Raw genomic sequence first — 57,031 nt, 5'->3', positions numbered from 1 at the left:
GTCCATCACGTGGATGTAGTCGCGCACCCCGGTGCCATCGGGGGTCGGGTAGCGGTCGCCGAAGACGCTCAGCCGCTCGCGCGTGCCGACGGCGACCTGGGCGATGAACGGCATGAGGTTGTTCGGGGTCCCCGTCGGATCCTCGCCGATGCGGCCCGAGGGGTGGGCGCCGACCGGGTTGAAGTAGCGCAGCAGCACCGCGCCGAGCTCGGGGCGCGCCGCCTGCGCGTCGCGGACGATCTGCTCGATCATGAACTTCGTCCAGCCATAGGGGTTCGTGATCCCGACCCCGGTGCGGTGGGTCTCGGCGATGGGCACGAGCTCCGGGTCGCCGTAGACGGTCGCCGAGGAGCTGAAGACGAAGCGGTCGACCCCGCGCTCGGCCATGAGGTCGAGCAGCGTCAGCGTGGAGTCGAGGTTGACCCGGTAGTAGCGGGTGGGCTGCGCCACCGACTCGCCGACCGCCTTCAGCCCGGCGAAATGGATGACGGCGTCGAATGCGACGCCCTCGAGCGCCGCGTGCGCCGCGCCGCGCTCCGCGAGATCGGCCGTGACGACGGGGATCGTCGCGCCCGTCAGCTCCTCGACGCGCCGCACGGCCTCCGGGCTCGCGTTCGAGAAGTCGTCGAGGACGACGACCTCGTGGCCGCGCTCGATGAGGACCAGGGCGGTGTGCGAGCCGATGTACCCGGCCCCACCTGTCAGGAGAACACGCATGCGTATCAGGGTACTTCGACGCGCTTGCGAAAGACCCTCAACCCCCGCGGCCCGTCGCGATCGGGCTGCGGCCCCGAGCAAGGTCACTTTTCCATCACATCTGCCCGGAAGTCTCCCAATGCCGGGTGTCCGGTCAGTTCCACCGCTGAAGTTCCATAGAATAGGTATGAACAATTGACGTCGCCGGACCCGGCGCGCCGATGCCGAGGGGAGCACGCGTGGCAACACTGACGCTCATCGCGGATCCGTTCCCCGATTGGGAGGCCGAGGTCCAGAGCGCCGCCGCACGGGATCTCGCGCAGGGGATCGCCGATACGGCGCCGCGCAGCTGCAGCGCGCGGTTCCTGGTCTCCCGCGGCCTCGCCGCGCCGGAGTTCTCCTCGCCGCGGATCCGGACCGAGCAGCTGCCGATCCGCGCGAACATGCTCCCGATCATGTGGCAGAGCGGTGCGACCGCCCGGCCGCTCGACGGCGAGTTCGTGCACGCGCTCACGCCGCTCATGCCGCTGCGCGCCCGCGGAGACGACGACGGCTCGCAGACCTCGGTGACCATCCCGCACAGCCTCGCCTGGGAGGCCCCGGCGCTGCTCGGCAGCGCCCAGGCCCGCCTGTTCCGCTCCTTCACCAAGCGCGCGGTCAAGCACGCCGACGTCATCATGACCCCCACGCACGCGACGGCCCGAGTGCTCCAGGAGCACTACGGCGCCGATCTCCCCGTGCAGGTCATGCAGCTCGCGCCGCCGAGCGAGTTCCTCCGCCCCGCGGACGACGCCGAACGGCGCGCGGCACTGGGGCTCCCCGAGCGCTACGCTCTCACGACCGCGGCCCCCGGCGAGCACGGTCGGCTCGAGTGGCTCTTCGACGCGCTGCGCGCGGATCCCGCGCTCCCGCCGATCGTCGCCCTCGAGGGCGTCGATCCCGGGCCCGGGGTGCGCGAGCGCGACAAGGAGCCCACCGCGCCCGCGGCGCTGTCCGTGCCGGAGGAGCTGCAGGGGCGCGTCATCGTCGCGCGCCCGCGCGAGCTCGCCGACATCGGCGCGGTGCTCTCGGGCGCCGTGCTGCTGCTCCAGCCGCAGTCCTTCCTCGGTGCCGGATACACCCTGCTCGGCGCGCTCTCTGCGGCCGTGCCGGTGCTCCACGCCGGGCACCCGGCGACGGACGAGCTCGTGCTCGACGCCGGCGTCTCCGCCGACGGCGCCGGGGCCTTCGCCGCAGAGTTCAGCCGGCTCTTCCGCGACCCGGAGGCGCTGGCGCGCCTCGCCGTGCTCGCCTGCGATCGCAGCCGCGGCTTCAGCTGGCGCAGCGCGGGCTGGCAGCTCTGGGAGGCGCACGCCAACCTCTGAGCCCCGGTCGTCGGGGCCGAGGACGGGCTCAGCCGACCGGATCGGGATGGCGCCGGGCCGAGACGACGACGAGGATCGCGGCGAGCGCGATCGCCGCGGCGATCATCGCCGAGGCACCGCCCCACCCCCACGCCGCGAATGCCGCCGTGCCCGCCCAGCCGAGGAGGCTCGACCCGGCGTAGTAGCCGAGGTTGTAGAGGGGCGGCGCCTGACTCGCCCCCGGCAGCCCCGCCGCGCGACGCCCGACGAGGCCGTTGGCGATGGAGTGGGCACCGAAGAACCCCCCGGTGAAGAGCACGAGCCCGACGACGATCGCCGCGAGCCCGGTGCCCAGGGTGAGCGCGAGGCCGGCCGCCATGACGCCGAGGCACCCGAGCAGCACCGTCGTCGCTCGACGGCGGCGCACGAGCCCCCACACCGTGCCCGAGGTGAGCGTGCCCGCGAGATAGGCGAGGAAGAGCCACGACACCTGCATGAGCGAGAGCGAGTACGGCGGCAGCTCCAGGCGGAACGCGAGGGCGTTGTAGGCCGCCACGAAGCCGCCCATGAGCAGGAACGCCAGCGCGACGAGCACGAGCACCGCGGGGTTGCGCAGGTTCGCCGCGATGGCGCCGAGGATGGGGCTGCCCGCGGGCTGCGGGACGGCCGGGCGGGGCACGAGGATCGCGAAGCCCGCGGCGGCAAGTGCGGCGACGACCGCGACGACCACCATTCCGGCGCGCCATCCCGCGGGTTCCTCGACCGCGCCCGCGAGGAGCCGGCCGGCGAGACCGCCGAGGGTCGTGCCGGCGACGTAGGTGCCGACGGCCGCGCCGAGCGCGTGGGGCCGCACGGTCTCGGCCAGCGCCGTCACCGCGAGCGCCGGGACGCCCGCGAGGGCGACGCCCTCGACGACGCGCAGCCCGATCATCGCGGCGAAGCCGGGGGCGAACGGCACGGCGAGACCGAGGAGCATGGCCGCCGCGATGGCCCAGCGCATCGTGCGCACGCGTCCGTAGCGGTCGGAGACGCGCGCCCAGGGCAGCACGCCGGCCGCCACCCCGATCGTCGTCGCGCCGACGGCCCAGGAGGAGGCGCCGGCGTCGATCCCGAACTCGCGCGCGATCTCGGGGAGGAGCCCCTGCGGCGAGTACATCTGCGCGAAGGTCGCGAGCCCCGCGCAGAAGAGTGCGACGAGGGCGCGACGGTAGGCGGCGTCGCCGCGCTCGGCGCGCGGGTCCTGGCCGTCCCGGGGCCCCGCCGCGGGGGTCACTCCGCGGCGATGCGCGCCTGGAGCGCGGCGTTCTTCTGCTCGACCATCTCCGTGAGTCCCGCCGCGTAGTCGGCGAGCCGCTGGGCGAGCTCCGGGTCGCTCGCGCCGATGATGCGCGCGGCGAGGATGCCGGCATTCCTGGCCCCGCCGATCGACACGGTCGCCACCGGGATCCCGGCCGGCATCTGCACGATCGACAGCAACGAGTCGAGGCCGTCGAGCTTCGCGAGCGGCACCGGCACGCCGATGACGGGCAGCGTGGTCATCGAGGCCACCATGCCGGGCAGGTGCGCGGCGCCGCCGGCCCCGGCCACGATGACGCGGATCCCGCGGGCGGCCGCACCGCGAGCGTAGTCCACCATCTTGTCGGGGGTGCGGTGGGCGCTGACCACCTCGACCTCGTGGGCGATCCCGAACTCGCGCAGGGCCTGCACGGCGTCGGCCATCACCGCGTAATCGGAGTCGGATCCCATGATGACCCCGACGAGGGGGGCTGCGCTGTCTGCCATGCCCACCATGCTAGCGGCGCGGGGGCTCGAGCTCAGGCGAAGGCCGCCGCCGCCGCGACCGCCGCGACGCGCACGGTCTCGAGATCCTCGCCCGTGACCGTGACGTGCCCGACCTTACGGCCCGGGCGCGGCAGCTTGTCGTAGCTGTGGATCTTCGCCGCGGGGTGCGCGGCCAGTGCGGCGGCGTAGCGCACCGGCATCGGGCCCTCGGCAGGCCCGCCGAGCACGTTCACCATGACCGCGGCGGGCGCCGTCATGGCGGTGTCGCCGAGCGGCAGATCGGCGACGGCGCGCAGGTGCTGCTCGAACTGGCTCGTCACCGAGCCCTCGATGGAGAAGTGACCGGAGTTGTGCGGGCGCATGGCGAGCTCGTTGACGAGCACGCGGCCGTCGCGGGTCTCGAACATCTCGACGGCGAGCACGCCCGTGACCTGGGTGCCCTCGGCGACGAGCTCGCCGATCCTCGCCGCTTCCACGAGCGTCGCCGGATCCTGCACCGGCGCCGGGGCGAGCACCTCGGCGCACACGCCGTCGCGCTGGATGGTCTCGACCACGGGCCAGGTGCGGGTCTCCCCGCTCGGACGGCGGGCCACGAGCTGCGAGAGCTCCCGGGTGAAGTCGACGAGCTCCTCGACGAGCAGGTGCCCTCCGTGGGCGTCCTCGGCGAGCGTCGTGAACCAGTCGCGCACCTCGACGGCGTCGGAGATCACGCGCACGCCCTTGCCGTCGTAGCCGCCGCGTGCGGTCTTCACGACGGCGCGGCCGCCGTGGGCGTCGATGAAGCGCTGGAGCTCCGTCTCGTCGGCCACCGCCGCCCAGTCGGGGATCGGCACGCCGAGGGCCGCGAGCTTCTCGCGCATCAGGATCTTGTCCTGCGCGTACTGCAGCGCGTCGGGACGCGGGTGGACGGCGACGCCGCGCTGCTCGAGCTCGCGCAGGATCGGCTGGGGCACGTGCTCGTGGTCGAAGGTCACGACGTCGACGGTCTCGGCGAAGGCGTAGACGGTCTCCGGATCGCGGTAGTCGCCCACCGCGTCGGCGGCGCGCGCCGCGCTCGAGCCCTCGGCCTCGGCGAGCACGCTGATCCGGAGCCCGAGGTGGATCGCCGGCGGCACCATCATGCGGGCGAGCTGCCCGCCGCCGATCACGCCGATCCTGATGCTGCCGTGTTCGCCCGTTGCCATGCCCCCATTCTGCCCTATGGGGCGACCGCGTCCCCTCCCGCGCCCCTTCCCGCGCCTTCGTCCCACCCGCCCTCTCCCCCTCTCCCCCTTCGCACGTCAGTCGTTGCGGCTTGGCGGCGCTCCAGCTCGCAACGACTGACGTGCGAACCGGGCGCAGCGCGGGTGGGTGCGGACGGGGCGCGGAGTGGTGAGGTGGCGACGGAGGAGGAGGAGGAGGAGGAGGAGGAGGAGGAGGAGGAGGAGGAGGAACGGTGCGAACCGCCGAGCGGGTATTAGTTGACGAATGTCAACCAACCCCATATAGTTGATCTTCGTCAACTAACGATCCGGCATCGCGGGCACCTCCGCCCGCCGCCCCGCCTCGACACCATCAGTGAGGACCCACCCCCGTATGACCCGCACGTCACCCCAGCTCCCCGCAGACGGGATCCTGACCGGCCGAGCCCTCCATCTCGCGCTCGCCGGGCTCTTCATGAGCATGTTCGTCTCGATGATCGCGATGAACGTCGTCGGCACGTCCATGCCCGTCATCATCGCCGACATCGGCGGCACCCAGGCCTCCTACACCTGGGTCGTCATGGCGACCTCCCTCGCCTCCGCCATCGGCACCCCGATCTGGGGCAAGCTCGCCGATCTCACGAACAAGAAGGTCCTCATCCAGACCTCCATCGTGATCTTCATGGTGGGCACGATCATGTCGGGCCTCGCCCACGATCCCACGTGGCTCATCTCCTTCCGCGTGCTCCAGGGCCTCGGCGTCGGCGGTCTCGGCGCGCTCTGCCAGATCGTGCTCGCCGAGGTCGTCAGCCCCCTCGAGCGCGGCAAGTACATGGGCATCATGGGCGCCATCATGGCTGTCGCGACGGTCGGCGGCCCGCTGCTCGGCGGGCTCCTCACGGACACCGTCGGCTGGCGCTGGAACTTCTACGTCGCCGTACCCATCGCGATCGTCGCGCTCATCATGCTGCAGAAGACCCTGCATCTCAGCACCGCGCGACGCAAGGTCAAGATCGACTACGCCGGCGCCATGCTCATCTCGGCCGGCTTCTCGCTGATCCTCATCTGGGTCACCCTCGGCGGCTCTGAGTTCGAGTGGAACTCCGTCCCCTCCTACGCCATGGTCGGCGGCGGCGCGCTGCTGCTCGTCATCGCCGTCTTCGTCGAGCTCAAGGTCGAAGAGCCGATGATCCCGCTCACGCTCTTCACGAACCGCACCTTCACGATGGCCGCCATCGGCAGCATCTCCGTGGGCGTCGCGATGTTCGCGACCGTCGTCTACCTCGGCCAGTACATGCAGCTCGCCCGCGGCCGCACGGTCATCGAGTCGAGCCTGCTCACGCTCCCCATGATGGCCGGCCTGCTCGGCTCCTCGACCCTCGTCGGCCAGATCATCTCCCGAACCGGAAAGTGGAAGCGCTACATGGTGATCGGCGGCGTGCTCCTCGTCGCCGGCACCGTGATGATGGGCCAGCTGCGCTACGACACGAGCATGTGGTACGTCGGCGTCTCGATGTTCGTGCTCGGCATGGGCGTCGGCATGACGATGCAGAACATGGTGCTCGTCGTGCAGAACACCGTCGATCCGATGCAGATCGGCGCGGCGACCTCGGCCGTCACCTTCTTCCGCACGATCGGCGGCAGCGCGGGCATGTCCGTCATGGGCACGATGCTCGCGGCCAAGGTCACCGACTACCTCACCGAGGGGCTCGAGAAGCTCGCGCAGACCCATCCCGAGGCGCTCGCCGACGCGAAGGCCCTCGAGGGCGGATCGATCCCCAAGATCGCGGAGATCGCCGAACCGCTGCGCAGCGTCGTGGAGAACGCCTACGGCCACGCCATCGGCAACGTCTTCCTCGCGGTGGCGCCGCTCGCCGTCGTCACGCTGATCGCGATCATCTTCCTGCCGAACATCCCGCTGAGTTCGAAGAACAACGCCCAGCGGCTCGCCGAGGAACGGGCGAAGGCCGAGGGCGCGGTTGGCCAGGCCGAGGGCACGCACCTCCCCTCGGAGTCGCCGAGCGCGGCGCTCGTGGAGGTCACGACCGGAGCGATCCCGATGATCGACGTCGACGGGCGTCCGGCCGACGGCCGGCCCGCGACCGGCGGCCGGACGACGGCCTCCGACGGCGGCTCCGGGGCGCGGGACGCCCGCTAGGATCGACGAGATGCCTCCCACCGCCGACCCTGCCGCGTCGGACCCCCGTCTGAAGGCGGAGCGGATCTCCGAGATCATCGCGGAGTTCTCGGAGATCTTCGCCTTCGCCCGCAGGCGATGGGCCAGGCTCGCCGAGGAGATCCACCCGGATCTCAAGGGCCCGGCCGTCATCATGCTGCAGTTCATCATGCGCAAGGGTCCGATCACCGCCACCGGGATCGGGCAGATGCTCGAGATGGACAAGGCGCTCGTGAGCCGGCAGATCGCGAAACTGCGGGAGCTCGGCCTCGTCGAGGCCGAGCCCGCGGCGGAGGATCGGCGCGTGATGCTGCTCACCGGCAGCGCGCAGGCGCGGAGCATCGTCGACCGCATCCGCGAGCAGTGGGCGCACACCTATCACGAGCGATTCGCGGGATGGGGCGTCGACGAGCTGACCGAGCTCATGGAAGCGCTCCACCGCTTCAACGCCTCTGCGGAAGAGGTGCGCGCCGACGAGCTCGCGGCGCGGTGCACGCGCGGCCACGCGACCCCGAACGCCGCACTGCACACGGGGGCGATCCGGGTCGGCGGCGCGGATCCCGACCGCGATCCCGCGAGCCACTGAGCTCGTCCCGGGGCCGGATCCGCGGGCGGATCGGATCCGCGCACCGCGATCGTCTGATCAGCGACCGGCAGGATCGCCGGCCCGCCGCGCCTCTACCCCTTCCCAGGACGCGACCGTCCGCGCCCCGAGACCGAGGCCGACCGTCATGCCCGTGCCGGTCGTGACCGAGACCGCCGTGACGCCCGGAAGGGGCTCCTCGCGCAGGATGTCCTGCCGAGCGCTCGTCGCGTAGAGTCCCTGCCACCGTTCGAGGATGTCGAGCCGGTCCGCGCCGAGCAGCGCCGCCGCCTCGTCGTGCAGGATCCTCGACCAGCGCTCGTCGAGGAACGGCGGCGCCGCATCGTGGACGGCGTGCGAGTCGCCGACGAGCAGCGTGCCGTCCGCCTGCTGGGTGAGCATGACGTTCGCATCGATCTCGAGGAGCTCCGGCCGCGCGGCGGCGAGCTCCGCCCGCAGCGCCGCCTGCAGCGCGGCCAGCCCGGGGCCGCCGAACGCCCCGTAGCGCAGCATGGACGTGCCGGTGAGCACGGCGGGGCCGAGCCCCATGGGTCGCGGGGGCCGCACCCGCAGCATCTGGAGGGCGCACTCGCGCAGCTCCCCCGCCTCCGCGATTGCCGGGAAGAGCCTGCCGAGCAGGTGGCCCGCGGCGACGACCACGCGGTCCGCGGGGATCCGCCCGCGGCTCGTCGCCACGCTCGCGCCGTCGCCCGCGGCCTCGACGCCGTGCACGGCGGTGCGGAAGCGCACCTCGCCGCGCTCGTGCGCGCCGACCCAGGCCGCGATGCGCGCGACGGCGGTGCGGGGATCCGCCGTGACGTCCTCGGCCAGCAGGGCTCCGGCGCGCACCGCGCCGGCCGCCGCGCCGTCGAGGTGCAGCATCGTGGCCGCCGCGCCGCCCGTCACGAGCTCGGCGCGCGCGCCGGACTCCCGGCGCTCGGCGACGAAGGCGTCGAGGAGCGCCGCCTCCGTCTCGCTGCGCGCGACGACGAGCGTGCCGGAGCGGCGCGCCTCGACCCCCGCGCGTTCGGCGAGCGACTCCCAGATCTGCAGCGAGGCCCGGGCGAGCTCGGCGAGCTCGCCCGCCTGGACGGAAGCGCCGACGTGCCCGAAGTTGCGGACGCTCGCGAGGACGGCGGAGGCATCCTGTTCGAGCACCGTGACGCGGTGCCCGGCGTCGAGGGCGGCGACCGCGTGGCCGAGGCCGACGATGCCGGCGCCGACGATCACGACGTGGGAGGGCGGGGAGGCGAGGTTCATGGTTCGATCCTGCGGGGCCCGAAGCTGTCGATACAACTTCGCGCACGGCCGTTCGCCGACCATTCACCCGGTCGACCGACCCGCCGCCGAGGCGTCACCGAACGTTCATCGTCCGGCCATCGCTCGTCGGCCGAAGAAGTCATGACAACTCCTAGGCTGGCTGCATGACCGAGAACTCCCCGCTCCATGCGCAGCTGTACGCGGAGATGGTGCGCCGCATCCACTCCGGCGTCTGGCAGCCCGGAGACCGGGTGCCGAGCGAGAAGTCGCTCGTCGCCGAGTTCGGCACGTCGCGCGGGCCGGTGCGGCAGGCGCTCGCGGCGCTGCGCACCGAGGGCATGATCATCGGGGGCCGCGGTGCGCCGCCGCGCGTGCAGCGCACCGCGCCTCCGCAATCGTTCGACACCTTCATGTCGTTCACGGAGTGGGCGGGCGAGCTCGGGCTCGAGCCCGGGCAGCGGGTCATCGAGGCGAGCCGCCGACCCGCCACGGAGGAGATCGCGCGCGAGCTGCAGATCGCCCCCGATGCGCCGATCGTGGAGATCATCCGCGTCCGCTCGCTCGACGCCAAGCCGGCGATGCTCGAGCGCTCGCTGTTCCCCTACGAGGTGGGCAGGCAGCTGCTCGGCGCCGATCTCGACGGCGGCAGCATCTACCAGACCCTCAGGCACTCCGGGGTCGTGCCGGTGCGTGCGAGGCACGTCATCGACGCCATCGCGGCGCATCCGCTCGAGGTCGAGCAGTTACACATCCCGGTCGGTTCGCCGCTGCTGCGCGTGCGGCGGCAGGCCTTCGACGAGGCCGGGACCGTCATCGAGACGGCCGACGACCGCTATCTGCCCTCCATGGCCACCTTCATCGTCGAGAACAACGCCGAGCACCGCACCCCGTTCGCGCGGCAGGCGGCGAATGCGACGCCCAGCCTCTACGATCCCGAGTCCCGCACGCCCCGACCCACCAGGAGCCCCGCATGATCGCCCTCGCCGTCTTCGACATGGCCGGTACCACCATCGACGACGGCGGCGCCGTGTACCGCGCGCTCGAGCAGGCCGTCGTCGAGACCGGCGTACCCGTCGCCGCCGAGGATCTGCAGCGCTGGATGGGAGCCGAGAAGCGGGCTGCCATCACCGCGCTCATCGAGCTCGGCGGGGGCGATCCGACGGAACCCGCCGATGCGGTCGATCGCGCCTTCGCGCGATTCAGGGCCCTGCTCGCGGAGCGCTACGCGGCCGAGCCGCCGACCCCGATCGCGGGCGTCCCCGAGGCGATCACGGCGCTCCGCGACGCCGGGGTGCGGGTGGCCCTGACCACCGGCTTCTCGCGCGAGGTCGCCGAGGGGATCCTCCGCGAGCTCGATTGGAGCGTCGGCGGGGACGGCGGCGCGGAGGATCGCGGCGGGGACGGCGGCGAGCCCGCGCTCCGGATCGACGCGCTCGTGTGCGGCGACGAGGTCGCGGCCGGCAGGCCCGCCCCGTACATGATCCACCGGGCGATGGAGCGCACGGGCGTGCTCGACGTCGCCGAGGTCGTCGTCGCCGGGGACACCGTCGTCGATGTGCAGGCCGGAGCCCACTCCGGCGCCGCGGCGAGCTACGGCGTGCTCACGGGGAAGCTGGATCGCGCGGACTTCGCCGGCCAGCCGGCGACGGCCCTGCTCGAGTCGGTCGCGGAGATCCCGGCGCGGATCGCGCGGCTCGGCTGACACCGGATCGCGATCACCCGGTCGCGGCGGCGGCATCCGCCGCATAGGCCTCCGCCGCCTCGGCGACGTCGTTGTTGTAGGCGAGGTTCGGATTGTAGGCGTCGACCGCGCGGATCCAGTTCTCCGGCAGCGCGAGATCGCCGCCCACGTCGCAGAGCATCGTGGCCGCGCCGAGCGCGGCGTCGTCGATCTGGTGCACATCGACGCTCCCGTCGCCGTTCCCGTCGCGCCCGTAGTGCGCCCACGTCTCGGGGATGAACTGCATCGGGCCGACCGCGCGGTCCCATCTCACGTCGCCGTCGACGGCGCCGCCGTCGGTGTCGGGGATGGCGTCGAAGCGCGTACCGTCGAGGGCCGGACCGATGATGCTCGGGCGCGCGACGCCGTCGGCGCCCAGCACCGCGCCGTCGATGCCGCCGTGCTCGGATTCGACGAAGCCGATGCCGGCGAGCGTGTTCCAACCGATCCCGCAGCCGGGGAACGCGGTCTCCGCGCCGAGCGCGGCCCCCGCATAGGCCGCGAGCGCCCGCTCGGGGATCCCGGTGGCGGCAGCGGTCTCGACGAGCCAGCCGGGATCGACGCGGGCCGCGAGGCCCTGGGCCGACCCCTCGGCCTCGTCCTTCGCCGCGGCCGACGCCCCGTCGAATTCCTCCGGGGTCGGGGCGCTCGGTGCTCGCGACGCCGCCGTCTCGCCCGCTCCGCCCCCTGGCGCGGAGCCCGCCGCGCTCCCCGCGGGGGTCGCCGCGCTCTCCGCGGGGGTCGCCGCGCTCTCCGCGGGGGTCGTCGCGCTCGCGATCCCGAGCACCGCCGCGGCGATCCCGCAGACACCCGCGCTCGCGAGTATCGCGAGCAGGATCGCGCGCCGCGCCGAGCTGCGGCGCGGCTGAGTTCGGCCGGTCATGGTGCGGCCCGGGTCGTGGCCCGTCTCACGATCCGCTCCGGTTCGCCGCGCGGCCCATCCGACATCGGCGCCGTCGCTCCGGCGCCGCGACGGTCGCTCGGGTCTCCCGACGGTCGCTCCGGTCTCGCGGCGGGCCGAGCCGACTCCGCGCTCAGGCCGCGGCCAGCTGGGCGACGTCGCTCGGGACGGGCGCGGTGTGCGCCGAGAGTTCCGCATCGACGAGGATCGGCAGGTGATCCGACAGTCCGCGATCGAGCGTGCGCACGCAGCCGATGTCGAGCCCGCTCGAGGTGGCGAAGTCGAAGTGACCGCGGAACATGCGGTAGCGCGTGTACGTCCGCTTGTCGCTGAGGCTCAGCTCGTACCCGCGATCGCGCATCTCGGTGTCGAGCCGGTTCTTGAACACCGGATAGTTGTAGTCGCCCACCATGAGCGCGGGCAGCCCCGGCCCGAGCGCGCGGAGCTCGCCGAGAGCGGCGTGGATCTGGTGCCGGCGGAGGGAGTTCAGCGCCGTCAGCGGGGCCGCGTGGAAGGAGGCGACGACGAGGTCGCGGCCCGTCTCGACGTCGTGCATGCGCACCCCGAGCAGTCGCTCGTGCGCGGGCGCGAGGAGGCGGTCGTGGAGCGACTTCTTCAGCTGGAACGTGTGCGCCGTGCGGGCGTGGAAGCGCTCGTCGCGCACGTACATGGCGAGTCCGAGACGATTGCGCTCGGTCGCGTGCACGAGATGCATGTGCCCGAGCCGCGCGGGCAGCGCGACCGCTTCGGCCTCCTGCAGGCAGAGCACGTCGGCCCCGTGCATCTCGGCGAGCGCGCCGAGCTCGGCGACCGCGCGATTCTTGCGCAGGTTGTAGCTGATGACCTTCATGCTGCGCCCCTCCTCGGGGTTCTCGGGCGCCCCCTGTCCGGGGCCGACAGGATCCACCCTATGCCGGACGAGCTGGACGCGCGCGGCGATGAGGCTGGGAGTTCTCGGAACCGATGCGCCGTGCCGGCGGGTGCGCACGGTCCGGGTGCCCGCGGTCCGGGTGCGCGCCGGCCCGGGCGCCCACCGGCCCGGGTGCCCGCCTCGGCGCGGCGTCGGCGGCGCGGGCGATGGCTCGCCGTCTACAGGGCGATGGCTCGCCATCTACAGTGGGTAGAGCGGTCCGGAGCAGCGGACCGACGCGCTCCGGCTCGCCCGTGAGTCCCGCGCTCGACCGCAATGACCGCCGCCCGCCCACCATCGGAACCACGAGATGCACCCGATCCAAACCCCGCAGCACGCATGCACTTGCGCCCGCACGCCCACGCACACGCGCGGGAGCGCGGCGTGCGCAGCCGCTCGGGCCGCGAGGCGCCGATGAGCGCGACTGCCGCCCTCCCCTACGTCGACGCCGCCGAACTGCGCCGCCAGGTCGATCCCGAGCGCGCGCGGCGCCTCATCGAGCAGGCCCTGCAGGACGGCTTCGATCCCGCCACCGATCCGGAGCGTGCGAGCGCCGTGGCCGGCGCGGGCCACCTGCTCCTCATGCCCTCGACGCTCGGCGACCGCGTCGGGGTCAAAGTGGCCTCCGTGGCACCCGCGAACCCGGAGCGCGGCCTCCCGCGCATCCAGGCCCTCTACTTGCTCATGGATGCCGAGACGCTGACCCCGAGGCTGCTCATCGAGGGATCGGCGCTCACGGCGCTGCGCACGCCGGCCACGACGGCCGTCGCATGCGACCGCCTCGCCGCGCCGGACGCCGCGCGCCTCGTCGTGTTCGGCACCGGACCGCAGGCGATCGCGCACGCCGAGGCGATCGGCCGGATCCGCGAGCTCCGGGACGTGCGCCTCGTGGGGCGGGATCCGCGGCGCCGTGACGCGGCCCTGGCAGCGCTGGCGGATCGGGGACTGCCGGCCGTAGCGGGTGCGACGGACGACGTCGCCGAGGCGGACATCGTGATCTGCGCGACCTCGGCGGCGGAACCGCTCTTCGCCGAGGAGCTCGTGCGCGACGGCAGCTGCGTCGCGGCGATCGGTTCGCACGAGCCCGACCGCCGCGAGCTCCCGGCCGCGCTGCTCGCGCGATCGCTCGTCGTCGTCGAGGACGCCGCGACCGCCATGCGCGAGGCGGGGGACGTGATCCTCGCGGTCGACGAGGGCGCCGTCCGCGCTCGGGATCTGCGCGGCCTCGCCCCGCTCGTGCGAGGCGAGATGATGCGCGCGAACGACCGTCCGAACGTGTTCAAGGGTACGGGGATGTCATGGCAGGACCTCGCGGTCGCCGCCGGCGTCTCCGCGCCCGGCGAACGCTGAGGTCTTCGGGGTCGCAGGCCGCCCGTCACTGTCCGCTCCCCCGATCCGGGGCCCGCTCTCCTGGTCCCCTTTTCGGCTCCCTCGATCCGGGTCGCTGCGGCACGGTCAGCGAGAGAACGACCCTGCCGCAATGACCCGAATACTTGAGGCCGGGGTGAAACGGGCGAGAGCTCCTCGCGGATCGCATCTCGCGATCCGCGATCTGCTCCCCAGATCCGGGGCTCATTCTCCTGATACCCGGCTCCGCTCCCCCAATCCGGGTCGCCGCGGCACGGTCAGCGAGAAGACGACCCTGCCGCAGTGACCCGGATCCCATCCGGATTCAGTCACCAGGAGGTTCGATGCCCCGGCAGGAGTTCCAAGCTCCGAACTCGACCCGGTCCGGGATAGGCATCCCGACCCCGGTCCAACCCCCGATCCGACCCCACGGGAGCGGGATCCGGGTCACTGCGGCACGGTCAACTGGAGCACGACCCTGCCGCAGTGACCCGGATCTTCGACGCTGGTCAGTCGATACGGCGGAGCGACACTCGGAGCGTGCCGATCACGAGCTGCTCGGTCGCGGGCACCTCGCGGCCCGGCTCGATCGGCTCGGGATCCCCGCCGTCGATCGTCGAGACGCCGTTCGTGGAGTGCAGATCCTCGATCGTCCAGACCTCACCGGTGCGACGCAGCCGCGCGTGCGACTTCGACACGGTGCGCGTCGGATCGGGGATCTGCAGCGCGACCGTGCCCTCCTCCGTCGCGGGCTTCCGCCCGACGATGACATCGTCGCCCCGCAGTTCGAGCACCTCGCCGTCGGGCAGCTCGACGCCCCAGCGGACGCGGCGCTGCACGACGACGGTGCGATCGGAATCGTCTCCCCCGACCGGGATGCCCGAGGGCCGCGCGGCGTGCCCCTGCGCATCCGCGGACTGCATCGCGCCCGTCGGATGGCTGGCGGGGGCGGCGTCGGGATCGCTCTGCGGTGCCGCATTCGGTGCGGGGGCGGCAGCGCGCTGGGCGCCGGTGTCGAAGATCGACGGCTCCGGGATCGCCGGGGCCGAGGCTTCGGAAACGACCGCGCCGGCTGACATCGCGGTGAAAGCTCCCGCACCGGCGGGTGCCGCGGCGCCGGTCACCGCATCGGCGGCGGGTGCTGCGGTGGGCTCGGCGTGCGGGGCGGGTGCAGCGGAGGGTTCGGGCGTGCCGGATCCGGGAGCCGGCTCGGCCGGCATCGATCCGGCGGCGTCCCGCGGCGCCGGATCTGCAGGCGCGGCTGGCGCGTGAGCCGCGCCGGGGACAGCCTGCGGTGCAGCATCGGGGGCGAAGGCGTCGGGCATCGCCTCGGCGGCCACGGCCGATTCGGCGATGCTGGACGCCTCCGGCACCCCCGAATGCCCGGCGGCAACGGACGACTCAGGCGCACCGAAGGGCTCAGCCGCGACGGACGGCTCGGGCGCGACGGAGTGGTCGGGCGCGACGGCCTGGGCCGGAGCCGGTGCGCCGGCCTCGGCGCTCGGGAGCACGAGCGGCTCGGCCGGGGCCGCAGGGGCCGCAGGGGCCGGCTGCGGCTCGGGCCAGGAGAAGGGCTGCTGCGGCGGAACGGCGCCGAGCGGCGCGTCCTGGCGCTGGGGTGCGCCCTCGGCCGCCAGGCGCGCGTAGGCGCCCTCGGTCGTCCGGCTGAAGCCCCAATCGTTCTCGGGTTGCACGGCGGGCTGCGCAGCGGGCTGCCCGAGCGGAGCCGGGGCCTGCGCCGACACCGGCGCTCCGGGAGCCTGCTGCGGCGGAAAGCCGGGAGCCTGGGGCGCCACCGGAGGCTGGGGCTGCGCGTACTGCGGCGCCTGCGGCATGGCCGGCCCAGCCGGCGCCTGCGGTCCAGCCGGGGCCTGCGGCGTCGCCGGATGTGCCGCAGGCGGTGCGGCGGGGATGGGCGCCGCCGGGGCCCCGGCCATCCCGGCCTGGGCCTGCTGCGCACCCCATCCGGTCTGCGGCGCATAGGAGGGGCGCGCGGGCTGCGTCGGGGCGGCCGGCGCGGCCTGCGGCGGAACGGCCTGCCCCGGCGCGGCGGCCGGCGGATAGGCGGCCGGGTATCCGGGCGCCGCGGCGCCTGCGACGATCGGCTGCTGACCGGTCGGCGCGTTCCCGGACGATCGCGCGTACCCCGGGGCCGGGGCGTCGGTGCCCGCGAACTTGGGTTCGCGTCCGTGGTACGCCGCATTCTGATCGTCGATCGCATTGGAGAGCAGCATCGCCCACACGGGCGGCAGCAGCGCGCCGAGCACGGTGAAGCCCGCGCCCTTGCCGTACTCGGAGTTCAGGCGGTGGATCGCCATCACGGACACGACGAAGACCACGATCCCGAGCAGCGGCACGAAGCCGAGCACGACCACCCAGCCGGGCAGCCCGGCGCGCTGGACCAGCTGCCACTGGTTCCAGACGGGGATCCATCCCCACCCGGACGGCAGGCCGATCCGCGGGAACAGCCGGGAGAGCGCCCAGAGGTACCAGAGGTAGAAGGCGAGCCCGACGAGCGACCAGATGCCGACCATCGCGAAGAGGGCCGGACCCAGTGTGTTCTCAGTCATGTGTTCCTGCTTTACGGCGCTGGGAGGTTCATATCAACTCTGCAACGATAAACCGTCGCCGCCTGCAAGGCAAAGAGCGGGGAATCCTATGATGCGCCCAGCACTCAGCCGAGCAGTGCGCGGGCGATCAGACCGAGACCCGCGAGCGAGACGAGCACCGTCGCCGCGAAGCCCCCGAGCACCGCCACGCCGAAGCGGCGATTGGCGCGCTGCGTGGAGCGGAGACCGCTGCGGGGGGCCGTCTCCGGCTGCTCGCGAGCGAGCGGCGGTTCGCCGATCGGCTCGGCGATCGGGAGCGGTCGGCTCGCACCGAACCGCGTCGCGGAGACGATCGGGAGTCCCTGCGCGACGCCCCCGCGCGGCTGCGCGTGCTCGGGAGCGGGCGTCGGCGCCTTCGGGATCCGGCGTCGCTTGTCGAGCGGGGACTTGAACATGCGCGCCACGAGCTCCGGCGGGAGCCCGTCGAGGTCGGGATCGGCGACGGGCGGCGCCGGGTTCCGGCTCGAGGACGCCGTCCGGCGGTCGCGGGTCGACAGCGGGGTGCGGAGCTTCGGGATGTCGACCGTCGCGCCCGATCCCGCGGGTGTGGGCGCTCCGTCACGGCGCACGGCGACGGTGCGATCAGGATCGGCGGGATCCGCGCGATGCACCGCGACCGTGCGATCCGGATCCGCCTCGGCGGGATCCGCGCGATGCACCGCGACCGTACGATCGGCATCGGCCTCCGAATCGGGATCCGCGCCCGGTCCCGCGCGACGCACCGCGACGGTGCGGTCCGGGTCCGCCTCACCGGATTCCGTTCGACGCACGGCGATCGTGCGATCCGGATCGGAGTCGGCATCCGCAGCGGGTTCCGCGACTCGCTCCGCCCGCCGCACCGACACCGTGCGGTCCGGATCCGGATCCGGCTGCGCAGCGGCCCCGTCGCGGCGCACGGCGACGGTCCGATCCGGATCGGGATCCGGATCGGAATGCCGGTGCGCGGCGGACTCGTGACGCCGCACCGCCGCGGTGCGATCCGGGTCCGGGTCGGAGCCCGGATCCGGCACGATGTCCCGGACGGGATCCGGATCGGGGACGCCAACCGGCGCCGCGACCCGTCGCGGCACGACGACCGTGGCCTCCGGGTCGGCGTCCGCCGCCCCGGGGGTCCCGTCGTCGGGCCGCTCGCTCATCACGCCCGCCTCGGCACGGTCGCCGTCAGCGTCGAATCGTCGAGCGTGGCCGATCCCGTGCCCGATCCGACGTGCCACGGGCGCCCGCCGGAGAGCACATCGACCACGAGCACGGTGACATTGTCGCGGCCGCCCGCGTCGTTCGCGCGCAGCACGAGCTCGTCCACGACGGCCTCCGCACGACCCCCCATCGTGAGCGCGGCCCTGAGCTGATCGTCCCCGACCTCCGTGGTGAGCCCATCCGAGCAGATGAGCAGCCGCGCGCCGTCTTCGACGGGGAGCAGCCAGGTGTCCGGCGTGCTGTCCACGGAGCCGAGCGCGCGGGAGATGACGTTGCGGCCGGGCAGTCGGCTCTCGTCCCATTCCCCTCCGGCGATGAGCTCGTCGCGGAGGGAGTGGTCGACCGTGATCTGGTGGAGCTCGGCGCCGCGGTGCAGGTAGACGCGGGAATCCCCGACGTTCACCACGAGCCAGCACAGCTCGTCCTGGTGCTGCACGAGCACCGCGCCGGTGAGCGTGCAGCCGGCGCCGCGATCCTTGGACGCGGCGACGAGGTCGACGGCGTGACGTGCGGCGTCGATCGCCGCGAGCGCCTCCTTGACGGTGGCCGGCCGCCCCGGCTCCACCGCCTCCGTGAAGGCCGCGATTGCCGCGGCGCTCGCCTCGTCTCCCGCCTCGTGCCCGCCCATGCCGTCGGCGACGAGGAAGCAGGGGAACGCGGCGAGCGCCGCATCCTCGTTCACCTCGCGCCGTCGGCCGACGTCGCTGCGGACGGCGAAGCTCAGCTCGGGCTCAGTGTGCCGTACCATGTTCCGCTCCCCTTCCCATTCGGCTCCCCCCGGAGACTGTTCGGCGCCGTCCGGCGCGCATCCTGCTGCGCCAGACGCGATGCCCCGGAATGAGCGAGTGCAGGGAGAAGCGGGAGCGCAGGCGCCCCCACCATCCGAGCTCCGCCCTCCGGGCGGCCAGGGCCTCGTCGACGAGCCGCCAGAGCTCGTCGACGTCGCCCGGGTCGATGCCCTCGCGCGCGTACACGGCACGATCCACCGTAGCGGCAATCCGGTTCCCAGCGGGCGCACCGAGCTCATCGGCGGCGTCGCGGCGCCCGGCGTTCGCGCGCGGTCGCCGCCCCGAATCGGCATAGCCGTCGACGAGCTCGTCCCAGGCGCCGAGCGCCCGGACCTCATCGGCGGCCGCCCGACGCCGCCGCCGCCGGCGGATCCGTTTCGCGACGGGCAGGAAGCAGATCGGCAGCGCGAGGAGCAGCAGCGCGAGCAGGGAGAGCCCCACGACCCGCAGGATCGGCCACAGCGCCCAGAGCGCGTCCTCGGCCGGATCGTCGCTGCGGTCGTTCGTGTCGCTCGTGGCCCCCGCCGGCGGGTCCGCCTCGTCGGCGTCGTGCTCCTCCGGGAGCGTGGGGAACTCCGGCAGCTGCTCACCGCGATCGAGCGCGCTCGGCGGGATCTCGACCTGCGGGCTCGCGTCGATCGGGATCCAGGCGCCGTCGGCCCCGCTGACCTCGACCCAGGCCGCGAGATTGGCGCCCGTGCACTCCTCGGCGCACGCCGGTACCCCGGGGACCCCGTCCTCCTCCGCGTCGCCGAGGCGGACGCCGAGCACGACGCGGGAGTCGTACCCCATCGCGCGCGCGAGAAGCGCCGCCGCCGCGGCGAACTGCTCGTCGTCGCCGATCCCCGCGACGAGGGCGCGCGTGTCCCGGGTGTCCCCCGCGGCGCGCTCCTGATCGTTCAGCTGCTCGAACAGCTGCTCGATGCGCGCGATGGAGTGCCCGCCGGCGCTCGTGACGAAGGTGGAGCCGTACTGGGCCTCGAGGGCGTCGAACCAGGCCCGCTCCCCCTCGCCGTCGGTGAGGGAGTGGCTGAGGTAGCCGCGTTCGCGCAGCCGCTCGACGGCCTCGCTGAGCCCCTCTGCGGTATCCGGCAGCTGCTGTGCGGCGAGCCAGTGGCCGAGCTCGGGCATCGCCTCGAGATCGATGAGCGCGTCCGCGCTCGCCGGCTCGGCGGTGAGCTCCTCCTCGGCGCCGAGGCCCATCGAGGCGGTGAACGCATCGCCCGCGGCCACGCCGGCCCCCTCCGGCACCGCGATCGCCGCGCCGGTCGTGCGGTTCACGTAGAACGCGTCGGCGAGGGCGTCGGCGCGGGGGCCAGAGAAGCGCGGGGGCTCGGCGAGCGGCGGCGAGATCGGCAGCCAGATGCCGTCGTAGGCGTCGGCGAATGCGAGGTGCACGGTCGTCTGCCGATCCCCCGGATCGCCGCTGGGGAAGCGGGTGAAGAGGCCGGCGGCCCCCGGGCTCACGAAGAAGTCGACGCCGTCGTAGGCGTCGAGCACGGCCATGCGGAGCCTGCCGGGCAGCTCGCCGCCGGAGGGCGCGGAGACGGAGAACACGGGAGCGTCGAACGCCGCGTCGCGCTTCCATCCCCGGTACCCGGCGAAGGGGCTCGTCTGGTTCGCCACCACGAGCTCAGGATCGACGCGATCGCGGGGCACAGCGCGCTCGTCGTCCACGAGCGGAACGACGGCGAGCCCCACACCGCCGGCGACGAGCACGGTGAGCAGGGCGCTCGCCGCGCGGATCGCGCGGGGCCGCCGCCGGCCCCCGGCCGATGCGGCGTCGCCGTCGATCGTGCTGCGGCGCCCGAGCCGGAGCGCAGCGCGGCGCGAGATGCCCGAGGACCAGGCGACCCACAGGGCACCGGCGACGCAGACGACCACCCACGCGGCGAGCTCGCGCGGCGCCGGGATCGAGAACGGGCCGAGGCCGAGCGGCTCGCTCACCCGCGAGGCGCCGAAGACGACCCCGAAGGCGACGGGGGCGAGCGCCGGCACCGCCGCGAACGGCGCGATCCGTCCGCCGCGCAGAGCCAGCCAGGCGAGCATCGCCGTCGCGGCGAACACGACGACCGTGTAGGGCACGAGGGTCGCCTGGTAGCTCGCGACCGGGAGCGTGAGGGTGAGCAGCTGCTTCCAGCCGAGGGCGACCGCGGCGAGGGCGTCGCCGAGGCCGCGGGCGAGGGCCGGCGGGAGCGGCCCGCCCGTGGCGAGCGCTCCGGGGACGGCGAGCGGCACGATCCCGAGCACGAAGGCCGCGAGGAGCGCGACGAGGGTGAGCGCCCCCCAGCGCAGGCGCGCTCCGAGCCAGACGATCCCGATCCCCGCGGCCCAGGCGAGGCCCGCGATGAGCCAGACGCGGGGGATCTCGTAGATCGGCCACGCGGACAGCGCACCGGCCGACGCCGCCACGGCGCCGAGCAGCGCCGCACCGGCGCTGAGCGCGGGAGCCGGCCCCTCCGCGCGCGCGCGTCGTCCGCGCGCGTCGCTGCGGGAGTCGCCTCGGGAATCGAGCGAGCGGCTCATGCGAGGCCCGCCCGGATCATGAGCTGCGGCAGGTCGCCGAGCGCCCCGACCGTGAAGACGGTGCACGCGTCCACGAGCCGGACGCTCGGCTCGGCGAGCTCCTCGCAGCGCACCACGAGCACGCGCACGTCCTCCGGGAAGCTGACCGCGGCCCGGCGCAGGCGCGCCGGATCGGGGATCGCGCCGGTCACGAGGAAGACGACGGAGAGCGGACGCCGGGATTCGGCGAGACCGCGGGCCAGCAGTTCGATCGGCAGGGCGCCCTCCTCGGCGACCTCCAGTTCCGACCAGGCGTCGAGGAGCTGCGTCGGCGTCTGCGAGGGGAGCTCCTCGAGGCCATCGATCGCCGGCCGGATGCGGCCCGGGGCCCACTGCGAGGCGATGAACCGCTCGCGACCCTCGCGGACGGCCTGCAGGCCGAGCGAGGCCGCGCAGCTCACGGCGAGCTCGAACTCGGCGTCGCTCGCGTAGCCGGCCCGGTCCGCATCGAAGAGGATCGCGGCACGGGCCGTCTGCGATTCCTCGTACTGCCGCACCATGAGCGTTCCGGTCTTGGCCGTCGACTTCCAGTGGACGTGCCGCAGCGCGTCTCCCGGCACGTACTCGCGCACCGCGTGGAAGGACAGGTCGGAGTCCGTCAGCCGTCGGCTGGAGGAACCCTCGAGGTCGCGCACGAGCCCGGCGGAGCCGGGCGGCAGCAGCACCGTTCGGGGGTGCACGTGGACGAGGTGCCGGTCGCGCCAGGTGATCTCGCGGCGTACGAGCCCGAGCGGGTCGCGGCGGGCGAGGGTGAGCGGGCCGACCTCGATGACGCCGCGCGCGGGCGCCGCGATCTCGACCGGGATCCGGGCGCTGCCGTGCGGGCCGATGAAGGGCACGGGGAGCTCGCGGAGCGCTTCGCCGACCGGGAGCTCGGCCGACGCGGGCAGCGCCGGCCGAGCACTGGCGTTCTCGATGTCGACGGAGAGGGCCACGCGGCCGCCCTCGACCACGCGCAGCCGGTCGACCGAGAGCCGGATGAGATAGGCGCGCGAGCCGAGCAGGAACGGCAGGCCGACGAGGAGGAGCACGGCGAAGGCGATGCACACGAACCACGCCTCCACCCAGCCGAACGCGGCGCCGAGCACGGCCGAGAGGGCGCCCACCCCGATCACGAAGGCGCCGGTCGGGGTGACCGTCTCCCGCACCCGCCGCCACGAGCGGCGCAGCTGCCGCCGGTTGCGGCGCCACCAGCGGCGCACGCGGCGCCGCCGGCCGACCGCGCCGGCGCGCCCGGTGCCGCGGGTGGACTCGCCGAGGCGCGAGCCCGTGCCTCGGCTGCCGGTGCCCGTGTGGGACACCGGCGCACGGGAGGTGTCGATGCTCACGCGGTGCCGTTCTCCCGGGGGGCGGCGACGTCGAGCAGGATCTGACCGAGCACCTGGCCGGCGGTAACGCCGTCGAACTCCGCCTCCGGCTCCAGGACGAGGCGGTGGGCGAGGACGGGCAGCGCGAGGTCGCGCACGTCGTCGGGGGTGACGTAGTGGCGACCGTGGGCGGTCGCCCATGCGGAGGCGAGTCGCACGAGCGCGAGCGCGCCGCGCACGCTCGCGCCGAGGCGCACCTCGCTCGCGCGACGGGTCGCCTCGACGATGCGCACCGCGTAGTCCGCGACGAGCGGGCTGACGTGCACCCGGGTCACCAGGTCCTGCGCCTGCGTGATCATGGCGGTCGTGACAACGGGGGCGAGCGGGGCGCGGGTGCGGCGATCGCCCTGCAGGATCCGCACCATGGCCGCCTCGTCCGGGTAGCCGATCGAGGTCTTCGCCATGAAGCGGTCGAGCTGCGCCTCGGGCAGACGGTAGGTGCCCGCCTGCTCGACGGGGTTCTGCGTGGCGATGACGAGGAAGGGGCTGCCGACGTCGTGCGAGGTGCCGTCGACCGTGACGCGCCCCTCCTCCATGACCTCGAGCAGCGCGGACTGGGTCTTCGGGCTCGCCCGGTTGATCTCGTCGGCGAGCACGACGTTCGCGAAGATCGGGCCGGGATGGAACTCGAAGGCGCCAGCCTTCTGGTCGAACACGGTCACTCCGGTGATGTCGCCGGGGAGCAGATCGGGGGTGAACTGCACGCGGGAGCTCGTGCCCTGGATCACCTCGCCGAGCGCCCGCGCGAGGGCCGTCTTGCCTGTGCCCGGCACGTCCTCGAGCAGCACGTGGCCGTCGGCGAGCACGCACGCGATGACGAGCTCGACCACGCGGCGCTTGCCGTGGATCACCTGCTCCACGGCGTCCGCCGTCGTCGAGAAGACCTGGGACACCCACTGCGCCTGCTCCGGCGTGATGACGGTGGGCGCGGCCTGCAGCTGTTCGGTCATGGTTTCCTTCGTCGGGGGTCGTGCGGGATCGGTGCGGGGCGAGCGGTCAGGGGGTCGTGGGCGGTTCCGGCTCCGGCGGCGTGTAACAGAAATTCAAGGTCACAGCTTGAAGACCCGAGAAGTGCCCCGTCCAGCTGATCGTCATCGGGACCTGCTGCGTCGCGCTGTCGGGGGTGCCGACGGTGACCGTCGCACTTCCTTGCGCCGCGCTCGAGATCTGGAAGAACCCAAGGAGCTCTGCCTGCGTCATGGAGGCATTCTCATCCGTGTAACACGCGTGATTGGCGAGCGAGACGTCGACGGGATTCGGGGCGTTGACCCAGTTCACTGCTGCATCATCTGAGCAGACTTGATCACCTCCCGTTGTGCATTGCTTCACGGTGATGGGAGTCGGCGTGGCCGCATCGATGGAGAAGTTCTGGTTCCCCGTGTTGCTATAGGTCAGCTTTGTGCTGTCCGGCTTATTCTCGACGATCGGTTCGCCGGCGAGCGTGTAGTGCGCGCTCGTAGCGTCGGTGGTCGGGGTGGGCGAGATGGTGTAGGTAACTCTCGGCGCAGAAAGGGGCCCACCGACGATCACGATGTTGGTCTCCTTGCTGCTCTTTCCGTATGCACTCGTCAGACAGACTTTCCCTGTGTAGCTCCGGAACGTCTTGAGGCCGTCGAACACTCCGCTTCCAGCTGAGCAGTTGCTCGGAGGAGCCCCGAACGGTTTACTCAGGGCATAGCTCGCAGTGACGACGCCCCCGCGGTCCCCTTCGTAGCTCACTTCCGCTGAATTGTTCCCCAGGCTCGTGAGTGTTGCTGTCGTCAGACGCGGCGCGCCATACACCGTGCCGATCACGGTCGCTGCGCCGCCCGTGGCAGCACCAGTGCCGATATTTGGCACTTCGAAGCGTGTCACCGGAGTGACTGTGACAGACACTTGCCCGGATTTGGCTTCGAAAGTGCTCTCTGCGCTGGAACCGTTAAGTGTCTCGCTTCGTCCCTGGTCTGTAGTCAGCTGGAACTGACTCACATCATCACCACCAGTGATTTCAACGCGAACCCGGCCGATGTCGGGATTGTCGTTGTTCTTCCACTCGACTGGAGTCACCGTCACTGTCGGGGCAGCCGGGGCCCGGTACGCCCAGGCCGTCACGGGGTTCGAGGGCTGCGAGTCGCCGACGGCGTTGCGGGAGCGCGCGGTGAACTCGTGCTTCTCGCCGTTGCGGAGCCCCGTGGCGACGCAGCTGAAGGTCGTCGGCCCGGCGGCCGAGCAGCTCGTCGAGCCGCCGCCGCTGAGGTCCACCCCGGAGACCGCCGGATGCGAACCGCCGCCGAGCGTCACCGTGAAGCTCGCGCTCGTGTCCGTGTAGCCGGTCTGCGCGATGCTCGGTGCGGACGGCAGGCCGAGCGCGTCGAACTCGATCGACCCCGTGCCGGTGCGGCCCTGAGCGTCGCGCACGGTGAAGCCGACCGTGCACGTGCCTCCGACGCTCGCCGCATCGGCCCAGCGCGCCGCCACCTCGGAGTTCCCCGAGACCGAGAAGGAGGCCACGGCGCAGCCCGAACCGTCGACCGCGGTCACCTCGAGCCCGCCTCCCGCCTTCCCGGCGTAGGGGTCGTGCTCGCCGGCGAGCCCGATCACCCGGGTCTGGCAGGGGTCGCCCACCGTGCATCGCAGGGCCGCGGTGCCGCCGCGGGGCAGATCCTGCGCCGCCTGGCCGACGCGGAGCGTGAGCGCGGCCTTCGCGGTGCCGGCGCCGCTCACCTCCACCGTGAGCTGCTCCTCGCTGCCGGGTGCCCCGTCGGCGCGGGCCGTGACGGACACCGAGGCGCCGCCGCGCTGGCTCACCTCGAACAGCGAGCCGCCGCCGCTCACGGCGTACCGCAGCTCGCTCATGCTGCCCTCGCGATCCCCCTCCCAGGACACCATGTCCGCGAGGTCGATCTGCTCCGTGGCGCCGGGGGCGACGGTGCGGGTGAGCGTCTTCGCCTCGACCGTCGGGGAATCGGGCCGGATGGCCACGGGGACCGGCAGCGCGGTCCACTGCTTCTGGCCGACGAGCCGCGCCTCGACGACGCAGACGTCGGACCAGGGCGCCTCCGTGCCCGCCGTGTAGCGGAAGGAGCCGGCGGAGGTCGAGGTGCAGCTCGCCTGCGCGCGCCCGGTCTGGTAGCTGCCGCTGCGCACCTCGATCTCGTCGCCCGGGCCGAGCTCCACGAGATCGCGCACGCGCGCCTCGACGGCGGCGTCCTCGTCGACCTGCAGCGGGTCGATGCGCGGCTTCAGCGAGAGCCTGAGCTCGTCGAGCGGCGGGATCACGAGCAGGCCGAAGGTCGACACCTCGGTACCCGCGGAGTCCTCCCCCTGCAGCCGGAAGATCACGGTGTCGCCCTCGGGCCGGTAGTCGCCCGAGATGCGCGATCCCGACACTTCGTACCCCGAAGCTCCCGACTCCCACAGCGACAGCTCGAGTTGCGAGGCGTCGCCCGTGGTCCAGCGCACCTTGTCGGTGACGACGTCGACGCCGCCCGCCTCGAGCGCGGCGCGGTCGCGCACGTTGAGGACGGTGTCCGACGCGCTCGGGGCCTGCACGCCGACCCGCTCGGAGGTCTGCACCACGATGAGACCGTCCGCGGTGCTCGAGGTCGCTGCCGAGCGCACGGTGTAGGTGTAGGAGACGGTGCCGATGTCCGGGCCCGGGGTGATCCGCACGACGCCCCGCTCCATGTCCTCGAGATCGAGCCGCTCCGCGAGCGCGCGGTACTCCGCACTGTCGGAGCCGCCGACCACGTTCGGCACGACCGACATAACCGACAGCGCGCCCGCCGCGGGGTCGACGTCGTTCTCGAGCGGGCGGACGACCGCGGGATCCCCGTCGGGGGTGACGCGCACGTAGTCGGTCGAGACCACGGGGGCGCCGGTCGCGGCGTCGCCGGGCAGCACGATGACGTTCAGGGAACCGGTTCCGGAGCCGCCGTAGGGATCGCGGACCGTGTACCCGAGTCGCGTCACGCCCGGCTCCATCGTGTCGGCCGCCGTCACCGTGATCCCCGTCCCCGAGGCCCCGATGGCCGCGGTGAGGCCCGCCTGCTCGCTCGCCGTGACCGAGACGAGGCGCACGCGGTCCCCGTCGGGGTCGACGCCCGAGAGCGGGACACCGAGCTCGGCCGTGGATCCGGCGCTGACGCGCGCCGTGAGGGTCGTCGGCTGCGGCTCGCGATTGGCCCCGCCGGCGAGCACCTCGACGACGACGGAGCCGACGTCGCTCTTCGTGGGATCGCTCGCGCCGTAGGCGGTGTAGCTCAGCCGGTACGTGCCGGGCTCATCCGGCGCGACGTAGCGGAGCACGTTGCCCGAGGCGAAGGCGAGCTCACCGGCGGCCCCCGAGCCGACGACGTCGGGGTGGAGCACGAGCCGCTCGCCCGGTCCCGCGACGTCGTTGTCGAGCACCCGCACGTCCACGACGGAGCCCGTGCGCACCGTGGCCGCGTCGGGCACCGCGATGGCGCCGTCCGCGTTCGTGTCGGGCACCTGGAAGACCGTGAGCCGCCCGGTCGTCGTCGCGTCGCCCTCGGAGACGGTGACGTCGACGGCGCCGATCCTGCCCGGCCCGCCGTCGGCGGTCGCACCCGACACGCGCAGCTGCGCGTGGTCGATGACCTCGGCGCTCAGCGCGCCGTCCGCGACCTCCGCCTCGGAGACCGCGAGCGCCCGGGTGGCGGCGCTCGGCACTGCGGAGAGCACCTCGACGGTGGCATCCGCGAGCGGTCGCACGAAGGCCCGCAGCGGCGGCAGCTCGAGCGGCGCGCCCGACGGCGCGGCCGTGACGCGCAGCTGCCCGGTCACCTCGCCGCCCGTCACCGTGTCGCGGATGACGACGGAGAGGGTGGAGGTGCCCGCCGCATCGGCGCTCACCTGGATCGCGCCGGTCGCGGTCCGCGCCGCGGCGGTGACGGGTCCGCTCTGCACCGTCGCGTCGACGAGCGCGTAGGAGCCCGAGCCGCCGGCGACCCGCTCGAGCGGCGCGAGTTTCGCCGTCTCCCCCACCCCGATGGTCGTCGCGCTCGCCGTGTACTCGGGCTGCGCGTCCGGTTCGACCGAGATCTGCAGCTCGCGCGCGGTCTCCTCGCCGCGCGAGTCGCGCACCGTGACCATCACGGCGGCCTCAGAGGCGCCGGCGTTCGGGTCCGTGTGGCGGATCGCGAGCTTGCCGTCGGCGGTCACGAGTGCGCGCACCGGATCGTCGGCGCGCACGGCGGCCGCGTCGGCGAGGGTGAGCACATCGCCCTCGGGGTCGACCCAGCCGTCGAGCACGGGGACGACGAGCGTGCCGCCCGGCGCCATCGCGGGCACGCGCCACTCGCGCTGGCACCCCTCGACGGGGCACCAGGCCGGCGCCGTGTTCGTCGCGTCGTCGGCGACCGTCAGCGTCACCGTGGCCGAGGCGGACTCCAGCGCGCCGTCGGTGACGCGGTAGCGGAAGGTGGCCGTGCCGCTCGCGTCGGGATCGACCCGTACCGTGAGGGACTGGGCGTCGGAGAGCAGACCGAGCCGGCCGAAGCCCTCGGGGAGCGGGCTCTCGGACAGCGAGTCCGGCGCGATCGTGAGCACGTCGCGCTTGTTCGCATCGAAGTCGTTGAGCAGCACGGGCAGGGACACGGTCTCGCCCGGCCGCACGCCGAAGGCGTCGTCGACCGCGGTGGGGGCGACCTGCTCGGTGACCTCGTCGACGACGACCGTGCCCTGCGCCTCCTTCGGCGGATCGGAGATCGACCACTGCGAGAGCGGGATCGCCTCGCCGTCCGGCAGCGTCCAGATCATGCCGGTGCGGGTCTCGACGAGCACGGCGCGGGCGCCGTTCGACCGGAACACCGGTTGCGGATCCCCCGAGTCCTCGGCGGCGTCGTCGACGGCGAGCGGGCGCTCACCGCCGTCGGAGCTCCACAGGGTGCCCGATCCTGCGCCGACCCAGGCCGCGTAGCTCGTGCCGCCGACGCTCGCGGGCCGCGCGGGCGCCCCGTTCGCCGAGACGAGCCGCGAGACCTCGCCGTCCGCCGCGATGCTCAGCAGGCCGGCGGAGTCGGCGACGAGCGCCGGGGCGTCCGCATCGCCCGCGCTGCTCGCCTGCAGCAGCGGCGCGCCCTCGATCTCCAGAGCGACGGCGTCGGCGCCCTGCCGCCGCAGCGATCCCGACTCCGCGTCGAGCAGGACCCACGCGTCGCCGATGAGCGCGAGCTGCGGCTCCTCGATCGCGCGGCCCGGCACCGGGGAGGCGTCGCCGACGAACTCGCCGCGGATCGCGTCGTAGCTGCGCACCGCGTCCTCCTCGGAGGAGTACATCGCGAGCCGGCCGTCCTCCGCGAGCGCGATGGCCGTCGCCGCGTACTCCGCGGCCTCCGGTGCGGGTGTCTCGGCGGCGACATCGTCGGATGCCTCCGGGCGGTCGACGGCCGGCTCGATCCGGAGCAGCGAGGAGAGCCGGGCGGCGACATCGTCGGCGCTCGCGAGGGCACCTGACGCGCGCTCGTCGCCCTCCAGCTCGCCGAGGTAGACCGCGCCGGCCTCGGTGCGCACCGCGACGAAGCGCCCCGCGCTCAGCACCTCGCGGGCGCCCTCCGGCATGCGGATGGCCGCGGTCCCCGCGCCGCCGCTCCCGGGTTCCGTCGCGGAGACCGTCGCGACCTCGCCCGTGTCCTCCGCCGCGGCGTCCTCGTCCTCCTCGTCCTCGCCGAGGTCCACGGGATCCGCGGGGTCGATCGCCCAGGCCTTGCCGTTGCCGCCCGAGAGCACGACGCCGTTCTCCCCGCTCTGCAGCACGCCGCTCGGTTCGGTCGCCCGTCGGACCACGTCGAGCTCGCCCGTGTCGGTGTTCACCCTGGCGTACTGCCCCGACTCGCGCGCCACCCAGACCCCCGGCTCCTCACGGGGCGTCTCGCGGGCGTCGTAGCCCGCCGCGACGACCGCGATCGTCGCGATGAGCGCGCAGGAGACGGCTCCGGCGATCCAGAGCCGCAGCCCGCGTCCGCCCGGCGCGCGCGCCGCGTTCCGCCGTGCCGCGCTCATCCGGCACCGCCGGTGAACGCCCAGACGACCGCCGCGATGCCGGCGAGCACCGCGACGGCAGCGCCGGCGCCGATGAGGCCGGAGCGCAGGGGCGAGGCCGGTCGGTCGAGGAGCAGCCCGTCCTCATCGGTGCCGCGGCGCTGCGCGAGGAGCTCGGCGCGCGCCTCGGAGCGCGAGGACCGGCGGACGGTGCTCATCACCGGGCCGCGGGATCCCGCGGCGACCTCGGCGCTGCGCGGCAGCCAGGACTCCGCGACGACCTCGAGCGGCGTCACGTCGTAGCCGTAGAGCCGCTGGAGCCCCTGCAGCACCTCCCCGAACTCCGCCATCGATGCGAAGCGCGCGGCGGGATCCTTGCTCAGGGCGCGACCGAGCACGGCGTCGAAGGGCTCGTAGCCCCGCGCCCCGGGGATCGGCCGATAGACGGCCCGCGCGATCCGTTCGGTCAGCTTCGCCCGCGAGTTCTGCGCCCGGTCGTGCTGTTCGAACGGGGAGTGGCCGGCGGCGAAGGAGTAGAGGGTCGCGCCGAGCGACCACACCTCGCTCGCCACCGATCCGGAGCTGTCGAGCTGCACCACCTCGGGCGCCGACCACGGAATCGACATCGCGAGATTCTGCGCCTCGCTCTGCGGCGCGTGCCCGGCGCGCGCGATCCCGAAGTCCGCGAGCACGGGTTTGCCCAGCGTCGTGATGAGCACGTTCGACGGCTTGATGTCGCGATGCAGCACGCCGGCGCGATGCGCCGTCTCGAGCGCTCCGGCGATGCGCACCCCGGCGTCGAGCACGACGGCGAGTTCGGCGGGGCTCCCCTTCGTGCGGGCGCCCATGGACTCCGGGCAGAACTCCATCGCGAGATACGGTCGACCGTCGAGGGAGATGCTGGCCTGGTAGATCGAGAGGATGGACGGGTGGCTGCTCAACCGCGCCATCACGTCCGCCTCGCTCTCGAAGGCGATCCGCGGATCCGAGGCCGGATCGGAGGCGTCGGCGCCCGGCGCGGCGCCGTGCACCTCCTGCACGCGATCGAGCACCTTCACGGCGACGACGCGGCGGGGCATGTCCTGCTCGTAGAGGAAGACCTGCGCGAAGCCGCCCGAGCCGAGCGGGCGCACGTAGCTGAGACCGGCGATCAGCGGCGGGCTCGCCGCTGCCGACCTAGCCACGGACCCGCCGCTGCGGACGTGCGAGCGCTGCGGACATGCACACCAGTGTAGCCGCGTCGCGGAGGGCCCGGACGCGCAAGACCCCCTCCTGCGCGGGGCGGGAGGGGGTCATGCGGGATGCCGCGGGTCGTTCGGGATCCGCGAGACGACGTCGTCGGCTCAGAGGCCGGCGACGTCGAGCGGGATGCCCGGGCCGAAGGTCGTCGAAACGGCGCCCTTCTGCACGTACTTGCCCTTGGCCGAGGACGGCTTCAGACGCGAGATCTCCTCGAGCACCGAGGTGATGTTGTCGGTGAGCTGCTCGGCCGAGAAGGAGGCCTTGCCGACGATGAAGTGCACGTTGGCGTGCTTGTCGACGCGGAACTCGATCTTGCCGCCCTTGATCTCGGTCACGGCCTTGGCCGGGTCCGGGGTCACGGTGCCGGTCTTCGGGTTCGGCATCAGGCCGCGGGGGCCGAGCACCTTGCCCAGACGACCGACCTTGCCCATGAGCTCGGGGGTGGAGACGGCCGAATCGAAATCGGTGTAGCCGGCGGCCACCTTCTCGATCAGCTCGTCGCCGCCGACCTCGTCGGCACCCGCCGCGAGCGCGGCCTCGGCGGCCGGGCCCACCGCGAACACGATGACGCGCGCGGTCTTGCCGGTGCCGTGGGGCAGGTTGACGGTGCCGCGGACCATCTGGTCCGCCTTGCGGGGGTCCACGCCGAGCTTGACGGCGACCTCGACGGTCGCGTCGGTCTTCGTGGAGCCGGTCTCCTTCGCCAGGGCGACGGCCTCGGCGGGAGTGTAGAACTTGTCTGCCTCGATCTTGGCGGCAGCGGCGCGGTACGCCTTCGACTTCTGTGCCATGTCCGTTGCCCTTACTCGACCGTGATGCCCATGGAGCGAGCGGTGCCCGCGATGATCTTCGACGCCGCGTCGAGGTCGTTCGCGTTCAGATCGGCCTGCTTCTGCTCGGCGATCTGGCGGACCTGCTCGGCGGTGACCTTCGCCACCTTGACGGTGTGCGGGGTGCCGGAGCCCTTCTGGACGCCGGCGGCCTTCTTCAGCAGCTCGGCTGCCGGCGGGGTCTTGAGCACGAAGTCGAACGAGCGATCCTCGTAGACCGTGATCTCCACCGGGACGATGTTGCCGCGCTGTGACTCCGTCGCGGCGTTGTACGCCTTGCAGAACTCCATGATGTTGACGCCGTGCTGACCCAGCGCAGGACCCACGGGGGGTGCGGGGTTGGCGGCGCCGGCCGCGATCTGAAGCTTGATCAGACCGGTGACCTTCTTGGCCTTTGCCATGATTGTCTCCTCTCGACGAACGGGGGATCCCCGTTCTCCCGCGCATCCGGCCGATCCGGATCGCGGTACCGTCTCCATCGCGCACGCCGAGGCGCGCGAGACGCAAACCAGGTAAGTCTAGCCGATCGTTCGGTTTCGCGCGAGTCCGCGGGCGGACGCGCCACCGCCCGCTGCCGAGGCGGAGGACCGCAGCCCCGCGCGAAACGACGCAGGGCCCCGCGCGATGCGCGGGGCCCTGCGTGACGTGCGGGTCGACGGGCGACTCAGACCATCTTGGTGACCTGGTCGAAACCGAGCTCGACCGGGGTCTCGCGCTCGAAGAGCGAGACGAGCACCGTGAGCTTGCCGCTCGCGGGGTTGATCTCGCTGATCGTGCCGGGCAGCCCCTCGAAGGAGCCGGACTTGATGGTGATGGTCTCGCCGATCTCGAAATCGATCTCGACATTGCCCTGCGCGGCGGCGGTCGCGGCCGCCTTGCCCTTCGCCGTGGCGGCGGGCTCGAGCTCGACCGTGCTCTTGAGCATCTCGAACGCCTCGTTGAGGCGCAGCGGGACGGGGTTGTGGGCGTTGCCCACGAAGCCGGTCACGCCAGGCGTGTGGCGCACGACGGACCAGGTGGTCTCGTTGAGGTGCATGCGAACGAGCACGTAGCCGGGAATCCGGACGCGGGTGACCATCTTGCGCTGGCCGTTCTTGACCTCCATGACCTCTTCCATGGGGACCTGGATCTCGAAGATGTCGTCGACCGCGCCCATCGTCTCGCGACGGTTCCAGAGGTTCGACTTCACCTTGCGCTCGTAGCCGGCGTAGGTGTGGATCACGAACCACTTGCCCGGGCGGCGGCGCAGATCCTTCTTGAAGGCCTTGTAGGGATCCTCGGCGGACTCCGTCTCGTCCTCGGACTCCTCGTCGACGATCGCGTTGGCGGCGGCCTCCGCCTCCTCCGCGTTGTCGATCTCGAGCGCGTCTTCGACGGCGGCGTCGGCGACCGGGTCGACCGACTGCACCAGCGCGTCGAGCGCCGCGTCGAGGTCGGCCTCGGGGGTGTTGCTGTTCTCGCTCGTCATCTCTTCTTCGTTTCCTTGCGTGATGTGGGGCGCCGGGGCGCTATGCGGCCGGCGTGCCGAAGACGAACACGGTCACCCAGCCGAAGGCCTGATCGAGCACCCACACGAGCGCCATCATGATCAGCACGAAGGCGATCACGACCAGGGTGTAGTTGATGAGCTCCTTGCGGGTCGGGGTGACGACCTTCTTCAGCTCGGCGATGACCTGCTGGATGAAGAGCACGATCCGGCTGAACCAATTGCGCTTGGCCGCACGATCCGCCTTGGCGCGCTCGACCAGGCCGCCGCCGCTCTCCTCGACTTCACTGCTGCTCAATCGCCCGTCCTTTCCTCTGCCCGGCCCGGTGCTGGGCACCGGGCCGGATCGGCAGGGCGGACAGGACTCGAACCTGCAACCTGCGGTTTTGGAGACCGCTGCGCTACCAATTGCGCCACCGCCCTATGGTGCATCGACCCCTCGCGCTCCCTGCGCCTTCGGGCATAGGAAATTCTGGCAGAAGTCAACTACCGAGGAACACTCTACGCGATGCGGCGGCCCGTGTCGAACCGGGCGCATCCCCGGGAACGTCGCCTCATGAGACGACCTCGCCGAGATCGTATTGCGAGACCCTCCGATCGCCGAGCGGACGGTTGAACGGATCGTTCCTGCGATCAGACCGGCTCCCGACGGGATCGATCACCGCGGTGATGACCTCTTCGCCCGATCCGGCGTCGGCGAGGAGCCAGCCGGAGTGATCGGCGATGACGCTGCGCCCGATGAACTGCTGCCCGCGCTCGTTCCCCCACCGGCTCGCTGCGGCGACGTACAGCTGGTTGCTGTGCGCGCCCGCCATGACCATGATGTGCGCGAGCGGCGGCACATCGGCCGGCTGCCGCGGGTTCGGCACCCAGTCGCTCGGCGCGAGCACCAGATCGGCGCCCTTCACGGCCAGGCTGCGGAAGCTCTCGGGGATCCAGGCGTCGTAGCAGATCAGCATCCCCACGCGGCCGAAGGGGGTGGAGACCACCGGGTACCCCAGATCGCCCGGATCGAACGCCAGGTTCTCCGTGTTCCACAGATGCACCTTGCGGTAGAGGCCCTTCACGCCGTCCGGCGCGATGAGCGCCGAACTATTGAAGAGCCCGCCATCCGCGGTCAGCTCGCCGAAGCCCCCGCACACCCAGATGCCGAGCTCCGATGCCAGGCGCTGCCAGGCGGCGATCGTCGGCCCGCCCTCGAGCCGCTGCGCCGCGCGCTCCGACTCCCCGCGATCGGCGAAGGCCCATCCGCCGCTCGCGCACTCCGGGAGCACGACGACGTCGGCGCCGCGTTCCGCCGCGCCGCGGATCGCGACCTCGCAGCGGTCGATGTTTCCCTCGATGTCACCGATCTGAGGATCGATCTGCGCGCACGCGATCGTGATCCCGTCGCCCGTGCCGTTCTGCTGATTCATTCGTCTGAGCCGCCTCTCGCGCTCGCAGAAGCGGGGATCCGGCGCCGCGTCCCGCGCCGCCGGATCCCCTGAGATACCTGAAACCTACTTGCCGCCCTCGGTGAGCTCCACCTCGATCGGCTCGAAGTCGTCGCCGACCACGTCGACGTCCGTGTCCTCGAGCAGCTTCAGCGCCGCCTCGTGGATGTCCGAGCGGGACGCGCCGTCGTCCGGTGCCTCGCTGAGCACGCCGCCGCCCATCGCGACCTCGATCGTCTGATCCCACGCATCGGGATCGAGCGTCCCGATCGCCTCGCCGTTCGGGTTCGGCCAGATGAGCTTGTTCACCTCGTTCATCATCCAGGTCTGGTGGGTCGCTCCCAGCGCGCTGCCCCGATCGAGCACCGACTGCACGCAGCTCTCGGCATCGTCGCGGCAGAACGCCCAGCCCTCGTATGTCGCGGCGAGGAAGCGCGCGGCGACATCGGCGTTGTCGCCCTCCTCGAGCCACTTGCTGCTCGAGTAGACGCCGTCCTCGAGCGTCTGGTATCCGAGCTCCTGCAGATTGATCACGCTGAAGTCCTCCGGCTGGTACAGCTCGCCGGTGTCGGGGTTCACCGTCTCGAGCAGCTGCGCGAACTCGTTGTAGGTCTTCGCCTGCACGACATCGGCCTCGCGGTTGAGCAGCAGCGACATGTCGAAGGGCTGCTGAACGATCTCGAAGTCCTTGTCGAAATCGACGCCCTCGCCCTCGAGCGCGGCGCGCAGGGTGAGGTCGTTGCCAGCGCCCCAGGAGCCGACCTTCTTGCCCGTGAAGTCCTGCAGCGTCTCGATGCCCGAATCGGCCCAGGCCACCTCGAGGTACGCACCGCGCTGGAAGACCTGCGAGATGTTCACGATGTCGGCGCCCTCCTCACGGGAGGCCATGCTCTTCACCACGTGGCTGACGGCGAACTGCGCGTTGCCCGAGGCGAGCACCTGCTGGGGGACGACGTTCGTGCCGCCCTCCTGGATGGTGACGTCGAGGCACTGGTCGGCGTAGTAGCCCTCGTCGGCCGCCGCGAAGTAGCCGGCGAACTGCGCCTGCGCGACCCACTGGAGCACCACGGTGACCTTGTCGATCTGCTCGCAATCCGCGTTCGACGCCGCGACTGAGGTGTCGGTGGATTCGGACATGCTGCCGCAGCCGGCGAGGCTGGCGACCAGGAGACCGGCCGCGCCGATCGAGAGAGCCGAACGGACTCCTCTGCTCTGAAACATCATTGTTTTCCTTACTTCCGAACGGGTGATGGGGTATTGCATGGGGTGAGGCCGGTCACAGCGCCGTCTGCTTCCAGGGGACGACGGTACGGCCGAGCAGGAGCACCAATCCGTAGGCGGTGAGGCCCAGAATGCTCGCGGCGAAGACCGCGGCCCAGGTGAGGCTGAACTGCGAGAGCGCCGCGGAGTTCGCGATCATCACGCCGAGCGCGTTCGCCGTTCCGCCGAAGTACTCCGCGACGATGATGCCGATGACCGCGAGGGTCGATCCGACTTTCAGCCCGTCGATGAGCGACGGCAGCGCACCGGGGATCCGCACGAAACGCAGCAGTTGGCCCCGCGAGGCGCCGAGCGAGTCGAGCAGCTCCCGGTGCAGGGGCGTCACGGCGAGCAGCCCCCGCGTGGTGTTCACCATCACGGGGAAGAAGACCATGATCGCCGCCACCGAGATCTTCGAGAAGATGTTGGTCGCACCGAACCAGGCGTTGAAGATGGGGGCGAGGGCCACGACCGGGGCGCAGCTGATGATGGCGACGAGCACGAGCGCCGTCTTCGCGAACCGCTCGAACAGGCTCACGATGAGCGAGGCGATGACGGCGAGGGCGCCGCCCATCAGGATGCCGCCGAAGACGCCGACCGTCGTGACCCGCGCTGCCGACATGAGCTCGCCGAACCGCGAGAAGAACGTCGCGATGACGTCCGACGGCGCCGGGAGGATGAACGACGGCACCTGGGCGAGCCGCACGATGCCCTCCCAGAGGATCAGGACGACCAGCCCGACCACGATCGCAGGGAGGAACGACCTGAGCCGCTCCGCCGCTCTGGAGTTCTTTCCGCTCGCCGGAAGCGAGACTGCCTGCGTCGCCGTCATCAGACGCCGGCCGTCGTGGGCTCGAGCACCGAGTGGAGCGCCTCGCGCACGCGAGTCTCCGCGTGGTAGAACTCCTCGGAGGTGCGGGTCTCGTCGACTCGGGGGTACGGCAGATCGATCGGGATCCGCTCGGCGACCCTGCCCGGCCGGGGGGACATCACGACGACCTCGGTCGAGAGGAAGGTCGCCTCGGAGACGCTGTGCGTGACGAACACGATCGTGGTGCCGGTGGACTGCCAGATGCGCAGCAGCTCGCGCTGCAGGTACTCTCGGTTCATCTCGTCGAGCGCGCCGAGCGGCTCGTCCATCAGGAGGATCTTGGGTTCGAAGGACAGGGCGCGCGCGATCGCGGCGCGCTGCTGCATGCCCCCCGACAACTGACCCGGGCGGTGGTTCTCGAAGCCCTCGAGCCGCACGAGCTTGAGCAGTTCCTGCGCACGCGCCGCTCGCTCGGCCGCCTTGACTCCGGCCACCTGCAGGGGGAGCTCGACGTTCTTCTGGATCGTGCGCCAGTCCATGAGCCCCGGCTGTTGGAAGACCATGCCGTAGTCGCGATCCTGCCGCGCCGCGCGGGCGTTCTTGCCGAGGATCGAGACCGTGCCCCCGTCGGGATCGATGAGATCGCCGATCACGCGCAGCAGGGTGCTCTTGCCGCACCCCGACGGTCCGAGCAGCGAGACGAACGCCCCCTCGGGGATGTCCAGCGTGATGTCGTCGAGCGCCGGGATCGACTTGCCGGAGACGTGAAACGTCTTGCTCGCGTTCTGAATTGAGATTGCGCTAACCATTGATATTCCTCTTCCTGAGAACGAGCACCTCGATGAGGGTGATGATCTGAACGAACACGACACCGCCGAGCGACGCGATGAGCACGGCCGCGAACAGGGTCTCCGGCGAATTGCTGTAGTAGTAGGCGGCGGTCAGGATCGCGCGGCCGATACCGAGGCCGGTGCCGGCAGAGAGTTCGCCCACGATGGCGCCGATCACCGAGGCCGTCGCGGCGAGGCGGAGGCCGGTGAACAGGTTCGGCACCGCCGAGGGGAAGCGCAGCCACCACAGGATCTGCCACCGCGAGGCCGAGACCGACTGCATGAGTTCGAGCTGCACGGGCTTCGGGCTGTTGAGGCCGGTGAGCATGTTGATGACCACGGGGAAGAAGGACAGGTACGCGGAGATCACGGTCACCGCGACCCAGCTCGGCAGCCCGGCGGCCCCCGCCCACACCACGATGATCGGCGCGAGCGCCACCAGCGGGATGGTCTGCGACATCACGAGCCAGGGCAGGAGCCCGCGGCTCAGCACGATGATCTCGCGCAGCAGCACCGCGAGCCCGCACCCGATGACCGCGCCGATGAGCAGGCCGAGCCCGGCCTCGCGCAGCGTCACCGAGAGCTGCTGCATGAGGTAGACGAAGAGCGACTGGCCCGAGGCCCCGCTCGTGGGTTCGGCGAGCACCGACAGGATCGTGAGGATGTGCGGCATCGCGTAGTCGGACGTGGAGACCGGCAGCGGGATCGCGGTGAACGGGATCTTGTCGCCCGTCGCCTGCCCGAGCGCCTTGTACCCCTCCCAGAGGACGACGACGGCGACCAGCACCCCGATCGCGATGGCGAGGATGCGGAGGATCGGCGCGAACACGTTCGGGCGCCCCGGTGCTCGGTGCTCCGACGCCCGCTGCAACTGGGACGGCGGGCGTTCTCTGATTGTGGTCTGCGTCATTGCAACTCCCGTATATGAACCGTTGGTTCTGTTTAAGATACAGCCTTTTGAGTGGGAGCGATACTACTTTTTATTTATGTAATGCACCGGCAACAGAATCGATCCAGCGCAGAAAAGAACTAACGGTTCACAAATTGGAATACCGAGAATGCGCGGCTGTCCGCCTGGCCCTTCCTGATGCCGTGCGCCGGGCGTGCGGCGGTCGTGCGCGAGGCCGAGCGCCCGCCTACGCCGCCGTCGAACGCGCCGGACCGCACTCGTGCAGCCCGAGATCGAGCCCGCGGATCACCCCGTCGAGCGCATCCGCCGCGCCCGAGCGCAGGTACTGCACCAGCTGATCCCGCGTATCGAGATCCGAACGGAGCGGATGCGCCTCGGGGAGCCGGGTGCGGGCGAATCCGGCCTCCGAGTGCCGGCGGGCGGATCCCGGCCCGAACATCGGAGGCCGCGCGCTCCCGGGGTGGTACCCGAGCGCGGTGGTCCCGTCTCCCCGGCGATCCGGCACGTAGGCGTCGGCAGCGGAGAGCTCCCAGCGCCGCAGCACGGCGTCGATCGCCTCCGGAGTGATGAAGGGGAGGTCGGCGTGGAGCACGAGGATTCGCGGCTCCTCCCGCCCGTGCGCGCGCTCCCGCACCGCCTCGAGACCCCGTCGCACCGCGGAGTTCAACCCGTCCGCGCGCGCCTCGCGCAGCACTTCCACGCGTCTGAGCCCCGCGAAGCGATCCGATTCCTCGTCGGTCACCACCCAGCTCGCCGCGACTCGCGAGGCGCCCTCGAGCGCGTCGAGCGTGCGCAGCGCGAGGCGTTCTGCGACGGCGTCGACCGCGGGCCCGCTCGCGACTGCGCGCAGGCGCTGCTTCCCCGATCCGAAGCTCCGGATCGGGACGACGGCGTGCCAGAGCGCGGCGTCCACTACGCGTCGTCCCCCGGCGCGCGTTCCCTCCGCCGGCGTCCCTCGGCGATCGCCTCGGCCGTCCCCAGGCGGAAGAGATCCTGTTCGGGATCTCTGACGATGGAGCGCGCACCCGCCGTGAACCCGACGCCGACGTAGTGCGCGAGCCCCCGGACGATCGCCACCGGCACCCCCGTGGCCTTGCCCTTCACGAGATCCGCGGCCGCAGCGAGCTCGTCGCCGATGCAGCGCTGGGTGACCGCGAGCGGCTTGCCGTTCGCGTCGGTCGTGCCGCGCACGTCGTCGATGACCTGCACGCGAGCCGCCCCGATCGCCATGTCGGTCTGGCCGACGCGCCACGGTCGGCCCGCGGTGTCGCTGATCAGCACCCCGACGAGGCATCCGGTGAGCCGCTCGACCTCTTCCGCGATCGCACGGGCCGAGGCGTCCGGATCCTGCGGCAGGAGCAGCAGCCGCTCCCCCTCGACGTTGCTCTCGTCGATACCGGCCGCGGCCATCACCAACCCCAGGCGGTTCTCCACGATGGCCGAGGCTCCGCCGCCCGGGATCGCGGCCACCACGCGCACCGTCTCCGCCGCGAGCGCCCGTGCCTTCTCGGACGCCGGGAGGAAGCGCCCCTCGGCCTTCGAGACGATCTTGCTCGTCACCACGAGGATGTCGCCGGGCTGCACCTCGCCGACCGCCGCGATCTCCCGCGCGATCGAGACGCCGGGGGCGAACTCCGGAAGGCCGTCGACGGGGAGGATCTGCATGGTCTGAGCTCCGTTCAGAATCCGGCGGGCACGGCCGGCGTGAAGATCGTCTTGTAGTTCAGGTAGACGTCGATGGCCTCGGCTCCGAGTTCGAATCCGATCCCGGAGTCCTTGCGCACCGCGAAGGGGGCATGGATATCGAAGTTGTACATGTTGAATCCGACCGCGCCGGTGTCGATGCGGCGCGCGATGTCGATGCCGACCGACTCATCCTCGGTGAACACCGCTCCCGCACGGCCGTAGGCGGAATCGTTCACGAGGCGCACCCCCTCCTCCGGATCACCGCTGTACCGGGTGACGGAGACGGTCGGCCCGAAGACCTCCTCGCGGAAGACCGTCATCTCGGGCGTCACCTCACCGAGCACGGTGGGCGCGACGAAGTAGCCCGGACGATCCGGCCGCGCGCCCCGGGTGAGGATCCGCGCGCCCTCGCGCACCGCCCGATCGGTGTGCCGCTCGACGAACGCGCGATGCTCCTCGGTGACGAGCGGCCCGATCCGGCTCTCGGGGTCGAGCGAGGAGCCGATCCGCCACGACGACACCTCCTCCACGATGCCGTCGACGATCTCGTCGTAGCGCGAGGCCGGCACGATGATCCGGGAGTTGTTCGAGCAGGCCTGGCCGTTGTTCGAGAAGCTCAGGTCGTGCAGCTCCGCGAGGAAGCGCTCGAGCGGGGCGTCCTCGAGCAGCAGCGCCGCCGACTTGTCGCCGAGCCCCAGGGTCACCGGCTTGAGGAGCCCGCCGCAGACGGTCGAGAGCTCCCGGCCCACCGGTGTGGATCCCGTGAAGGCGATCATCTTCACCCCGGGATGCGCCACCAGACGTGAGGCCGTCTCGTGCGCGCACGGCAGGATGTTCAGCACGCCGGGCGGCAGATCGGCTTCGATGGCGGCCTCGGCGATCAAGTACGAGTCGAGCGCCGTGTCGGACGCCGGCTTCACGATCGCGGTGCACCCGGCGGCGAGCGCGGGGGCGAGTTTGAAGAAGAGGGTGCTCAGCGGGAAGTTCCACGGGCCGATCATGCCGACGACGCCGACCGCCTCACGGCGGACGATCGAGAACCCACGCTCGGCGCCGCGGAGATCTTCGATCGGGGTGCGTTCGATGACGCTCGCGTAGAAGCGCAGAAGCTCGACCGCGGTGTCGACGTTGCTGTAGATCGACCGGGCGATCGGCGTCCCCACTTCACGGCTGATCAGCTCTCCGAGCGGCGCGCGGCGGCGTTCGATCGCGTCGGCGAACCGCCGCATCACCGCGGCGCGCTGCATCCCGGGATAGCCGCCCCACCCGCTGCGGTCGCGCAGCGAAGCCTCGGCGGCTGCGACCGCGGCGTCGAGATCCGGGACTTCGGCGAGCGGATACGATCCCAGGATCTCACCGGTGTTCGAATCGGTCACCGATCGGCGCCGCCTCGCGGCGGCGCCGATCCAACGGCCCCCGATGAAGAGCTCGTCGCGATGCACTGTCGGCTCCATGCGTCTCCTGGCTCAGCGGGAGCCGGCCGGCTCCTCTCCTAATGAACCATAGAGCTCCGGGCGGCGGTCGCGGAAGAACGGGCGGCGCATGCGCGCGGCACGCATCTCTTCGAGGTCGACCTGAGCGACCGCCACGCCCTCCTCGCCATCCGGCACTTGGGCGAGGATCGTGCCATCGGGACCGTAGACCGCGCTGAGCCCGAAGTAGTCTTTCGTGCCCTCGAGCCCGACCCGGTTCGAGCAGATCACGAAGAACTGGTTGAACACGGCGTGCGCGCGCAACTCGAGCTGGAACACCTCCTTCATCGGCGCGGACGCGGACGCGACCGGCACGCACAGCACCTCGCCCCCGGCCAGCGCGACCGTGCGAGAGAGCTCGGGGAAGTGCCGCTCGTAGCAGATGATGGTCCCCAGCTTCACATCCCCCGCATCGACCACGGATGGAGATTCCTGCCCGGGTCGGAAGTAGAACTTCTCCGGGAACCCGTTGGAGAACGGGAGATGCGACTTGCGATACACCTGCCGCGCCTCACCGCGAACGAACGTGACCGAGGTGTTGTGGAACACGCCGGGCACGTCGGTGCCCTCGAAGAACGAGGACACGACCGTCATCCCGTGCTCGGCCGACTTCTGCTGCGCGAGCGTATTCGACGGGCCGTCCATCCGCTCCGCCCACGTCACATACCCCGGGTCGGGGTCGGGCTGCACGAACGGGATCGCGAAGAACTCGGGCAGCAGCAGCACCCCCGCGCCCTGCCTCGCGGCCTCATCGATCAGTTCACCGGTACGCCGGATCGTGTCGTCGCGATCCTCGCTCGCGCTCACCTGCAGAGCTGCCAGTTTCATTTCTCCCCCTTTCCGATACCGGTCAGCGAGACGCTGGCGTTGGTCTTGTACCGCTTGTTCACCGAGATCAGCACCGCGGTGAAGGGTTCGAGATGGCGCGCGAGGCGCAGCGCGCCGACGTCGATGGCGCGGCCCCCCGTCACCTGCTCGGCGAGACGCATCACGCGCTCCTTGCCCGCCTGATCGTCACCGCACACGAGGACGTCCTCGTGACTGAGATCGTGCTCGAGCCGGTGCAGCGTCACCGCCGAGAGGTGATGGAATGCGCCCGCGACGACGCTCTCCGGGAGCAGGCGCGCGGCCTCCTCGGCGGCGCTGCGATCCGGGATCTCAGCCCCGACGGGACCGTGCTTGTCGAACGCGAGCGGGTTCACACAGCTGATCACGAGCTTGCCGCTGAGCGGCACCGCGAGGCTCTCGACCAGTTCGGTGTGGCCCGTGTAGGGGACGGCGAGGATCACGGTATCCGCCGCTTCGACGGCGTCCCGGTTCGCAGCCCCCGTGAGGGATCCGCGGAGCCCGTGAGCCTCGCTGAGGCGCTCGGCTTCGGCGACCGCCCGAGCGGCGTCACGGGAGCCGAGCACGACCCGCTCCCCCGCGGCGGCGAGCCGCACCCCGATCCCGCTGCCCTGCGGCCCGGATCCTCCAACGATTGCGATCGTCATCGGCTTCCCCTTCTCTACTGCAGCGCTTCGGTGATGTTCACGAGCGTCTGATGATGGTCGCCGTGCGTCGAGATCACCGGCACGCGCACGCCCGCCTCGCGATACTCGAGCAGCTTCTCCACCACGGTGCCGGTGGACCCGCACGCCGTCACGTTCTGCACGAGCTCGTTCGGGACGAGCTGCATCGCACGCTTGATGTCCTCCTTGGTCGCGGGCCAGCCCGCGATCTCCTGGATCCGCTCCACCAGCTCGGGCTCGACCCCCGAGTGCGCCGCGATATGCGGCTGCTGCATGAGATACAGCGTCAAGAACGCCTTGCAGGCATCGATCGCTTCCTGCGGATCCGTATCGTTCACGCTGCACGCGATGATCTGGGTGAGGTCGATCTCCGTCTTCCCATCGGTACGCTTCGCGATCCCCGCATCGATCGCCTCCTTCGCACCCACCAGATAGGACGGCGGCAACAGGAAGTCCATGTGCACGCCATCGGCGATCTCACCCGACAGCTCGAGCATCCTGGGACCGACGGCGCCCACGTAGATCGGCACCGGCACCTCGGTGTTCTCCCGGTACATGCTGTCGAAGCGAATCCCGTCGACGTGGTAGAACTCGCCATCGAAGGTGACCGTCTTGTTGTCGAACAGCTCCTTCAGGATCGTGATGTACTCCCGCATCGACGCGACCGGCTTGCGGATCGGGGAGCCCAGCTTCGTCGCCAGCGGCTCCCACCACGCACCGATCCCGAGAATCGCACGCCCCGGCGCCACCTCGTCGAGCGTCTTGAAGGTCACCCCCATCAGCGCGACATTGCGGCTCTTGTTGTTGACGACCCCGGTACCGATACGGATCTGCTTCGTGCGAGACGCGACGATCGCCGCCGGCACGATGCCGTCGCGGGCCATGCGCCCCTCAGCCACCCAGAACGAATCGAACCCCTGCTGATCGGTGTACTCCGCGACCTCCCACGTCTCCGGAAGCGTCATCCGATCACCGACATGGATCCCGAGAGGAATTTTCATAGTGCTGCCTTTCTTTCATGAGCCGCGGCTCGAAGGTCATTGCGTGAGCGGGCGCCGCGGCCGCGGCGTCCCGCGGTCAGTACAGCTGCGCCGGCCCGCGCTCCAGGTAGCGGCCGCGGGTCTCCCGTGCCGCGTCCTGGAGCTTGCGATCGCGCAGGAGGATACGGCCGCGGCTGAGCACGGTGACGGGGAGCCCGCTGACCCGCATCCCCTCGTAGAGGTTGTAGTCGGTGCGCGAGTGCGAGCCCTCGGCCGTGATCGTGTGGTCGGCCTCCGGATCCCACAGCACGATGTCAGCGTCGGCGCCGACCGAGACGCTGCCCTTACGCGGGTAGAGGCCGAAGAGCTTCGCCGGCCGCGCCGAAGTCACCTCCACGAAGCGGCACGGGTCGATGCGGCCGGCCACGACACCGGCCTCCCACGCCACCATCATGCGGTCCTCGAGGCCGGGCACCCCGTTGGGCACCTTCGGGAAGTAGCCGGGCGAGCGCATCTTCTGCGGGGGCAGATCCTCGGGCTGATGCATACAGAAGGCGGCGTGATCGGTCGCGAGGGTCGACAGGCCGTCCGCGCCGAGGTACGTCCAGAGGGACTCCTGATTGGCGCGCTCCCTGATCGGCGGCGAGCAGATGTATCCCGCGGCGGCGTCGCCCAGCCCCTCGTAGTCCTCGCGCGAGGCGAGGAGGTACTGCGGGCAGGTCTCGCCCCAGACCGGGACGCCCTCGGCTCGGGCCTCCGCGATCTCCTGGGCGGCGTGCCGGCTGGAGACGTGGACGACGTAGAGCGGCGTGCCGACCTCCTGCGCGAGCACGATGGCACGATGCACGGCCTCGGCCTCCTGCGCGTGGCCATGAGCCTCGGCGTGGAAGGTTTCTGCGGTGTTGCCGTCGTCGAGCAGCTGCTTCACCGCGCGATTGATCATGTGGCCGTTCTCGGCGTGCACCATCGGCAGCGCGCCGAGCTCGTGCGCGAGATCCATCCCGGCGAGCAGTTCGTCGTCCTCCACCATCTGGGTTCCGGGATAGGCCATGAAGAACTTCCAGCTGGAGACCCCCTGCTCGGCGTGCAGGCGGCGGAGATCCTCGTGCGCATCGGGCTGCTGCGCGAGCGGGGGCACGATCGCGTGGAGCCCGAAGTCCACAATGCTCTTCTCCTCGGCGACGCCGCGCCGCTCGACGAAGGTCTCGTGCAGCGTCCGTTCCGGATGCTTCTTCACGAAGTCGATGAATGAGGTCGTGCCGCCGAACACGGCCGCGATCGATCCCGTGGCGAAGTCGTCGGCCGTGCGTGTCGTGAAGCCGTCGATGGGGTACTCGAGGTGGGTGTGCACGTCGATGCCGCCGGGGAGCACGTAGGTGCCCGTCGCGTCGATGACTTCGTCGGCCTCCCAGCCCTGGTCGATCCCGATCCCGACGATCGTCTCGCCGTGGATCAGGACATCGGCCCGGACGCGTCCCTCCGCGTTCACGACCGTGCCGCCGCGGACCGCGATCCGTCGGCCCTCGGCGTCCCCGTTCATACCGTCACCGCCTCGTCGGCGAGGGTGAGGACGTCGTCGAGGATCTCGAGCGCGAAGTCGATCTCGTCGCCCGTGATCACGAGCGGCGGGGTGAGCCGCATGACGTTGAAGTTCGCCGAGAGATACAGGCCCTTCGCCATCCCCGCCTTCACGATGCGCTGCATCGGCACGGCGGCCTCTCCGACCGCGTTGAACGGCACCAGCGGTTCCCGCGTCTCACGGCTCCGCACGAGCTCGAGGCCGTAGAAGAGTCCGCGACCGCGGATCTCACCGATCGACTCGTGGCGCTCGGCCAACTCCGCAAGCCCCGCACCGAGACGCTCGCCCTGCCGCTTCGCGTTTGCCACGACATCCTCGTCGTCCATGATGTCCAGCGACGCGACCGCGGACGCGCAGGCGAGCGGGTGCCCGGCATAGGTGAGCCCGCCCCAGAACTTATGACCGTGCAACCACTCGGAGATCTCCGCGGACACCGTCATCGCCCCCAACGGCACGTACCCCGAGTTCAGCCCTTTCGCCGTGATCAGGATGTCGGGCACCACACCCCAGTGGTTGCAGGCGAACAGCTCGCCCGTGCGCCCGAAGCCGGCCATGACCTCGTCGAAGATGAGCAGGATCCCGTAGGTGTCGCAGACCTCACGGATCGAGCGGAGGTAGTTCTCGCCGGGGTAGATCAGGCCGTTGGTGCCCGTCACCGGTTCCAGGATCACGGCCGCGACCGTCTCGGGATTCTCGTACTGCAGGATCTCCTCGAGGTGCGGACCGCCCGAACACACCGGGCAGGGATCCGGATGCCCCGCCGGGCAGCGGTACGTGTACGGATCGAGCATGCGCACCACCCCCGACACCCCCGGCTCCGCCTGCCATCGGCGCGGATCACCCGTCAACGAGATCGCCCCGGCGGTCGCACCGTGGTACGAGCGGTATCGGGCCACGATCTTGCTGCGACCGGTGACGTGACGCGCGAGCCGGATCGCGTTCTCGTTCGCCGCAGCCCCACCCGTGGTGAAGAAACTCATCCGCAGATCCCCCGGAGTGATCTCCGCGAGACGCTGCGCGAGCTTCGCCCGCGACTCCTCCGCGAACCCCGGGCCGATGTAGCAGAGCTTGTCGGCCTGCTCCTTGATCGCGTTCACGAGCCGGGGATGCTGGTGCCCCAGGTTGCTGTTCACCAGCTGCGACTGGAAGTCGAGGATCCGATTCCCGTCATAATCCCAGAACCACGACCCCGAAGCCCCCGCGATCGGCCGCGCGTTCAGCCCGCCCTGCTTCGACCAGGAGTGGATCACATACTCGCGATCCGCTTCCGCGACCTGTTCCTTCGTCCATGCTGCCGTGCTCATGCGCATCTCCACTCGTCGCTGTCCACGCGTCCGCTCAGGCCACCGACACCGGCGCCTCGGAGCCGAACGTCGCCAGCCGCGCGAGCGGCCTGCCCTGGTTCCCCGCCACGCAGCCGATCACGATCTCGTCGGGCCGCGGAGCGTCCTCGATCCGGAACGTGAACGTCTGGTGATGCGAACGGGTCTTCGCGTCGAGCTTGTGCTTCAACGGCACATCGATCGCCGCCCCCATCAGCCCGACCTTCTCGGCCGCGGGGAGCAGCTCCGTCCCCGCAGCAGCCTTGCGGAACACGTTTCCGAACCTCAGATTGTGGATGATGGCCGAGCCGTGCTCGGTCTCACCGCCGACACCGACCAACGCGACCTTGCCGAACACCTCGACCTCGTCATCGAGCAGCGCGACGCACTCGGGTCCGACCAACTCGCCCACCGCCTCGCCGAGCTCGTCAGCGAGCGTCACGAGATCCTGCACGTAGCCGTCGATACCGAACGGGTTCTTCAGGATCGCCGCGACGAGCGCGATCCGGTGCGGGCGCTCGAGCACCCGCCCGTTCTCCTCGCGCAGTTCCTCCACGTGCCGGACAATCTTGCGAACCTGCGGCTCCATCGCATCTCCTTCGATAACTTCGACTTCCACGAGTAAGTGAACCACTGGTTCGAAACAAAATCAAGCATGATTCGAGATTCGCTCACCCGAGCGCTTCGAGCCAGAGCCCCACTGCCAAGAGAAACCTCATCAAAACCTTATGAATCAAGAGATATCGACACGGATGCGACATCGTGCGACAATCAGGAGCGAGTTCACCCCATGGAAGGAATCACGAGCAGAATGAAATCAAACCATCGGTTCATAAGCTCGGGAATCGTCGTTCTCACGCTCGGGCTCGTCGCAGTGACCGGGTGCAGCGCGACGGGTGTCGCCGAATCGGACGGGGTCGAAGGAACCGAACCGTCGCAGACGATCCGGAACTGCGACACCGATCTTGCGATCTCGCCGACCCCGGAACGCGTCGTCACGATCAAGTCGACACCGCTCGAGCTGATGCTCGCGCTCGGCCTGGAGGATCGCGTCGTCGCCTCAGCGTTCCTCGACGGCCCGCTGCCCGACGAGCTCCTGCCATCGGGGTGGGAGCCGAATGTGATCTCCGACGACGTTCCCGGGCGCGAGCTCCTCGTCAGTCAGACCCCGGATCTCGTGTTCGCCGGATGGGCGTCCAACCTCTCCGCGGACGGCCCCGGCACTCGCGACGCGCTCGAGCAGCTCGGGATCCGCAGCTACGTCTCGCCTGCAGCGTGCGACTTCGGCGAAGCAGCACCCGAGGCGCTGACCTTCGAGGACGATTTCGCCATGTTCCGGGAGGTCGGCACGATCTTCGGCGCCGAGGAGCGAGCCGAGGAGCTCGTCGCCGAGCAGCAGCGGCGTCTGGAGGCGATCGAGCGCCCCGACCGGGAGCTCACCGCGCTCTGGTACAGCTCGGGCGACGACGCACCCTTCGTCGGCGGGGGGACCGGCGCCCCCAACATGATCATGGAGGCCGCCGGGCTCCGCAACGTCGAGGCCGAGAGCGAGGAGAGCTGGCTCAGCCTCTCGTGGGAATCGTTCGTGGCGGCGGACCCCGACGTCATCGTGCTCGTCGACACGCCGTGGAGCACGGCCGAGGACAAGCGGGAGCGCATCGAGACCCAGCCCGCGGCACAGACGATGCGGGCCGTGGTGCAGCAGCGCTACATCACCGTGCCGTTCGACACCACCGAGGCCGGAGTGCGCAACGTCGACGGCGTCGAGATCGTCGCTTCCGCCGCCGCCGAGTTCGCTGCGGACGCGGACTGACGATGCCGGGCACGACGACGGATCGCATGGCGCTCGCCGCCGCTGCGGCGCGGTCTCCGGCCGCTCGGGCGCCGCGATTCGCCTGGCGCATGCGGTCGGGCGCGGTGATCGCGGCGCTCGGCGCGCTCCTCGTCGTGTCCCTCGTGCTCGCGACGGTGCTCGGGTCCGTCCCGGTGCCGATGAGCTCGCTCGTCACCGCGGCGACGAGTCCGCCGTCGGAGTGGGGACCGAACGAGGCGATCCTCATGCAGGTGCGCATCCCCCGAGTCGTCACCGCGGCGGTCGTCGGCGCCGGCCTCGCGATGGCGGGCGTCGCGATGCAGACGGCCCTCCGCAATCCCCTGGCCGAGCCGTACCTGCTCGGCATCTCCTCCGGCGCCTCGTTCGGCGCCGTTTCCGTCATCCTCCTCGGCGTCTCGCTCGCGCTGCCGCTCGCCGCGTTCATCGGCGGACTCGCGGCCCTCGCGGCGACACTGCTCCTCGGGCGAATGCGCGGGAGCGCGCAGGCGACCCGCGTGATTCTCGCGGGTGTCGCCGTGACCGCGTTGTTCAGCGCATTCACCTCGCTCACCATCTTCCGCTCGCGCGACAACGACAGCTACCGGCAAGTGCTCCACTGGCTGCTCGGCTCGCTCAGCAGCGTCACCTGGTCGAGCGCGGCGATCGCGGCGGTGTCGCTCGTGCTGTTCGGCGGCGCGCTCATCGTGATCCATCGCCTGCTCGACGTGCTGCTGCTCGGCGACGAAGAGATCCACTCCCTCGGTCTCGACGCGAAACGAGCCCGCGCCGGGGTGCTCATCCCCGCCTCGCTGCTCGCGGCAGGCATGGTGTCCGTCTCAGGATCCATCGGCTTCGTCGGACTGATCGTGCCGCACATCGTGCGTCGCACCGCGCGGTTCTCCCAGCGCGGGCTCCTCGTCGCCTCCGCGATCGCCGGCGCCGTACTGCTCGTGCTCGCCGACGCCGCGTCCCGCTTCGTCGTCGCCCCGCAGGAACTCCCCGTCGGGATCATGACCGCGGTGCTCGGTGCCATCGTATTCGCCGGCATCATGCTGCAGAGGAATCGGGAGGTCGCATGACCCTCACCACGACGCCGCTCACCCGCTCCCGCGGCCGGGGGTTCACCCTCTCGACGCCCGCGCTCGAGGTGCGCCCGGGCGAGGTGCTCGGACTGATCGGCCCGAACGGCTCGGGCAAGAGCAGCCTGCTGCAGCTGCTCTCCGGCTTCCTCGCGCCGGATCGCGGCGAGATCCGCTGGAACGGCCGCACGATCGGGCGCACCCCGCGCGCCGAGTGGGCGACCCAGGTGGCGGTCGTACCGCAGGAGACGGAGGCCGTCCCCCCGCTCACCGTGGCCGAGTACGTACGCCTGGGCCGGGTGCCGTTCCGGGGACTGCTGCAGTCGTTCACCGCGGGAGATCTCGAAGCGGCAGATGCCGCGATCGCGCGCTGCGGCATCGCTCAGCTGCGGGACGCGCCGCTCGGGGAGCTCTCGGGCGGCCAGCGGCAGCGCGCTCGGATCGCCCGCGCCCTGGCGCAGGGGTCGCGCCTCCTCCTTCTCGACGAGCCGACGAACCACCTCGATCTCGCCGCCATCCGCGACATCGCGCTCCTCCTGCGCGAGCTGGCCGGCGACGGCACCGCGTTCGTCACGAGCCTGCACGATCTGAACGTCGCGAGCCAGGTCACCACGCAGGTCGCTTTCATGTCGGCCGGGAGCGTCGAGGCGATCGGCCCGACCGCCGAGACGCTCACCTCGGCCGCCGTCCTGCAGCACCTCGGCGTCGAGGTCGAGGTCACCCCGCACGAGGGTCAGCGCCCGACATTCTCCCTGCGCTACGCGCCCCGCGGAGACCGGAGCCCGGCGGGGGCGCCCCGCCCGGCCGGTGCGGGCCTGTTCGCGGGCGCCCTGCACGACGGCATCCCCTTCGCCCCGTTCGGCGACGCGCCCGTCTCGGTGGACGAGGCCGGCGTCGGGCTGCTCGACGACGGGAGCCGATGATGCGGGTCGCACTGCTGTCCGGCGGCGTCGGAGGCGCGCGATGCGCGCTCGCGCTCGACATCTGGCGACGCGAGACGCGTTCCAGGCTCGACCTCACCGCGATCGTCAACGTCGGCGACGATTTCACCCATCTCGGCCTGCGGATCTCCCCCGACATCGACTCGGTGCTGTACCATCTCGGCGACCTCGGCGACACGGCTCGAGGATGGGGGCGCGCCGGCGACTCGGCGACGATCGCCGAGCAGCTTCGACGGCATCTGCCCGAGGCCGCCTGGTTCCACCTCGGCGATCTCGACCTCGGCCACAGTCTGATCCGCACACGATTGCTGGCGCAGGGCCTGACGCTGAGCGAGGTCACCGCGAAGTTCGCCGAGGACTTCGGGATCGAGGCGAGCGTGCGCCCCGTCACCGACGACCCGTCGCCGACCGTCGTCGATGTGCCGGCCGAGGTGCCGGCCGAGACCCTCTGGCCGGATGAGGCGTCCGGAACGGCGGAGCGTTCGCTCGGCTTCCAGGAGTGGTGGGTGCGCGGCCAAGCCGAGCCGATGCCGTGCCGCTTCCGTTCTCCGGCGGCCGCCGAGGCCCGGCCGGCACCCGGAGTACTCGATGCGATCCGCGATGCTGACGTCGTGGTCATCGCCCCCTCGAACCCCATCGTCTCCGTGACCCCGGTGCTCGACATCCCGGGTGTGCGCGAGGCCGTGCGTGCGACCTCGGCCCCCGTGGTCGGCCTCTCGCCGATCATCGGCGGACGCCCGGTTCGGGGCTGGGCCGATCGCTGTCTCGCAGTCGCCGGCGTCGAGTGCTCGGCCACCGGGGTGCGCGACTTCTACGGCGCCCGCGAGTCCGGCGGGCTGCTCGACGGCTGGCTGCTCGACCCGATCGACGCGACACCCGGGCCGCATCCGATGCCGACGACCGCATCCGAGCTGCGCTTCGGCGGCGACGAGCGCGACACCCGCATCGTCGAGGCTCTGTGGGAGCTCGTCGAGGCCGTGCCGCGCTGAGGTCGGCGCACGGCCGCGGCACGAGCCGACCCGCAGGCGCGTCGCCCGACCGTCGAAAAATGAACCGTTGGCTTGATATAGTTCGAAAATGGCAAAGATCACCTGGAAGAGCGACGATGCTCCGGAGAAGAAGTCGGACGGGCTCCTCAACCGAGCCGTCAAGGTACTTCGGGTGGTCTCGACCTTCCCGCACGGGGTCGGGCTGAGCGAGCTCGCCCGGCTCGCCGACGTTCCCAAGGCATCCTGCTTCCGCATCATCACCGTGCTCGAGGCCGAGGGGATCCTGTTCACCGACGAGGACACCAAGCGGACCCGCATCTCGGTCGGCGCGCTCTCGATCGTGGGCGGCCTCCTGACGCAGAGCGGCATGCTGCGCGCGGTGCGCGACATCCTCGCCGACCTCTCGACCGCGTCGGGCGAGACCACCGGTTTCGATGTGCTCCAGGGCGAGGACATCGTCGTGCTCATGCAGAACGTGGGCCCCTCCCTCATCGGCCAGACCCTCAAGCAGACCCCGCGCACGCAGCCCCCGTGGCTCACCTCGACGGGCAAGGCGCTGCTCGCCCACCGGGATCCGGACGAGGTGCGCGAGCTGCTCGCACCCCGCTACCCCCAGGAGAACCTGCATCAGCTCGATCTCTTCATCGAGTCGCTCGAACCGGCGAGGGTGCACGGCTACGCCTGGCTCTACGGCGCGCTCGAACGCGACGCGGCCTCGGTGGCGGCGCCGGTGATGATCGACGGCCTCCCGAAGTACGCCCTCTGGATCGGCGGCCCGACCTACCGCATCACACCGGACAACGCACGACAGCTCGGGCAGCTCGCCATCGAGGCCGCGGAGAAGACGGCGCGCCTGCTGACGGCCTCGCGCGAGGCGCAGGGCTTCGCAGAACCGCTGCTTGAGAGCGGGATCAACGGCACGATCTGAACCGTTCGCGCAATTTTTGATCCATTGGTTCACTTTTCTTCGGAAAGGCGATGCGCTTCGGGCGCTCGTCCCCTAGGCTTAGGTGTCGTGAGCAATCTCTCCCGCCTTTCGAAGAAGATCAGTGCAATCGCGGAATCCGCGACCCTCAAAGTCGATGCTAAGGCGAAGGCCCTGCAAGCCGAGGGCCGCCCGGTCATCAGCTTCGCGGCCGGCGAGCCCAATTTCGCAACGCCCGAGCACATCGTCGACGCGGCGCGCGCCGCGCTCGACGATCCGAAGAACTTCCGCTACACCGCGGCCGCCGGGCTTCCCGAGCTGCGCGAGGCCGTCGCCGCGAAGACCGCGCGCGACTCCGGCTGGGAGGCGTCGGCTTCGCAGGTGATCGTCACGAACGGCGGCAAGCAGGCCGTGTACCAGTCGTTCCAGGCACTGCTCGATCCGGGCGACGAGGTCATCGTGCCCTCGCCGTTCTGGACGACCTACCCCGAGGCGATCCAGCTCGCCGACGGCGTGCCCGTCGAGGTGTTCGCCGGGGCCGATCAGGGCTACAAGGTGACCGTCGACCAGCTCGAGGCCGCGCGCACCGACCGCACCAAGGTGCTGCTGTTCGTGTCCCCGTCGAACCCGACCGGCGCCGTGTACTCGCCGGAGGAGACGCGGGCGATCGGCGAGTGGGCCGAGTCGAACGGACTCTGGGTCGTCGCCGATGAGATCTACCAGAACCTCACCTACGGGTTGCGCGCGACGTCGATCGTCGAGGCGGTGCCCGCCCTGCAGGATCGCGCGATCCTCGTCAACGGCGTCGCCAAGAGCTACGCGATGACCGGCTGGCGCCTCGGCTGGATGGTCGGCCCCGCGGACATCATCAAGGGCGCGGCGAATCTGCAGTCGCACCTCACCTCGAACATCAACAACATCGCGCAGCGCGCGGCCATCGCGGCACTGACCGGCCCGACCGAGCCGATCGAGGAGATGCGACTCGCCTTCGATCGCCGCCGCCAGGTGATCGTCGAAGAGCTCGGCAAGGTGCCCGGCTTCGTCTGCCCGACGCCCGAGGGCGCCTTCTACGCCTACGTCGACGTCACCGGGGCGCTGGGCAAGAGCTACCGGGGCGTCACCCCGACGACCTCGCTCGAGCTCGCCGATCTCATCCTCTCCGAGGCCGAGGTGGCCGCCGTGCCCGGCGAGGCCTTCGGCCCGAGCGGCTACCTGCGATTCAGCTACGCGCTCGGCGACGAGGCCCTCCTCGAGGGCGTGCGCCGCATCCAGGCGCTCCTCGGCGAGTAGACGTCGCGGCGTCGACGGCCCGGGGATCCTTCGATCTCGCGGGCCGTCGACGTTCCCGCATCTCGTGGGATCGCCGGCGTCCCCTGATCACCCGGGCCGTCGGCGTCCCCGCCTCACGCGCGCCGTCCCCCCTCTGCTCCCCCGCCTGGCCGCACCGTCCCGGACTCGTAGGCCAGGATGACGAGCGCCGCACGGTCGCGTGCACCGAGCTTGCCGAGCAGGCGACTCACGTACGTGCGCGCCGTCGCCGGGCTGAGGAACAGCTCGCGCGCGATCTCCTCGTTGCTCAGGCCCCGGCCGACGAGCGCGAGCACGTCGCTCTCGCGCTCGGTGAGCTCCGCGGGCAGTGCGCGCACCGCCGGGGAACCGGCGGCGCGCATCACCCGCGCCGTCACCGCCGGGTCCAGGCAGCCGTCGCCACGGGCCACGGCGCGCACCGCCGCACGGAGGCCTTCGGGGGAGACGTCCTTCAGCAGGTAGCCGGCGGCGCCCGCCGAGATCGCCGCGAACACCTCGGCGTCGGTGTCGAACGTCGTCAGCACCAGGACCCGGGTGCTCGCGAGCGAGGGATCGGAGACGATCGCGGCCGTCGCCGCCACTCCGCCCTGCACGGGCATGCTGAGGTCCATGAGCGCGACCGCGGGGCGCACCCGCCGCACGAGCTCGACGCCGTCCGCGCCGTTCTCGGCCTCGCCCACGACGGCGATGTCGCCGTCGCGCTCCACGAGCAGCCGGAGGCCCGCCCGGACGAGCTCCTGATCGTCGACGATGACGAGCTCGATCATGCGTCCGCCCCCGCGGCGCGAGCGCCGGGCCGCTCCGCGCCCAGCGGCAGTGCGAGCCGGACGGCGCAGCCGAGGCCGGGCGTCGCTTCGACGCGCACGGAACCGCCGAGCTGCCGCGCGCGCTCGCGCATGCCCGCCACGCCGTGCCCCGAGCCGAGCTCGGCGGTGGTGCAGCCGACGCCGTCGTCGACGAGCTCCGCCTCGAAGCGCCCGGGCCGCAGGCGCACGGCGATTCTGAGGCGCGTCGCGCGGGCGTGGCGCAGCGCGTTCGTCGTCGCCTCCGTGAGGATCCGCTGCGCGGCGGCGACGGTCTCCGAAGGGATCGGCCCGAGCCCGGGCGCCACGTCGATCGCCGCGTCGGCGGCGATGCCGGCCTCCCGGGCGGTGCCGAGGAGGGCGTTCAGGCCGAGCGCCTGCTCGAGCGCAGCCGCGGGCACCGCGGATGCGCTGCCCGCGGCCCCGGGGGCGTCGTCCTGCGGCGCGCGGCGGCGCGACGCGGGACGGCTCGGCACCGGATGGCGCAGCGCATCGACGCGCGCCGCGGCGTCGCGACGTTCTGCGTCGTCCGGTCCGTCATCGTGCGAGCCGGCGTCGGTCGGGCCGGCGTCGGTCGGGCCGGCGTCGAGCCCGGCATCGGTCGGACCGTCGTCGTCCGCGCGGAGCAGGCGGACCGCGGCGCGCAGTTCCGTGAGCGTCCGTCCGTTCGCCTCGCGCACGCGCCGCAGCGCGGCGCGCAGCGCTCCGTCGTCGCGGCCGACGGCCTCCTCCGCGACCGCCGCGTGGAGGGCGACCACGGTGAGCTGGTGGCCCACCGTGTCGTGCAGCTCCCGCGCGATCCGATTCCGCGCGTCATGGGCCCGCCCCCGGGCGAGGTGCGCCTGCTCCGCCGCGACGAGCGCCGCGATGCGGGCCGCCTGCTCGCGGCGCACGCGCGCCAGCCGGACGGCGGCGCCGAGCGCGATCGCCGCCGCGGCGAGCGCGATCTCGGTGACGTACTCGTATCCCGTGAACCGCGCCGCGGGATCGGCGTCGACGAGGCGGAAGTGCGTCGACACGACGAGGAGCACGGCGGCGCCGCCGATCGCCCACGGGATCCGCCCCCGCGACGCCGCGAGGTACAGCGCGGCCGCCGCGGGCAGCACCATGCCGAGCGGCGGGAAGCCCGCGGCGTAGTAGGCGAAGATGCCGGGCACGGTCACGGCGAGCGCCGTCCGCGGGGCGAACGCGCCGAGCAGGGCGAGCGCGCCGAAGCCGACGACGGCGAGGAACGCCCCGGGCGAGGCCTGCCGCTCCCCCGCGGCCAGGACGACGACGCAGAGCACGAGCACCACGGCGCACGCGAGCACCGCCTCCACCAGGCGTGCGCCGAGATCCGGCGTCCGCGCGCGGCCGGCGCGGAGCTCCTGTCGCGTCATGCCCCCAGCCTAGGCAGGAGACGCGCGATCCGCAGCGGCCGGGCCGGCGGATCCGGGCGTCATCGCCCGATCGTCGCCCGAGGGCGACTCGCGGTGTCGCCCCCGAGCGACACGACGGACGCCTCCGGGCCGATGCGGCGGCGCGGCCGTCCGGGAAGGCTGGGAGCATGTTCCATCACGATCCCTCGCAGTCCCAGTCCCCCGCCACGCCCGGGCGTTCGGTGCGCACCGCGCGCCGCCCGAACTGGCTCCTCATCTGCGGCCTCTCGGCGCTCGCGCTGCTCTGGCCGCTCGCCGAGCTCACCGGGATGCCCGCGGGGGCTCCGCGGGCCGCGACGATCCTCGGCATCACGGCCGTGTGCTGGATCGGCGTGGTCGGCCTCGGCCGATTCCCGCGCCCCGTGCTCACGCTCGCGCTCACGGGGCTCGGCGCGGGCGTGCTCGCCCACGCACTCGCCGCCGTTTTCGGGGGCGGCGGAACGGGACCCGCGCTCTGGGCGCTGCCGTTCTCGCTGGCGCTGCAGGCCGGGTGGGGCGCCGTCGCGGGCCTCCTCGCGTGGGCCGTGCAGCTCGGGCTCGGGCGGCGGCGATGAGCGCGACGGCCCGCACGACCGCGCGGCACGGCGGGCGCGACCGGCCGCCGCGACCGGCCGCGGCGCCGCGCGCGCTGGCCGGCGCGGTCGCCCTCGCACTCGGCGCCGCGCTCGTCGGCTGCGGTGCGCTGCCGGGTTCCGGCGCGCCGCTGCATCCCGTCGTCACCCATGAGTTCGCGCAGCCGCTCGCGATCCCGCCGCTCGCGCCCTCCAGGCTCGAGGACGGCGTGCGGGTGTTCGCGCTCGAGGCGCGGAGCGGCGAGCGTTCATTCGCCCCCGCGACCGCACCGGGCGCGTCCACCCCGACCTGGGGCTTCGACGGCGACTTCCTCGGTCCGACGTTGCGAGCGGTCCGCGGCGAGGACGTCGCCGTCGAGGTCGAGAACGGACTGCCCGAGGCCACGAGCGTCCACTGGCACGGGATGCATCTGCCGGCCGCCATG

48 protein-coding genes, 1 tRNA gene and 1 pseudogene (2 of these 50 cut by a window edge) are annotated in these 57,031 nt (G+C 71.8%); 14 read left to right on the top strand and 36 right to left on the bottom strand.

The window, feature by feature from the left end:
• Nucleotides 1–717 carry the 5' portion of a UDP-glucose 4-epimerase GalE gene (gene galE / locus MUN78_RS02210; RefSeq protein ID WP_244728496.1) on the bottom strand. 297 nt of this gene lie to the left of the window's left edge, so only the first 717 of its 1,014 coding nucleotides appear in the window; the start codon lies at nt 715–717; the stop codon falls past the left edge of the window.
• A gap of 218 nt (nt 718–935) precedes the next feature.
• Between galE and MUN78_RS02205 the strand changes: the two genes are divergently transcribed.
• Nucleotides 936–2,060, top strand: a complete 1,125-nt coding sequence (locus MUN78_RS02205; RefSeq protein ID WP_244728494.1) for a glycosyltransferase family protein — start codon at nt 936–938, stop codon at nt 2,058–2,060.
• A gap of 28 nt (nt 2,061–2,088) precedes the next feature.
• Here the strand turns inward: MUN78_RS02205 and MUN78_RS02200 are convergent, their stop codons facing one another.
• Genes MUN78_RS02200 through MUN78_RS02190 form a run of 3 tightly spaced genes read right to left on the bottom strand, consistent with a single transcriptional unit; the run spans nt 2,089 to nt 5,005 of the window.
• Nucleotides 2,089–3,312, bottom strand: a complete 1,224-nt coding sequence (locus MUN78_RS02200; protein ID WP_244728492.1) for an MFS transporter — start codon at nt 3,310–3,312, stop codon at nt 2,089–2,091.
• On the bottom strand, nt 3,309–3,821 hold the full coding sequence (gene purE / locus MUN78_RS02195; protein ID WP_244728490.1) for a 5-(carboxyamino)imidazole ribonucleotide mutase: 513 nt from the start codon (nt 3,819–3,821) through the stop codon (nt 3,309–3,311). Before purE ends, MUN78_RS02200 begins: the two co-directional genes overlap by 4 nt.
• Before the next feature lie 32 nt (nt 3,822–3,853).
• Entirely contained in the window at nt 3,854–5,005 is a 1,152-nt protein-coding gene (locus MUN78_RS02190) for a 5-(carboxyamino)imidazole ribonucleotide synthase (RefSeq protein WP_244728488.1), read from the bottom strand.
• Between the two features lie 391 nt (nt 5,006–5,396).
• Between MUN78_RS02190 and MUN78_RS02185 the strand changes: the two genes are divergently transcribed.
• Both MUN78_RS02185 and MUN78_RS02180 read left to right on the top strand, forming a co-directional pair.
• Nucleotides 5,397–7,160 carry an MFS transporter gene (locus tag MUN78_RS02185; RefSeq protein WP_244692809.1) on the top strand — a complete coding sequence of 588 codons (1,764 nt, stop codon included), beginning with the start codon at nt 5,397–5,399 and terminating at the stop codon, nt 7,158–7,160.
• 10 nt (nt 7,161–7,170) lie between these two features.
• Nucleotides 7,171–7,764, top strand: a complete 594-nt coding sequence (locus MUN78_RS02180; RefSeq protein ID WP_244728487.1) for a MarR family winged helix-turn-helix transcriptional regulator — start codon at nt 7,171–7,173, stop codon at nt 7,762–7,764.
• A 57-nt stretch (nt 7,765–7,821) separates the two neighbouring features.
• Here MUN78_RS02180 and MUN78_RS02175 read toward each other — a convergent pair whose 3' ends face one another.
• Nucleotides 7,822–9,021 (bottom strand): TIGR03364 family FAD-dependent oxidoreductase, encoded by a 1,200-nt coding sequence (locus MUN78_RS02175; protein WP_244728485.1) that lies wholly within the window; start codon nt 9,019–9,021, stop codon nt 7,822–7,824.
• Between the two features lie 164 nt (nt 9,022–9,185).
• On the opposite strand from MUN78_RS02175, the gene MUN78_RS02170 reads away from it, so the two are divergent.
• Both MUN78_RS02170 and MUN78_RS02165 read left to right on the top strand, forming a co-directional pair.
• Nucleotides 9,186–9,995 carry a GntR family transcriptional regulator gene (locus MUN78_RS02170; RefSeq protein ID WP_244692806.1) on the top strand — a complete coding sequence of 270 codons (810 nt, stop codon included), beginning with the start codon at nt 9,186–9,188 and terminating at the stop codon, nt 9,993–9,995.
• Nucleotides 9,992–10,723 (top strand): phosphonatase-like hydrolase, encoded by a 732-nt coding sequence (locus tag MUN78_RS02165; protein ID WP_244728483.1) that lies wholly within the window; start codon nt 9,992–9,994, stop codon nt 10,721–10,723. Before MUN78_RS02170 ends, MUN78_RS02165 begins: the two co-directional genes overlap by 4 nt.
• Before the next feature lie 13 nt (nt 10,724–10,736).
• On the opposite strand, the gene MUN78_RS02160 is transcribed toward MUN78_RS02165, so the two are convergent.
• Together MUN78_RS02160 and MUN78_RS02155 are read right to left on the bottom strand one after the other, a co-directional pair.
• On the bottom strand, nt 10,737–11,624 hold the full coding sequence (locus tag MUN78_RS02160) for a lytic transglycosylase domain-containing protein (protein ID WP_244728481.1): 888 nt from the start codon (nt 11,622–11,624) through the stop codon (nt 10,737–10,739).
• Nucleotides 11,625–11,775: 151 nt separating this feature from the next.
• Entirely contained in the window at nt 11,776–12,492 is a 717-nt protein-coding gene (locus tag MUN78_RS02155; protein ID WP_244692803.1) for an endonuclease/exonuclease/phosphatase family protein, read from the bottom strand.
• 474 nt (nt 12,493–12,966) lie between these two features.
• On the opposite strand from MUN78_RS02155, the gene MUN78_RS02150 reads away from it, so the two are divergent.
• Nucleotides 12,967–13,902, top strand: a complete 936-nt coding sequence (locus MUN78_RS02150) for an ornithine cyclodeaminase family protein (RefSeq protein ID WP_244728479.1) — start codon at nt 12,967–12,969, stop codon at nt 13,900–13,902.
• Between the two features lie 506 nt (nt 13,903–14,408).
• Here MUN78_RS02150 and MUN78_RS02145 read toward each other — a convergent pair.
• From MUN78_RS02145 to MUN78_RS02015, 27 genes are all read right to left on the bottom strand, one after another.
• Nucleotides 14,409–16,469, bottom strand: a complete 2,061-nt coding sequence (locus MUN78_RS02145) for a DUF5684 domain-containing protein (protein WP_244728478.1) — start codon at nt 16,467–16,469, stop codon at nt 14,409–14,411.
• A 104-nt stretch (nt 16,470–16,573) separates the two neighbouring features.
• The gene (locus MUN78_RS02140) at nt 16,574–17,644 is read right to left on the bottom strand and encodes an MSCRAMM family adhesin (protein WP_244728476.1); all 1,071 of its coding nucleotides are present in this window, start codon (nt 17,642–17,644) and stop codon (nt 16,574–16,576) included.
• The gene (locus MUN78_RS02135; protein ID WP_244728475.1) at nt 17,644–18,453 is read right to left on the bottom strand and encodes a PP2C family protein-serine/threonine phosphatase; all 810 of its coding nucleotides are present in this window, start codon (nt 18,451–18,453) and stop codon (nt 17,644–17,646) included. The genes MUN78_RS02140 and MUN78_RS02135 overlap by 1 nt, the downstream gene beginning before the upstream one ends.
• Nucleotides 18,437–21,019: a transglutaminase domain-containing protein gene (locus MUN78_RS02130; protein WP_244728474.1), complete on the bottom strand. Its 2,583-nt coding sequence runs from the start codon at nt 21,017–21,019 to the stop codon at nt 18,437–18,439. Before MUN78_RS02130 ends, MUN78_RS02135 begins: the two co-directional genes overlap by 17 nt.
• The gene (locus MUN78_RS02125) at nt 21,016–22,386 is read right to left on the bottom strand and encodes a DUF58 domain-containing protein (protein ID WP_244728472.1); all 1,371 of its coding nucleotides are present in this window, start codon (nt 22,384–22,386) and stop codon (nt 21,016–21,018) included. The genes MUN78_RS02130 and MUN78_RS02125 overlap by 4 nt, the downstream gene beginning before the upstream one ends.
• Entirely contained in the window at nt 22,383–23,375 is a 993-nt protein-coding gene (locus tag MUN78_RS02120; RefSeq protein ID WP_244728470.1) for an AAA family ATPase, read from the bottom strand. The genes MUN78_RS02125 and MUN78_RS02120 overlap by 4 nt, the downstream gene beginning before the upstream one ends.
• 46 nt (nt 23,376–23,421) lie before the next feature.
• Nucleotides 23,422–29,427, bottom strand: coding sequence for an Ig-like domain-containing protein (locus tag MUN78_RS02115; RefSeq protein WP_244728469.1), 6,006 nt, complete (start codon nt 29,425–29,427; stop codon nt 23,422–23,424).
• Entirely contained in the window at nt 29,424–30,590 is a 1,167-nt protein-coding gene (locus tag MUN78_RS02110; RefSeq protein ID WP_244728467.1) for a serine/threonine-protein kinase, read from the bottom strand. Before MUN78_RS02110 ends, MUN78_RS02115 begins: the two co-directional genes overlap by 4 nt.
• A gap of 159 nt (nt 30,591–30,749) precedes the next feature.
• Nucleotides 30,750–31,439: a 50S ribosomal protein L1 gene (rplA, locus tag MUN78_RS02105; protein WP_244692793.1), complete on the bottom strand. Its 690-nt coding sequence runs from the start codon at nt 31,437–31,439 to the stop codon at nt 30,750–30,752.
• A gap of 11 nt (nt 31,440–31,450) precedes the next feature.
• Nucleotides 31,451–31,879 carry a 50S ribosomal protein L11 gene (rplK, locus tag MUN78_RS02100; protein ID WP_130110495.1) on the bottom strand — a complete coding sequence of 143 codons (429 nt, stop codon included), beginning with the start codon at nt 31,877–31,879 and terminating at the stop codon, nt 31,451–31,453.
• A gap of 263 nt (nt 31,880–32,142) precedes the next feature.
• A complete protein-coding gene (gene nusG / locus MUN78_RS02095) occupies nt 32,143–32,946 on the bottom strand; it encodes a transcription termination/antitermination protein NusG (RefSeq protein WP_244692791.1) in 804 nt (267 codons plus the stop codon).
• 40 nt (nt 32,947–32,986) lie between these two features.
• Complete coding sequence (secE, locus tag MUN78_RS02090; protein WP_244692790.1) at nt 32,987–33,262, bottom strand: preprotein translocase subunit SecE; 276 nt, start codon at nt 33,260–33,262, stop codon at nt 32,987–32,989.
• Between the two features lie 52 nt (nt 33,263–33,314).
• Nucleotides 33,315–33,387 (bottom strand) — tRNA-Trp (locus MUN78_RS02085).
• Between the two features lie 131 nt (nt 33,388–33,518).
• A complete protein-coding gene (locus MUN78_RS02080; protein ID WP_244692789.1) occupies nt 33,519–34,379 on the bottom strand; it encodes a nitrilase-related carbon-nitrogen hydrolase in 861 nt (286 codons plus the stop codon).
• Between the two features lie 84 nt (nt 34,380–34,463).
• Complete coding sequence (locus MUN78_RS02075; protein ID WP_244692788.1) at nt 34,464–35,534, bottom strand: ABC transporter substrate-binding protein; 1,071 nt, start codon at nt 35,532–35,534, stop codon at nt 34,464–34,466.
• Nucleotides 35,535–35,673: 139 nt separating this feature from the next.
• Entirely contained in the window at nt 35,674–36,489 is an 816-nt protein-coding gene (locus MUN78_RS02070; protein WP_244728465.1) for an ABC transporter permease, read from the bottom strand.
• Nucleotides 36,489–37,277, bottom strand: a complete 789-nt coding sequence (locus MUN78_RS02065) for an ABC transporter ATP-binding protein (RefSeq protein WP_244728463.1) — start codon at nt 37,275–37,277, stop codon at nt 36,489–36,491. The genes MUN78_RS02070 and MUN78_RS02065 overlap by 1 nt, the downstream gene beginning before the upstream one ends.
• Nucleotides 37,270–38,208 carry an ABC transporter permease gene (locus MUN78_RS02060; RefSeq protein WP_244728461.1) on the bottom strand — a complete coding sequence of 313 codons (939 nt, stop codon included), beginning with the start codon at nt 38,206–38,208 and terminating at the stop codon, nt 37,270–37,272. Before MUN78_RS02060 ends, MUN78_RS02065 begins: the two co-directional genes overlap by 8 nt.
• Before the next feature lie 226 nt (nt 38,209–38,434).
• On the bottom strand, nt 38,435–39,121 hold the full coding sequence (locus tag MUN78_RS02055; RefSeq protein ID WP_244728460.1) for a CofC family guanylyltransferase: 687 nt from the start codon (nt 39,119–39,121) through the stop codon (nt 38,435–38,437).
• A complete protein-coding gene (cofE, locus tag MUN78_RS02050) occupies nt 39,121–39,873 on the bottom strand; it encodes a coenzyme F420-0:L-glutamate ligase (protein ID WP_244692783.1) in 753 nt (250 codons plus the stop codon). Before cofE ends, MUN78_RS02055 begins: the two co-directional genes overlap by 1 nt.
• A 14-nt stretch (nt 39,874–39,887) precedes the next feature.
• A complete protein-coding gene (locus tag MUN78_RS02045) occupies nt 39,888–41,348 on the bottom strand; it encodes an aldehyde dehydrogenase family protein (RefSeq protein WP_244692782.1) in 1,461 nt (486 codons plus the stop codon).
• Between the two features lie 12 nt (nt 41,349–41,360).
• Nucleotides 41,361–42,194 carry a carbon-nitrogen hydrolase family protein gene (locus tag MUN78_RS02040; protein WP_244692781.1) on the bottom strand — a complete coding sequence of 278 codons (834 nt, stop codon included), beginning with the start codon at nt 42,192–42,194 and terminating at the stop codon, nt 41,361–41,363.
• Nucleotides 42,191–42,859, bottom strand: a complete 669-nt coding sequence (gene npdG, locus MUN78_RS02035; protein ID WP_244692780.1) for an NADPH-dependent F420 reductase — start codon at nt 42,857–42,859, stop codon at nt 42,191–42,193. Before npdG ends, MUN78_RS02040 begins: the two co-directional genes overlap by 4 nt.
• A 14-nt stretch (nt 42,860–42,873) precedes the next feature.
• Nucleotides 42,874–43,842 carry an LLM class flavin-dependent oxidoreductase gene (locus MUN78_RS02030; RefSeq protein WP_244692779.1) on the bottom strand — a complete coding sequence of 323 codons (969 nt, stop codon included), beginning with the start codon at nt 43,840–43,842 and terminating at the stop codon, nt 42,874–42,876.
• 112 nt (nt 43,843–43,954) lie between these two features.
• Complete coding sequence (gene hydA, locus MUN78_RS02025) at nt 43,955–45,397, bottom strand: dihydropyrimidinase (RefSeq protein WP_244728458.1); 1,443 nt, start codon at nt 45,395–45,397, stop codon at nt 43,955–43,957.
• Nucleotides 45,394–46,740: an aminotransferase class III-fold pyridoxal phosphate-dependent enzyme gene (locus MUN78_RS02020; protein WP_244692777.1), complete on the bottom strand. Its 1,347-nt coding sequence runs from the start codon at nt 46,738–46,740 to the stop codon at nt 45,394–45,396. Before MUN78_RS02020 ends, hydA begins: the two co-directional genes overlap by 4 nt.
• A gap of 34 nt (nt 46,741–46,774) precedes the next feature.
• A complete protein-coding gene (locus MUN78_RS02015; protein ID WP_244728456.1) occupies nt 46,775–47,392 on the bottom strand; it encodes an amino acid synthesis family protein in 618 nt (205 codons plus the stop codon).
• Nucleotides 47,393–47,569: 177 nt separating this feature from the next.
• On the opposite strand from MUN78_RS02015, the gene MUN78_RS02010 reads away from it, so the two are divergent.
• The 6 genes and pseudogenes from MUN78_RS02010 (at nt 47,570) to MUN78_RS01985 (ending at nt 53,795) form a co-directional block, all read left to right on the top strand.
• The gene (locus MUN78_RS02010; protein ID WP_244728454.1) at nt 47,570–48,571 is read left to right on the top strand and encodes an ABC transporter substrate-binding protein; all 1,002 of its coding nucleotides are present in this window, start codon (nt 47,570–47,572) and stop codon (nt 48,569–48,571) included.
• Nucleotides 48,572–48,573: 2 nt separating this feature from the next.
• Entirely contained in the window at nt 48,574–49,650 is a 1,077-nt protein-coding gene (locus MUN78_RS02005) for a FecCD family ABC transporter permease (protein WP_244728452.1), read from the top strand.
• Nucleotides 49,651–49,712: 62 nt separating this feature from the next.
• A pseudogene (locus MUN78_RS02000) lies at nt 49,713–50,573 on the top strand (ABC transporter ATP-binding protein); the annotation flags it as partial.
• Nucleotides 50,570–51,580, top strand: a complete 1,011-nt coding sequence (locus MUN78_RS01995) for a 2-phospho-L-lactate transferase CofD family protein (protein ID WP_244728448.1) — start codon at nt 50,570–50,572, stop codon at nt 51,578–51,580. The pseudogene MUN78_RS02000 and the gene MUN78_RS01995, both read left to right, overlap by 4 nt.
• Nucleotides 51,581–51,668: 88 nt before the next feature.
• Nucleotides 51,669–52,508 (top strand): IclR family transcriptional regulator, encoded by an 840-nt coding sequence (locus tag MUN78_RS01990; protein ID WP_244728446.1) that lies wholly within the window; start codon nt 51,669–51,671, stop codon nt 52,506–52,508.
• Nucleotides 52,509–52,595: 87 nt separating this feature from the next.
• Nucleotides 52,596–53,795 carry a pyridoxal phosphate-dependent aminotransferase gene (locus MUN78_RS01985; protein WP_244728444.1) on the top strand — a complete coding sequence of 400 codons (1,200 nt, stop codon included), beginning with the start codon at nt 52,596–52,598 and terminating at the stop codon, nt 53,793–53,795.
• A 113-nt stretch (nt 53,796–53,908) separates the two neighbouring features.
• Here the strand turns inward: MUN78_RS01985 and MUN78_RS01980 are convergent, their stop codons facing one another.
• Nucleotides 53,909–54,580 (bottom strand): response regulator, encoded by a 672-nt coding sequence (locus tag MUN78_RS01980; RefSeq protein ID WP_244728442.1) that lies wholly within the window; start codon nt 54,578–54,580, stop codon nt 53,909–53,911.
• On the bottom strand, nt 54,577–55,995 hold the full coding sequence (locus tag MUN78_RS01975; protein WP_244728440.1) for a sensor histidine kinase: 1,419 nt from the start codon (nt 55,993–55,995) through the stop codon (nt 54,577–54,579). The genes MUN78_RS01980 and MUN78_RS01975 overlap by 4 nt, the downstream gene beginning before the upstream one ends.
• A 167-nt stretch (nt 55,996–56,162) precedes the next feature.
• Between MUN78_RS01975 and MUN78_RS01970 the strand changes: the two genes are divergently transcribed.
• Both MUN78_RS01970 and MUN78_RS01965 read left to right on the top strand, forming a co-directional pair.
• Nucleotides 56,163–56,588 (top strand): hypothetical protein, encoded by a 426-nt coding sequence (locus MUN78_RS01970; protein ID WP_244728438.1) that lies wholly within the window; start codon nt 56,163–56,165, stop codon nt 56,586–56,588.
• A protein-coding gene (locus MUN78_RS01965) for a multicopper oxidase family protein (RefSeq protein WP_244728436.1) crosses the window boundary here: on the top strand, nt 56,585–57,031 show its beginning. Its footprint extends 1,134 nt past the window's final position; only the first 447 of its 1,581 coding nucleotides appear in the window; the start codon lies at nt 56,585–56,587; its stop codon lies beyond the right edge, outside the window. Before MUN78_RS01970 ends, MUN78_RS01965 begins: the two co-directional genes overlap by 4 nt.

The organism is Leucobacter allii (assembly GCF_022919155.1).
GTDB lineage: Bacteria > Actinomycetota > Actinomycetes > Actinomycetales > Microbacteriaceae > Leucobacter > Leucobacter allii.
This window is presented reverse-complemented; position numbering and strand designations above follow the sequence as displayed.

Excerpts from the sequence above, each read along its gene's own strand:
- purE (WP_244728490.1), bottom strand. The coding sequence starts at position 3,821 with ATGGCAGACAGCGCAGCCCCCCTCGTCGGGGTCATCATGGGATCCGAC.
- MUN78_RS02190 (WP_244728488.1), bottom strand. The coding sequence starts at position 5,005 with ATGGCAACGGGCGAACACGGCAGCATCAGGATCGGCGTGATCGGCGGC.
- MUN78_RS02185 (WP_244692809.1), top strand. The coding sequence starts at position 5,397 with ATGACCCGCACGTCACCCCAGCTCCCCGCAGACGGGATCCTGACCGGC.
- MUN78_RS02180 (WP_244728487.1), top strand. The coding sequence starts at position 7,171 with ATGCCTCCCACCGCCGACCCTGCCGCGTCGGACCCCCGTCTGAAGGCG.
- MUN78_RS02175 (WP_244728485.1), bottom strand. The coding sequence starts at position 9,021 with ATGAACCTCGCCTCCCCGCCCTCCCACGTCGTGATCGTCGGCGCCGGC.
- MUN78_RS02170 (WP_244692806.1), top strand. The coding sequence starts at position 9,186 with ATGACCGAGAACTCCCCGCTCCATGCGCAGCTGTACGCGGAGATGGTG.
- MUN78_RS02165 (WP_244728483.1), top strand. The coding sequence starts at position 9,992 with ATGATCGCCCTCGCCGTCTTCGACATGGCCGGTACCACCATCGACGAC.
- MUN78_RS02160 (WP_244728481.1), bottom strand. The coding sequence starts at position 11,624 with ATGACCGGCCGAACTCAGCCGCGCCGCAGCTCGGCGCGGCGCGCGATC.
- MUN78_RS02155 (WP_244692803.1), bottom strand. The coding sequence starts at position 12,492 with ATGAAGGTCATCAGCTACAACCTGCGCAAGAATCGCGCGGTCGCCGAG.
- MUN78_RS02150 (WP_244728479.1), top strand. The coding sequence starts at position 12,967 with ATGAGCGCGACTGCCGCCCTCCCCTACGTCGACGCCGCCGAACTGCGC.
- MUN78_RS02145 (WP_244728478.1), bottom strand. The coding sequence starts at position 16,469 with ATGACTGAGAACACACTGGGTCCGGCCCTCTTCGCGATGGTCGGCATC.
- MUN78_RS02140 (WP_244728476.1), bottom strand. The coding sequence starts at position 17,644 with ATGAGCGAGCGGCCCGACGACGGGACCCCCGGGGCGGCGGACGCCGAC.
- MUN78_RS02135 (WP_244728475.1), bottom strand. The coding sequence starts at position 18,453 with ATGGTACGGCACACTGAGCCCGAGCTGAGCTTCGCCGTCCGCAGCGAC.
- MUN78_RS02130 (WP_244728474.1), bottom strand. The coding sequence starts at position 21,019 with ATGAGCCGCTCGCTCGATTCCCGAGGCGACTCCCGCAGCGACGCGCGC.
- MUN78_RS02120 (WP_244728470.1), bottom strand. The coding sequence starts at position 23,375 with ATGACCGAACAGCTGCAGGCCGCGCCCACCGTCATCACGCCGGAGCAG.
- MUN78_RS02115 (WP_244728469.1), bottom strand. The coding sequence starts at position 29,427 with ATGAGCGCGGCACGGCGGAACGCGGCGCGCGCGCCGGGCGGACGCGGG.
- rplA (WP_244692793.1), bottom strand. The coding sequence starts at position 31,439 with ATGGCACAGAAGTCGAAGGCGTACCGCGCCGCTGCCGCCAAGATCGAG.
- rplK (WP_130110495.1), bottom strand. The coding sequence starts at position 31,879 with ATGGCAAAGGCCAAGAAGGTCACCGGTCTGATCAAGCTTCAGATCGCG.
- nusG (WP_244692791.1), bottom strand. The coding sequence starts at position 32,946 with ATGACGAGCGAGAACAGCAACACCCCCGAGGCCGACCTCGACGCGGCG.
- MUN78_RS02080 (WP_244692789.1), bottom strand. The coding sequence starts at position 34,379 with ATGAATCAGCAGAACGGCACGGGCGACGGGATCACGATCGCGTGCGCG.
- MUN78_RS02075 (WP_244692788.1), bottom strand. The coding sequence starts at position 35,534 with ATGTCCGAATCCACCGACACCTCAGTCGCGGCGTCGAACGCGGATTGC.
- MUN78_RS02070 (WP_244728465.1), bottom strand. The coding sequence starts at position 36,489 with ATGACGGCGACGCAGGCAGTCTCGCTTCCGGCGAGCGGAAAGAACTCC.
- MUN78_RS02065 (WP_244728463.1), bottom strand. The coding sequence starts at position 37,277 with ATGGTTAGCGCAATCTCAATTCAGAACGCGAGCAAGACGTTTCACGTC.
- MUN78_RS02060 (WP_244728461.1), bottom strand. The coding sequence starts at position 38,208 with ATGACGCAGACCACAATCAGAGAACGCCCGCCGTCCCAGTTGCAGCGG.
- cofE (WP_244692783.1), bottom strand. The coding sequence starts at position 39,873 with ATGCAGATCCTCCCCGTCGACGGCCTTCCGGAGTTCGCCCCCGGCGTC.
- MUN78_RS02045 (WP_244692782.1), bottom strand. The coding sequence starts at position 41,348 with ATGGAGCCGACAGTGCATCGCGACGAGCTCTTCATCGGGGGCCGTTGG.
- MUN78_RS02040 (WP_244692781.1), bottom strand. The coding sequence starts at position 42,194 with ATGAAACTGGCAGCTCTGCAGGTGAGCGCGAGCGAGGATCGCGACGAC.
- npdG (WP_244692780.1), bottom strand. The coding sequence starts at position 42,859 with ATGACGATCGCAATCGTTGGAGGATCCGGGCCGCAGGGCAGCGGGATC.
- MUN78_RS02030 (WP_244692779.1), bottom strand. The coding sequence starts at position 43,842 with ATGACGCTTCCGGAGACGTGGGAGGTCGCGGAGTACACCGATCAGCAG.
- hydA (WP_244728458.1), bottom strand. The coding sequence starts at position 45,397 with ATGAACGGGGACGCCGAGGGCCGACGGATCGCGGTCCGCGGCGGCACG.
- MUN78_RS02020 (WP_244692777.1), bottom strand. The coding sequence starts at position 46,740 with ATGAGCACGGCAGCATGGACGAAGGAACAGGTCGCGGAAGCGGATCGC.
- MUN78_RS02010 (WP_244728454.1), top strand. The coding sequence starts at position 47,570 with ATGAAATCAAACCATCGGTTCATAAGCTCGGGAATCGTCGTTCTCACG.
- MUN78_RS02005 (WP_244728452.1), top strand. The coding sequence starts at position 48,574 with ATGCCGGGCACGACGACGGATCGCATGGCGCTCGCCGCCGCTGCGGCG.
- MUN78_RS01995 (WP_244728448.1), top strand. The coding sequence starts at position 50,570 with ATGATGCGGGTCGCACTGCTGTCCGGCGGCGTCGGAGGCGCGCGATGC.
- MUN78_RS01990 (WP_244728446.1), top strand. The coding sequence starts at position 51,669 with ATGGCAAAGATCACCTGGAAGAGCGACGATGCTCCGGAGAAGAAGTCG.
- MUN78_RS01980 (WP_244728442.1), bottom strand. The coding sequence starts at position 54,580 with ATGATCGAGCTCGTCATCGTCGACGATCAGGAGCTCGTCCGGGCGGGC.
- MUN78_RS01975 (WP_244728440.1), bottom strand. The coding sequence starts at position 55,995 with ATGACGCGACAGGAGCTCCGCGCCGGCCGCGCGCGGACGCCGGATCTC.
- MUN78_RS01970 (WP_244728438.1), top strand. The coding sequence starts at position 56,163 with ATGTTCCATCACGATCCCTCGCAGTCCCAGTCCCCCGCCACGCCCGGG.